This is a genomic window from Desulfonatronum parangueonense (assembly GCF_054656975.1).
Genome location: NZ_BAAHXH010000003.1, coordinates 2,163,015 through 2,220,685, shown reverse-complemented (window position 1 = coordinate 2,220,685; position 57,671 = coordinate 2,163,015). Strand labels below are relative to the sequence as shown.

48 protein-coding genes (1 of these 48 only partly in view) are annotated in these 57,671 nt (G+C 57.7%); 35 read left to right on the top strand and 13 right to left on the bottom strand.

The features are described 5' to 3' along the window. Both ACYQ15_RS10155 and ACYQ15_RS10150 read left to right on the top strand, forming a co-directional pair. Positions 1 to 793, top strand: the 3' portion of a protein-coding gene (locus ACYQ15_RS10155) for a hypothetical protein (RefSeq protein ID WP_459937397.1). Its footprint begins 413 nt before the window's first position; 793 of the gene's 1,206 nt are visible here — the last part of the coding sequence; its start codon lies off the left edge, out of view; the stop codon is at positions 791 to 793. A gap of 193 nt (positions 794 to 986) precedes the next feature. Continuing rightward, positions 987 to 1,448, top strand: coding sequence for a hypothetical protein (locus tag ACYQ15_RS10150; protein ID WP_459937396.1), 462 nt, complete (start codon positions 987 to 989; stop codon positions 1,446 to 1,448). A 151-nt stretch (positions 1,449 to 1,599) separates the two neighbouring features. On the opposite strand, the gene ACYQ15_RS10145 is transcribed toward ACYQ15_RS10150, so the two are convergent. Then, complete coding sequence (locus ACYQ15_RS10145; RefSeq protein WP_459937395.1) at positions 1,600 to 2,085, bottom strand: DUF2383 domain-containing protein; 486 nt, start codon at positions 2,083 to 2,085, stop codon at positions 1,600 to 1,602. Positions 2,086 to 2,532: 447 nt separating this feature from the next. Next, positions 2,533 to 2,985 (bottom strand): hemerythrin domain-containing protein, encoded by a 453-nt coding sequence (locus tag ACYQ15_RS10140; RefSeq protein ID WP_459937394.1) that lies wholly within the window; start codon positions 2,983 to 2,985, stop codon positions 2,533 to 2,535. A gap of 267 nt (positions 2,986 to 3,252) precedes the next feature. Between ACYQ15_RS10140 and ACYQ15_RS10135 the strand changes: the two genes are divergently transcribed. The 4 genes from ACYQ15_RS10135 to ACYQ15_RS10120 all read left to right on the top strand — a co-directional run bounded on the left by ACYQ15_RS10135 (position 3,253) and on the right by ACYQ15_RS10120 (position 7,885). Continuing rightward, complete coding sequence (locus ACYQ15_RS10135) at positions 3,253 to 3,759, top strand: type 1 glutamine amidotransferase domain-containing protein (RefSeq protein WP_459937393.1); 507 nt, start codon at positions 3,253 to 3,255, stop codon at positions 3,757 to 3,759. A 108-nt stretch (positions 3,760 to 3,867) separates the two neighbouring features. Next, positions 3,868 to 5,856: a hypothetical protein gene (locus tag ACYQ15_RS10130; protein WP_459937392.1), complete on the top strand. Its 1,989-nt coding sequence runs from the start codon at positions 3,868 to 3,870 to the stop codon at positions 5,854 to 5,856. 285 nt (positions 5,857 to 6,141) lie between these two features. Beyond that, positions 6,142 to 7,230, top strand: a complete 1,089-nt coding sequence (locus tag ACYQ15_RS10125; RefSeq protein WP_459937391.1) for a potassium channel family protein — start codon at positions 6,142 to 6,144, stop codon at positions 7,228 to 7,230. Positions 7,231 to 7,300: 70 nt separating this feature from the next. After that, positions 7,301 to 7,885, top strand: coding sequence for an exopolysaccharide biosynthesis protein (locus ACYQ15_RS10120; RefSeq protein WP_459937390.1), 585 nt, complete (start codon positions 7,301 to 7,303; stop codon positions 7,883 to 7,885). 328 nt (positions 7,886 to 8,213) lie between these two features. On the opposite strand, the gene ACYQ15_RS10115 is transcribed toward ACYQ15_RS10120, so the two are convergent. Both ACYQ15_RS10115 and ACYQ15_RS10110 read right to left on the bottom strand, forming a co-directional pair. Beyond that, positions 8,214 to 8,480 carry a type II toxin-antitoxin system RelE family toxin gene (locus tag ACYQ15_RS10115; protein WP_459937389.1) on the bottom strand — a complete coding sequence of 89 codons (267 nt, stop codon included), beginning with the start codon at positions 8,478 to 8,480 and terminating at the stop codon, positions 8,214 to 8,216. Next, positions 8,471 to 8,677: a hypothetical protein gene (locus tag ACYQ15_RS10110; RefSeq protein WP_459937388.1), complete on the bottom strand. Its 207-nt coding sequence runs from the start codon at positions 8,675 to 8,677 to the stop codon at positions 8,471 to 8,473. Before ACYQ15_RS10110 ends, ACYQ15_RS10115 begins: the two co-directional genes overlap by 10 nt. A 132-nt stretch (positions 8,678 to 8,809) precedes the next feature. On the opposite strand from ACYQ15_RS10110, the gene ACYQ15_RS10105 reads away from it, so the two are divergent. The 10 genes from ACYQ15_RS10105 to ACYQ15_RS10060 all read left to right on the top strand — a co-directional run bounded on the left by ACYQ15_RS10105 (position 8,810) and on the right by ACYQ15_RS10060 (position 18,162). Continuing rightward, a complete protein-coding gene (locus ACYQ15_RS10105) occupies positions 8,810 to 8,935 on the top strand; it encodes a hypothetical protein (protein ID WP_459937387.1) in 126 nt (41 codons plus the stop codon). Positions 8,936 to 9,236: 301 nt separating this feature from the next. Next, positions 9,237 to 9,692 carry an RrF2 family transcriptional regulator gene (locus ACYQ15_RS10100; protein ID WP_459937386.1) on the top strand — a complete coding sequence of 152 codons (456 nt, stop codon included), beginning with the start codon at positions 9,237 to 9,239 and terminating at the stop codon, positions 9,690 to 9,692. Between the two features lie 12 nt (positions 9,693 to 9,704). Next, positions 9,705 to 11,081, top strand: coding sequence for a cytochrome ubiquinol oxidase subunit I (locus ACYQ15_RS10095; protein WP_459937385.1), 1,377 nt, complete (start codon positions 9,705 to 9,707; stop codon positions 11,079 to 11,081). 211 nt (positions 11,082 to 11,292) lie between these two features. Beyond that, the gene (gene cydB / locus ACYQ15_RS10090) at positions 11,293 to 12,321 is read left to right on the top strand and encodes a cytochrome d ubiquinol oxidase subunit II (protein WP_459937384.1); all 1,029 of its coding nucleotides are present in this window, start codon (positions 11,293 to 11,295) and stop codon (positions 12,319 to 12,321) included. 698 nt (positions 12,322 to 13,019) lie between these two features. Continuing rightward, positions 13,020 to 14,681 (top strand): thiol reductant ABC exporter subunit CydD, encoded by a 1,662-nt coding sequence (gene cydD, locus ACYQ15_RS10085; RefSeq protein ID WP_459937383.1) that lies wholly within the window; start codon positions 13,020 to 13,022, stop codon positions 14,679 to 14,681. Continuing rightward, entirely contained in the window at positions 14,678 to 16,390 is a 1,713-nt protein-coding gene (gene cydC, locus ACYQ15_RS10080) for a thiol reductant ABC exporter subunit CydC (protein ID WP_459937382.1), read from the top strand. The genes cydD and cydC overlap by 4 nt, the downstream gene beginning before the upstream one ends. A gap of 27 nt (positions 16,391 to 16,417) precedes the next feature. Further along, a complete protein-coding gene (locus ACYQ15_RS10075) occupies positions 16,418 to 16,633 on the top strand; it encodes a DUF1538 family protein (RefSeq protein ID WP_459937381.1) in 216 nt (71 codons plus the stop codon). A gap of 5 nt (positions 16,634 to 16,638) precedes the next feature. Then, a complete protein-coding gene (locus ACYQ15_RS10070) occupies positions 16,639 to 16,959 on the top strand; it encodes a P-II family nitrogen regulator (protein ID WP_459937380.1) in 321 nt (106 codons plus the stop codon). A 624-nt stretch (positions 16,960 to 17,583) separates the two neighbouring features. Further along, a complete protein-coding gene (locus ACYQ15_RS10065) occupies positions 17,584 to 17,823 on the top strand; it encodes an HU family DNA-binding protein (RefSeq protein WP_459937379.1) in 240 nt (79 codons plus the stop codon). Positions 17,824 to 17,919: 96 nt separating this feature from the next. Beyond that, the gene (locus ACYQ15_RS10060) at positions 17,920 to 18,162 is read left to right on the top strand and encodes a hypothetical protein (protein ID WP_459937378.1); all 243 of its coding nucleotides are present in this window, start codon (positions 17,920 to 17,922) and stop codon (positions 18,160 to 18,162) included. A gap of 141 nt (positions 18,163 to 18,303) precedes the next feature. Here the strand turns inward: ACYQ15_RS10060 and ACYQ15_RS10055 are convergent, their stop codons facing one another. Continuing rightward, positions 18,304 to 19,056 carry an energy-coupling factor ABC transporter ATP-binding protein gene (locus ACYQ15_RS10055; protein WP_459937377.1) on the bottom strand — a complete coding sequence of 251 codons (753 nt, stop codon included), beginning with the start codon at positions 19,054 to 19,056 and terminating at the stop codon, positions 18,304 to 18,306. A gap of 81 nt (positions 19,057 to 19,137) precedes the next feature. On the opposite strand from ACYQ15_RS10055, the gene ACYQ15_RS10050 reads away from it, so the two are divergent. The 5 genes from ACYQ15_RS10050 (at position 19,138) to ACYQ15_RS10030 (ending at position 27,336) form a co-directional block, all read left to right on the top strand. Next, positions 19,138 to 19,263, top strand: a complete 126-nt coding sequence (locus ACYQ15_RS10050) for a hypothetical protein (protein ID WP_459937376.1) — start codon at positions 19,138 to 19,140, stop codon at positions 19,261 to 19,263. 1,133 nt (positions 19,264 to 20,396) lie between these two features. Continuing rightward, the gene (locus ACYQ15_RS10045) at positions 20,397 to 21,860 is read left to right on the top strand and encodes a response regulator (RefSeq protein WP_459937375.1); all 1,464 of its coding nucleotides are present in this window, start codon (positions 20,397 to 20,399) and stop codon (positions 21,858 to 21,860) included. Beyond that, entirely contained in the window at positions 21,857 to 26,452 is a 4,596-nt protein-coding gene (locus ACYQ15_RS10040) for a transporter substrate-binding domain-containing protein (protein ID WP_459937374.1), read from the top strand. Before ACYQ15_RS10045 ends, ACYQ15_RS10040 begins: the two co-directional genes overlap by 4 nt. A gap of 461 nt (positions 26,453 to 26,913) precedes the next feature. Then, a complete protein-coding gene (locus ACYQ15_RS10035) occupies positions 26,914 to 27,042 on the top strand; it encodes a hypothetical protein (protein ID WP_459937373.1) in 129 nt (42 codons plus the stop codon). Positions 27,043 to 27,054: 12 nt separating this feature from the next. Beyond that, a complete protein-coding gene (locus ACYQ15_RS10030; RefSeq protein ID WP_459939571.1) occupies positions 27,055 to 27,336 on the top strand; it encodes a DUF1016 N-terminal domain-containing protein in 282 nt (93 codons plus the stop codon). On the opposite strand, the gene ACYQ15_RS10025 is transcribed toward ACYQ15_RS10030, so the two are convergent. Next, complete coding sequence (locus tag ACYQ15_RS10025) at positions 27,255 to 27,479, bottom strand: hypothetical protein (RefSeq protein ID WP_459937372.1); 225 nt, start codon at positions 27,477 to 27,479, stop codon at positions 27,255 to 27,257. The two genes, ACYQ15_RS10030 and ACYQ15_RS10025, sit on opposite strands and share 82 nt — an antisense overlap. Before the next feature lie 279 nt (positions 27,480 to 27,758). Here ACYQ15_RS10025 and ACYQ15_RS10020 point away from each other — a divergent pair, with 279 nt between their 5' ends. Together ACYQ15_RS10020 and ACYQ15_RS10015 are read left to right on the top strand one after the other, a co-directional pair. After that, on the top strand, positions 27,759 to 29,882 hold the full coding sequence (locus ACYQ15_RS10020; protein WP_459937371.1) for a response regulator: 2,124 nt from the start codon (positions 27,759 to 27,761) through the stop codon (positions 29,880 to 29,882). A 34-nt stretch (positions 29,883 to 29,916) separates the two neighbouring features. Beyond that, a complete protein-coding gene (locus ACYQ15_RS10015; RefSeq protein ID WP_459937370.1) occupies positions 29,917 to 33,729 on the top strand; it encodes a PAS domain S-box protein in 3,813 nt (1,270 codons plus the stop codon). 140 nt (positions 33,730 to 33,869) lie between these two features. Here the strand turns inward: ACYQ15_RS10015 and ACYQ15_RS10010 are convergent, their stop codons facing one another. Continuing rightward, positions 33,870 to 34,262 carry a type II toxin-antitoxin system VapC family toxin gene (locus tag ACYQ15_RS10010; protein ID WP_459939570.1) on the bottom strand — a complete coding sequence of 131 codons (393 nt, stop codon included), beginning with the start codon at positions 34,260 to 34,262 and terminating at the stop codon, positions 33,870 to 33,872. Continuing rightward, positions 34,258 to 34,506, bottom strand: a complete 249-nt coding sequence (locus ACYQ15_RS10005) for a FitA-like ribbon-helix-helix domain-containing protein (protein ID WP_459937369.1) — start codon at positions 34,504 to 34,506, stop codon at positions 34,258 to 34,260. The genes ACYQ15_RS10010 and ACYQ15_RS10005 overlap by 5 nt, the downstream gene beginning before the upstream one ends. 516 nt (positions 34,507 to 35,022) lie before the next feature. On the opposite strand from ACYQ15_RS10005, the gene ACYQ15_RS10000 reads away from it, so the two are divergent. The 3 genes from ACYQ15_RS10000 to ACYQ15_RS09990 all read left to right on the top strand — a co-directional run bounded on the left by ACYQ15_RS10000 (position 35,023) and on the right by ACYQ15_RS09990 (position 38,672). Beyond that, entirely contained in the window at positions 35,023 to 36,624 is a 1,602-nt protein-coding gene (locus ACYQ15_RS10000) for an ATP-binding protein (protein ID WP_459937368.1), read from the top strand. A 309-nt stretch (positions 36,625 to 36,933) separates the two neighbouring features. Beyond that, complete coding sequence (locus ACYQ15_RS09995) at positions 36,934 to 37,980, top strand: linear amide C-N hydrolase (protein ID WP_459937367.1); 1,047 nt, start codon at positions 36,934 to 36,936, stop codon at positions 37,978 to 37,980. 242 nt (positions 37,981 to 38,222) lie between these two features. After that, entirely contained in the window at positions 38,223 to 38,672 is a 450-nt protein-coding gene (locus ACYQ15_RS09990; protein ID WP_459937366.1) for a GxxExxY protein, read from the top strand. Positions 38,673 to 38,790: 118 nt separating this feature from the next. On the opposite strand, the gene cbiQ is transcribed toward ACYQ15_RS09990, so the two are convergent. After that, a complete protein-coding gene (gene cbiQ / locus ACYQ15_RS09985) occupies positions 38,791 to 39,552 on the bottom strand; it encodes a cobalt ECF transporter T component CbiQ (protein ID WP_459937365.1) in 762 nt (253 codons plus the stop codon). Further along, positions 39,549 to 40,193: a cobalt transporter CbiM gene (cbiM, locus tag ACYQ15_RS09980; RefSeq protein ID WP_459937364.1), complete on the bottom strand. Its 645-nt coding sequence runs from the start codon at positions 40,191 to 40,193 to the stop codon at positions 39,549 to 39,551. The genes cbiQ and cbiM overlap by 4 nt, the downstream gene beginning before the upstream one ends. A 477-nt stretch (positions 40,194 to 40,670) precedes the next feature. On the opposite strand from cbiM, the gene ACYQ15_RS09975 reads away from it, so the two are divergent. Beyond that, positions 40,671 to 41,975 carry a transposase gene (locus ACYQ15_RS09975; protein ID WP_459937363.1) on the top strand — a complete coding sequence of 435 codons (1,305 nt, stop codon included), beginning with the start codon at positions 40,671 to 40,673 and terminating at the stop codon, positions 41,973 to 41,975. 274 nt (positions 41,976 to 42,249) lie between these two features. Next, positions 42,250 to 43,374, top strand: a complete 1,125-nt coding sequence (locus tag ACYQ15_RS09970) for a KamA family radical SAM protein (protein ID WP_459937362.1) — start codon at positions 42,250 to 42,252, stop codon at positions 43,372 to 43,374. 58 nt (positions 43,375 to 43,432) lie between these two features. Here the strand turns inward: ACYQ15_RS09970 and ACYQ15_RS09965 are convergent, their stop codons facing one another. The 3 genes from ACYQ15_RS09965 to ACYQ15_RS09955 all read right to left on the bottom strand — a co-directional run bounded on the left by ACYQ15_RS09965 (position 43,433) and on the right by ACYQ15_RS09955 (position 46,702). Next, positions 43,433 to 45,433 carry an alpha-1,4-glucan--maltose-1-phosphate maltosyltransferase gene (locus ACYQ15_RS09965; protein ID WP_459937361.1) on the bottom strand — a complete coding sequence of 667 codons (2,001 nt, stop codon included), beginning with the start codon at positions 45,431 to 45,433 and terminating at the stop codon, positions 43,433 to 43,435. A 314-nt stretch (positions 45,434 to 45,747) separates the two neighbouring features. Then, positions 45,748 to 46,473, bottom strand: coding sequence for a ThiF family adenylyltransferase (locus ACYQ15_RS09960; protein ID WP_459937360.1), 726 nt, complete (start codon positions 46,471 to 46,473; stop codon positions 45,748 to 45,750). Positions 46,474 to 46,477: 4 nt separating this feature from the next. Continuing rightward, the gene (locus tag ACYQ15_RS09955; protein WP_459937359.1) at positions 46,478 to 46,702 is read right to left on the bottom strand and encodes a MoaD/ThiS family protein; all 225 of its coding nucleotides are present in this window, start codon (positions 46,700 to 46,702) and stop codon (positions 46,478 to 46,480) included. 273 nt (positions 46,703 to 46,975) lie between these two features. Between ACYQ15_RS09955 and ACYQ15_RS09950 the strand changes: the two genes are divergently transcribed. The 7 genes from ACYQ15_RS09950 (at position 46,976) to ACYQ15_RS09920 (ending at position 57,661) form a co-directional block, all read left to right on the top strand. After that, complete coding sequence (locus ACYQ15_RS09950; protein ID WP_459937358.1) at positions 46,976 to 47,437, top strand: type II toxin-antitoxin system RelE/ParE family toxin; 462 nt, start codon at positions 46,976 to 46,978, stop codon at positions 47,435 to 47,437. A 377-nt stretch (positions 47,438 to 47,814) separates the two neighbouring features. Beyond that, the gene (locus ACYQ15_RS09945) at positions 47,815 to 49,425 is read left to right on the top strand and encodes a DegT/DnrJ/EryC1/StrS family aminotransferase (RefSeq protein ID WP_459937357.1); all 1,611 of its coding nucleotides are present in this window, start codon (positions 47,815 to 47,817) and stop codon (positions 49,423 to 49,425) included. 264 nt (positions 49,426 to 49,689) lie between these two features. Further along, a complete protein-coding gene (locus tag ACYQ15_RS09940) occupies positions 49,690 to 50,691 on the top strand; it encodes a Gfo/Idh/MocA family protein (RefSeq protein ID WP_459937356.1) in 1,002 nt (333 codons plus the stop codon). A 105-nt stretch (positions 50,692 to 50,796) separates the two neighbouring features. Continuing rightward, on the top strand, positions 50,797 to 51,969 hold the full coding sequence (gene lpxB, locus ACYQ15_RS09935; protein ID WP_459937355.1) for a lipid-A-disaccharide synthase: 1,173 nt from the start codon (positions 50,797 to 50,799) through the stop codon (positions 51,967 to 51,969). Between the two features lie 150 nt (positions 51,970 to 52,119). Beyond that, positions 52,120 to 52,638, top strand: a complete 519-nt coding sequence (gene lptA, locus ACYQ15_RS09930; protein ID WP_459937354.1) for a lipopolysaccharide transport periplasmic protein LptA — start codon at positions 52,120 to 52,122, stop codon at positions 52,636 to 52,638. An 841-nt stretch (positions 52,639 to 53,479) separates the two neighbouring features. Then, positions 53,480 to 54,595, top strand: a complete 1,116-nt coding sequence (locus ACYQ15_RS09925) for an efflux RND transporter periplasmic adaptor subunit (protein ID WP_459937353.1) — start codon at positions 53,480 to 53,482, stop codon at positions 54,593 to 54,595. A 12-nt stretch (positions 54,596 to 54,607) separates the two neighbouring features. Further along, on the top strand, positions 54,608 to 57,661 hold the full coding sequence (locus ACYQ15_RS09920) for an efflux RND transporter permease subunit (RefSeq protein ID WP_459937352.1): 3,054 nt from the start codon (positions 54,608 to 54,610) through the stop codon (positions 57,659 to 57,661). The last annotated feature ends 10 nt before the right edge of the window (positions 57,662 to 57,671 follow it).

Genomic DNA, 57,671 nt, shown 5'->3' with positions numbered 1-57,671 from the left:
TCGATACGCGAATCTTCTGAATATGGTGCAGGGCAAGGCTGCGGAGGAAATAACCGGAAAATACACCGAGATAACGGTCGGGCGACCCACCATGCTGGAGCATCGCCATCCCGGCGATGATGTGCGCAAGCACTACGATTCCAAAACAGCGGATCCGTTGACCAAGCTGCATGTGCTGACAATTACCGCCGCGGAGCAGCAGACCATGAATTTCTACATGAACGTAGGGAATCGGCCGGAAGAGATGCTGGGCCGCGGTCTCTATCTGGAAATCGCCCAGATCGAGGAGCAGCATGTGACCCATTACGCATCCCTGGCTGATCCCCGAGAAAGCTGGTTCGAGAAGCTGGTGATGCATGAATACAACGAATGCTGGCTCTATTATTCCATGATGGAGCAGGAACCTGATCCTCAGGTCAAGAAGATATGGGAGTTGCACTTGGCCATGGAAATCGAGCATCTCCGGCTTGCCAGCGAGCTGATGAAGAAAATGATGCGCATGGACCCGGAATCCATGCTTCCGAAGCAGCTGCCGGCCCCGCTGCTCTTCGAGTCGAATGTCGACTATGTCCGCCACATTCTTGCGGAGCAGGCTGATTTCAATGCGCAGGGAACGGAATTCGTTCCCGGCGATCAGGTTCCAAAGAACTCGAATTATCATATGTACCAGGAAATCGTGAATGCGGGAGGCGTGCCCAGCGAGGATGTGATTGCGAAGCATGTTCGGGACAAGGGCAAGGATTACCGGCAAGAACTGAAGGGGCCTCATCCCGTGGAGCGATTTCGCGCTTGAAAAGCATCTGGTAACTACTCAGCTTCAGAGAGAAGAGGTTAGTTTCTCGCGGGAATGACTTTGTTTTTCATGCCGTCTCCGGGTCAGTCATGCCCGCGAAGGCGGGTATCCAGTCCGCATTTTACTCGGATCAGCTGAGTAGTTACAGCATCTGAACATAAACCCATAAAATTATCATATAAGGAGGTTGCCCATGCTGCCGAAATCCGCAACTCGCGTCGCCGAACATACACCGGAATACGTCAATCAACAGATTCGTGAACAGACGGTGGAAAACATCAGGCAATGCGTCATCAATGGTCCTTTGTCCATTGATCAACGCCTGGAAGAATTGGATGAGGAATGGGATATCGAAAGGACTCTTCAGGCCAACGCGTCAACGTTGATTCTGATGGGAATGGGGCTGGGAGCCCTGTCAGGCCGGAAATGGTTTGCTCTGCCGGTCATGGTGTCCGGATTCCTGCTGCAACATGCCTTGCAGGGCTGGTGCCCGCCCTTGTCGGTTTTTCGGCGGATGGGAGTCCGGACAAAGGGAGAGATCGATGTCGAAAGGTATGCGCTCAAGGCGCTACGAGGTGATTTTCAGGAATTTTGCGAAAAAATTGAACGGGGCAAGGAAGATTCTCGTGAAGCGATCATCACGGCGAGTCGTTGATAAGAACATTAACATCTTAATATTGCGTCAATAATTATTGTCGCAAACAGAGCCTGTTGATAATCAACAGGCTCTGCTTCAAAAGCAAGTTAAACCGCTCAGCAGGGCCAGACTTGGCTACTCCCAAGCATCATTGAACATGCGCCATACATCATGGATTCACAGTGGATGTCGCGGAGCTGTCTTCCAGGCCTTCCCAGGTCCGTTTATCAAGCGTCCTTTCGATGTAATCCAGATGAATGCGTTCATCGTTGAAGCCTTTTGTCACGATAGCCTTGGCCGAATCCGGCAGGGACCAGGTCATGGCTTCATCATAATTTTTGTTGGTAAGCTTCTCGTTGGTCTTCATGGCTTTCAGGGCGCCTTCCGTGCCGCCGATACTGCTTCTCATCGCGGTAAAACCCGAGATCAATTGACCCTTGAAATCAGGAGCATCTTCCGGAGGCGTGCCACCCAAGGCTCGTATTTCCGAAGTGAGTTCTTCGATATGCCGTTTATGGTCGTCCCGGAATTTGCTCAATTGATCATGGATCGCCGGAACCTCAATGTTTTTGAGAGCCTGTTCATATGCATGAACCGCGTCAATATCCAATTGCACGAGATGATTTAAATTTTTAATTGCTTGATCCTTGTCCATTTTTCAGCTCCCTTTGTTGAGATGTTTACGAATTCGAAACTGTTCAGCTCATCAGCATGAAGTACGGAACAGGTCTCCGCAGAAAAAGTTACGTAACTGCTCAGTAACTATTCAGTTCATCCGGAGGGTGGTCATTCACCAGCACTGGATTCCGGCTTTCGCCGGAATGACTTATCATGGCAAGCTGCATCTATACAGTCATACCGGCGAACGCCGGTATCCAGATCTTTTTCGCGGATTTGCTGAATAGACACTGCTCAAAACTAGTGACAATCAACGGGATACATCCTGGGAGCGCCGCACCCCAGTGCGGCAACGGTGTAACGCACTCAGGGCAAAGTTCCGGCTGGCGCATAGCCCCCTGTAGCTTGCACGAGATACTCCGCGTCGATGGGTACCTTGCACAGGGAACTTCATCGCCCGATATTTTATTGAGCAATTAAAAAGTTACGACTTTTTCTCATGCTCCTTTTTCTCTTCAAAAAAACCGGTCATCGCCTTATCCAATTCTTCAGTTTCGAGCATTTCTTGCGCTGCATCGAATACATTGTCCTCTTCTTCCTGGATGTGGTGCCTCACAAGTTCCGCGAAAACAGCAAATTTCGCATCCCAGTTCTCCGCGCTCGTGGGAAGCTGATCCAATTCCTTGAGCAGCGTTTCCGCGGCGTGATGCTCTTCCATGGCCTCCAACCCCACCTGTTTGCCGGCTTTTTTGTTGAGCAGTAGAGGATAGAAATGTTTTTCCTCGCCCTTCATGTGCGGGATCAGTTCCCGTTTCAGCTTCTTGAACAGATCTTCTTTTGTCTTGACGGCCCTTGCCGACTTGTTTTCGATTTTATGCAGCAATTCTTTGACATCCAGATGCTCTTTCTCAATTGTCTGCAACAATTCATGTGGCATCGTAGGTCTCCTTGATGATTTTTGACGAGTTTCAGTTGATTATGGACAGTTTAAATCAGATATACTGATTGCAAATACTGGTAATCACGTAATCCACGGGATGGGTTCTGGTAGAATTTTCAGGGAAAACGAGATTGGCCAAAAGAAACTACCGTATTTTTTTGTTTGTGCTGGGTAATCCGCTTTATTGGGAGCACACGAGTATCGGGTTTATGATTGTTTCATGATCATGAACAATTTCAAAATTTATAACCGGGGGTTATGACGATGAAAATTGCTGCTATCTTGACGGATTATTTCGAGGATGTGGAGTATTCGGAGCCTGTGAAAGCGTTCCGGGAAAAGGGGCATGAAGTCGTCAACGTGGGGCTTGAGGCAGGCAAGACGGTCAAAGGGAAATCAAAACAGATGCCAGTGGAAATCGACAAGGCAGTTGTCGATGTCAGTCCGGATGACTTTGATGCGCTCTTGATACCCGGCGGTTTCTCGCCGGACTTGTTGCGAGCTCATGAGGCTCCTGTGGATTTTGTCAGGATGTTCATGCATTCGGGCAAGCCGGTTTTCTCGATATGCCACGGCCCGCAGCTGCTGATCACGGCGGATGTCCTGCAAGGACGTCAGGTCACCGGCTACAAGTCCATAGTCCAGGACATCAAGAATGCCGGGGCAAAGTACCAGGACAGCGAGGTGGTAGTGGACGGCAACCTGGTCTCCAGCCGGAATCCGGATGACATACCGGCGTTCATCCGGGAATCTGTTCGGCTCCTTGAATGAGGTTCGATGATGTTTGACGCAGGCCGGGTGGGTTGAGCTCTCACGGCTCACTCGGTTTTTCCAGAGGTACCTTGCGGGTTATCAGTAGTTCAGTTCGAGGAGTCGCTTATGGCTGAAACAGAAAGAAAACGGCGTGGCAGGGCGTTTCGGTGGACCAGAAACGCGGTCGTTGTTCTGGTTTTGTTGTTGATGGTTTCGCTGCTGATTCGATTCGAGTATGCCTACATGCCGCCAATGGAAAAGGTATTGAATCCCGAACGGATCAACACGGATATTGCCTATGACTACTGGGGTCGTTCCGTGACAAGGCAAGAGGCGGATGAACTGCTGAATACCGCTGAAGGGGCAAGGTTGCTGACAGCCGCGCACGGGGCTGTGGAGATCGACCCTGAGTTTCTCCAGCTGGGAAGGGAAACCTTCTACAAGGAGACCTTTGGGAATGAAATTTTCTCCACCGACGTGATCGGCTTCATGGACGGACCGTTGACCATGTGGTCATTCATCCGGGCCATCATTGCCAATCGGGGTCAAGGTACCGACAACCTGCAGGTCCGCGTCGCCCGAGACGCCATTATCGGGGGGCGTGAGTATTCCCGTGGGGATATGGTGAACACCGGGCTGGACATCGTCCCCGGAAGTCTGAGCGTCCTGGGAATGAAGGTACGCTATTCCCACGGCAGGATTCGAGCGGGCATCACCTGCGCCGCATGCCACAGCGCCGTGGACATGGAGAGCGGAAAAGTGGTGGAAGGCGCGCCCAACCTGAACCTGAACATCGGCAAGCTGATCGCCTTTGCGCCGAATTCGGCGGGAATTTTCGCCAATGCGGAGATTGGATCTCTTGATGATCTCGTCAGCGATGCAAGCCGCACGGTCACGACCTCCGACGGACGCACGGTTGCGCTGCCCGATCCTGAACTGCTGGAAGATGCCGTGGACAGGATCTTCATGAGCTGGCCACCGGGCTCCTTCGATTCCACCATCGATCTGGTGGCCAACCCGTCCCAGATCCCGGATTCCTTCACCTGGCAGGACCATCCTTACGGGTGGACCGGGTTCGCCGCAGCCGGTCCCTTCATGGGGTTGTCGGTGCTGAACAACAACGTCCACGCGCTGAATTCCGACGGGATTTCGCAAGCCGAGGCCTCGATGGATCTTTTCGGTTTCGACAAGGAACTGACCTATGCCATGGTACTCCAGAATTCCTCCCGCGGACGGTATCGCTGGGATCCGGAAAGTGGAGATTTGCCTTCCGAATTCTTCCAGCGCATCAATCCGACCCCGCCGACCATGGGTTTCAATGAAATGATCCATACGCCCTCCTTTCCCAAAGGATCGCTGATTTCTCCGGATGGACTCTTCATCAGCAAGAACGGCTCCCTGGTCTGGTTCGAGAACAACGCCATGTCCGCGTTCCAGAACACCCTGGCGCCGCCGCCTCCACCCATCGAGCGAGTGGAGGCGTTGCGGATCCAGGGCCGGGACGTTTTCCAGGCAGCGGGATGCGGCGGCTGCCACAGCGGTCCGGCATACACCAACAACAGGATTCTTCCGGCCCGTGAAGTCGGGGCCAGCCCTTCAAGAGCCCGGGCCAACGCCAACAACTGGGATGCCATGATCTTTCCCCCCACGACCTGGTCCTGGGACACCCCTGTACCCGTGCCCCTCAATGCGCGAATGATCGAAGTGCCTCTGGATCGTCTGGACATGGACGAGGTGCGCATGGCCTACGCCCAGGACGAGAGGGGAGAAGGCGGGTTCAAGGTAAAAGGGCTGATGGGGCTCTGGTGGTCGCCCCCGTATCTGCATGACGGGAGCATCGCCGTGGGACGGGATGCGCAGACGCAGATCGGCATTCCTGGAACATTCCACGCCGGAATCAGGCCTGATCCCGTGAACAGCCTGCGGGCCCTGGTGGACAGGGAACTGCGTCGGCGGTTGATCAAGGTCACGGCGGACTCGGAAGAGCTTCGAATGACTAAGGTCACCGGAACCGGCCATGGTCACTGGGTTGATGAAGAGGCCGGATATACACGGCAGGAGCAGGACGCCCTGATTCATTATCTGCTGACGCTTGAATTTCAGGAGGATCGGTAACTATCAGGGATGTTTAAAGAAGTTATCCGTAGATTACGCAGCCGCGTAATACGCGGATAGAAAAAAAGTTGATAACTACTCAGCTTCAGAGCTGGAAAGGTTGGCTTTCAAAAACTTGCGGCAAGCATGCCCTGGATTCCCGCCTTCGCGGGAATGACTTGTTTTCAATGCTGTCTCCGGATTAGTCATACCCGGGAAGGCGGGTATCCAGTCCGATTTACTCGGATGAGCTGAGTAGTTGCAAACAGTGCTTGCTCAGCCAAAAAAGAAGACGAAGGACGCTACATGGATTGGATACTTTATACCCTGGGCGCACTTCTGGTCTTGTGCGCGGCGGTGGATGTTTTCCTGACGGTGTTGTACGCCCGCAGCGGCGTCGGGCTGCTTTCTCCGGGAGTGAACCGCTGTGTCTGGTACCTGTTCAGGAAAACGGGCGGCTTGGTTCCCCGTCGCAAGCACTTGGTCCTGTCCCTCTGTGGACCGACAATCATCGTTGTCCTGACACTTCTTTGGATCGTTCTGCTCGTCACCGGATTCGCCCTGATCATCTGGCCGCAACTGGGAATCAGCGTGGTCTCGGACAATGGCCCGACACCGACGGGTTTCCTTGTCGCCTTGTATTACAGCGGTTATTCATTCTCAACGCTGGGAACCGGAAACATCATTCCGGACAACGATTTGTACCGTATCCTGATGGTCGTCCAGTCCGTAATCGGTTTCTCTTTTTTCACGCTCATCATCACCTGGTTTCTGAGTTTGTTTGATGCCTTGCGGCAGCGGAACTCATTTGCCGTGTCCCTGCACGGAAAGACCCTGAACTCCGGGGATCCCGCCGAATACGTCTCGCGGCTGGCCGTTGATCAAGAGCTGATCTTCGCCCAGCAGCAATTCACGGAAATTTCGCTTCACCTCACCACCATTCAGGAATCGCACCACTTTTATCCGGTTCTGAAATATTTTCGCTTTTCAAAAGCACTGTACAGCATGCCTCGTATCCTGTTCATCAGCCTGGATACGGTCAGCCTCTTCAAGACAACGCTGGATGACCAGCGATATGCCCCTCAGATTCGCGGAGCCGCTGCGGAAGAGTTGTGGAGTGGCGGCATGTCTCTGCTTTCGTTTTTTTCCGGGGCAATGCTTTCTGAAAATTTAGGATCACCGTTTGAGCAGAAGGCAACTTCCGAGCCTGCGGACTGGGAAGCACACTATCAGAGAGTCCGGGCTCGAATGCAGGAATCCGGTGTCCCGGTACGGCAAGACCCCGAACTCGGCCTGATGGAATATGCCCAACATCGCAAGCAGTGGGAGCAGGGAATCATCGCTCTCGGTGAGTTGATGCTCTTCGAAAAGAATGAGATTGTGCGTGAAGCGTGACGATTGCGGCAACCATAGAGGTCCTTCAAGGTGCCATGACAGGTGATCGGAGTTCGGAACAGGACGAAAAATGGCGCATGAATTGGAAAGCATCGAGGAAATGCTGGACAGGATCTCCGAAATTGAAGGGGAGGACGACAGGATTTCTCTGGGTGCCATCACCGAGGCCGTGGGCAGCCGATCTTTCGGACCCTTGATGCTCACGGTCGGCTTCTTCATGGTATCGCCTTTGAGCGGAATGCCGGGGATGCCGACGACCATGGCCACCCTGGTGCTGTTGATTGCCGTACAGATGATTATCGGCAGGAACCACTTCTGGTTGCCCGCATGGTTGTTGCGGCGTTCCATTCCCAGGAAAAGGCTGAACAAGGCGATGTCCTGGATGAAAATGCCGGCGCGCCATATCGACCTTCTGCTCAAACCGCGATTTGCGATTCTGGTCCGATCCTTCGGAACCTATGCCATCGCCGTCTCCTGCCTGATCATTGCCGCGGGCATGCCGATCATGGAACTGGTGCCATTTTCCGCCTCCGCCGCGGGCGTCGCCGTGGGCGCCTTCGGCCTGGCCCTGGTTGCCCGCGACGGCCTGGTCGCGCTTTTCGCCTATCTCTGGACGGGCGTCAGCGTCGTGCTGATCATGAGGTATATTTTCTAGCACCCAACGCATGACATCAAAAACAACAATGCGGGATGAGAGACAAGGCATGCCTTGTCTCTACGTGTCCACGTACATCCTGTCCCATGCGATCGCGAGGCGTGGGGACGCAATTATGTAGAGACAAGGCATGCCTTGTCTCTACGCGCGTTCAGGCTGGATGCGGATGCGGGTGGTTGGGGTTGGAATATTGTAGAGACAAGGCATGCCTTGTCTCCACGCGTTTTGGGCATCCAGGCAGAGCCGGCAAACCATTCCGAATTGCCCTTAACTGCTCAGGGTGAAGTAGGCAAGAAGAAAAAACGAAGGCGTTTGGTTCTTCAGTAAACTACAAGCGATTCATAAGGGTGTTGTATTCTTCATGGGTGCCGATCCAGAACCAGACTATTTCATTTCCTTCCCTGTATCCAATAGCCCTGTGGTGATAACCGACATCCACTGTCCATACATTACCTTTCTTTGCAAAGCCTAGCGAAGGATGATGAGGATTATCCTTGAAAAGTTCAAACTTATTGTCGGCAAGTCGTTGAATATCCTCCTGTAACTTCTTGTACCCTTTCCAAAAATCAGGATGGGTATAACAAATCAATCCCACTGGACGCATTTTCCTTGAATAAAGTCAGCTTTCACCTTCTCAAGAAGCTTATGCCCAGGGCCACCTGCTTGGAAATCTTTTTCAATCTCCTGATCCCAGATTTTTCCATCCATTGAACTGAACCATTTAGACAGCTTGATCTGATCGTCATACGGCAATGCGACGATCTCTTCCTGAATTCTCTCTAAAGTAGGCATGCTAGGCCCTCCTTTCAAATCCCAAGATTACAGACACCTCCGCAATGCTGTCAACGCAAAGACATGTCTCTCTGCGGGTGATATGAAAAAGTTCTATCTATAATCTTGACGAACCCAGAATAGGCGAAAAAGATGGCGCATGAACTCGAGAACATCGAGGAGATGCTGGACAGGATCTCCGCAATTGAAGGGGATGACGACAGGATTTCCCTGGGCGTCCATCACCGAGGCCGGGCAACCGATCATTCATACCCTTGATGCTCACGGTCGGTTTCTTCATGGTATCTGTTTTTGCCGGGAACGCGAGGCTCTGCACTCGCGATTTCTGAAGAGCGTGTGCGGAGTCCCGCGTTCCCAGGTATGTTTGTGCGGCCATGCTCCAAGGTGCTCCAAGGCAAGACAAGTCTGCGGGATGGGCTGCAAGTTCGAGCATTGACCGGGTTGTCGTCCAATTCAGTCGAGTTGTTCCAGACAATTGCATCTTCTTCTTGACAGGAATCAGTGGCGCCTATATGAGACAAAACAAGTCCGATTTGTCCTGTATAGGGGGTTGCAATTCATGATGTTGACCAAGGCGGGGGAATACTCGGTTCGGTGCATGCTGTTCCTGGCCGGCAAGCAGGAACAGGACATCGTCCTGAAAAAAGATGTATCGGAAGCAATGCGGATTCCCGTATCGTTCCTGGCCAAGATTGCGCAGAACCTGGCCAAGGCGGGGTTGATTCAGATTGTGCAGGGCCCGCGGGGCGGATACCGGATGCTCCGGACCCCGGAAGAGGTGACCCTGCTGGAAGTGATCGAGGCGGTGGAGGGCGAGATCTTTTTGAATGAATGTCTTTTCCGCCCGGACAGCTGCCATCGCAGTGTGTTTTGCGGAGTGCATCGAGTCTGGACGGACGCTCGGGAAGGGCTGCGTTCAACCCTGAGCGTTCCGCTTTCCGATCTGCTTTGCGCGGAAGATAATCATCGTCCGCGGGGCGGTGGTGATCATAATGGCTCTGATACTGTAACGTAAGGAGGTAAGGCGGTGGATGTTCTCTTGTTGTCTCGATTGCAGTTCGCTTTGACCACGTTTGTGCACTTTATCTTCGTGCCTCTGACTCTGGGGCTTTCCATTCTGGTGGCCTACATGGAGTTCAAGTGGATCCGCACGGGGGAAGAGGTCTACAAGCGGATGGCCAAGTTCTGGGGAAAGTTGTTTCTGATCAACTTCGCCCTGGGCGTGGTCACCGGGATTGCCCTGGAATTCCAGTTCGGAACCAACTGGTCCCGCTATTCGGCCTATGTCGGGGATGTTTTCGGCTCCCTGCTGGCCATTGAAGCGACTCTGGCCTTTTTCCTGGAATCCACCTTTCTGGCGGTCTGGGTCTTCGGCTGGGACCGCATCTCCCCGAAACTGCACAACCTCAGCATCTGGCTGGTGGCTTTCGCGGCCAGTCTGTCGTCCTTCTGGATCCTGATGGCCAACGGCTGGATGCAGAACCCCACCGGTTTCGTGATCAACGGGAACCGCGCCGAACTGGAAAGCTTCTGGGCCCTGATCACCAATCCCTTTGCCTGGCAGCAGTTCCTGCATGTCCTCTTTTCCGCCTACGTGCTCAGCGGCTTCTTCGTCCTGGGCATTTCCGCCTGGCATATCGCCCGGAAGAGCAATGTGGACTTTTTCCAGCGCTCGTTCCGCATCGCCGCCCCCTTTACACTGGTCTTCGCCCTGGCCCTGGTGGTGCAGGGGCACCACCACGGTTCCACGGTGGCCAGGTACCAGCCCGCCAAGCTGGCGGCCATGGAATCCCACTGGGACACCATGACCCGGGCGCCGCAGTATCTGTTCGTGATTCCCGATCCGGCCAACGAGCGGAATCTGGTGCAACTGCTGCCCGTGCCGGGAGGTCTGTCCATGTTGGCCTACCACTCCTTCGACGCCGAGGTTACGGGGCTGAAGGACATCCCCAGGGAAGACCGGCCCCCGGTGATGATGACCTTTCTCTCCTTCCGGACCATGGTCGCCCTCGGTTTTCTCCTCCCTGCCCTGGCGGCATGGGTCTGGATCCGGCGCGGGGATCCACAAGCTTCTCCGCTTTTGCTGCGCATTCTGCCCTGGGCCATCCCCCTGCCGTACATCGCCGTGCAGCTGGGCTGGATTGTGGCCGAGATGGGCCGGCAGCCATGGATCGTGAACGGTCTGATGCGCACTGAGGACGCATTTTCCGCCGGCATCTCCTTCGGTCAGGTGGCCTTCTCCCTGACGCTCTTCGTGATGATCTACTCCCTCCTGGTGGCGCTGAACGTGTTCCTGTTGTCCTATCATGGCCGCAAGGGGCCGAAGTCGGTGCGGGAAAGCAGCGAGGACGAACAGGCCCAGGCCGAGGCGGTGGGGTTGCGGCCGGAGACGATCCCGGCCTAACGGGAGTGGTTGATGAAGCGGATCTACTCAGCAGATTCGATGCATGCTCATTCACCTGCGCTGGATTCCGACTTTTGCCGGAATGACTTGTCTCAACATGCCTTTCCATGTTTGTCACACCGGCGAACGCCGGTATCCACGCCTTTCTTCGAACTTTGCTGAGTTGGACACGATGGAACTTCAATGGACTTGTTAAGAGGAGAGTGATGATATGACGCTGGAAACAACCTGGTTTATTTTGTGGGGTGTGCTCTGGGCGGTGTATTTTGCCCTGGACGGGTACGATCTCGGCCTGGGAACCCTGATGCCGTTTTTGGCCAGGGACGATCGGGACCGGCGGATCATGTACAATGCGGCCGGACCGTTCTGGGACGGGAACCAGGTCTGGCTGATCACCGCCGGCGGGGTGACCTTCGCCGCGTTCCCGGCCACCTACGCCGCCCTGTTCAGCGGGATGTACACGGCCCTGATGCTGCTGCTGTTCGCCCTGATTCTGCGAGGGATTTCCTTCGAGTTTCGGCGCAAGGTGGATCACGATGCCTGGCGCAGAGTCTTTGACGGCTTTCATATCGCAGGCAGCTTCCTGCCGGCCCTGCTGCTGGGCGTGGCCTTCGCGAACATCTTCCAGGGGATTCCCTTGAACGGCGAGGGCATCAACGAAGGCGGGATTCTGAATCTGCTCAATCCCTACGGACTGCTGGGCGGCGTGCTCTTCGTGCTGATGTTCACCCTGCACGGGGCATTGTGGCTGGGCGTCAAGTCCGAGGGGCCCATTGCGGATCGGGCCGCGGCCATGGCCGAAAAGCTGTGGGTGGCCTTGATGGTTGCGGTGGTTCTGTTCCTGGTGATGACCGCCTTTGTCACGAATCTGTTCGTCAACTACGTCAACAACCCAGTCCTGTTCGTGATCCTGCTTCTGGCCGTGGGCGGCCTGGTCACGGCACGAGCGGCCCTGGGCAGGCGGGCCATGCTCAAGGCCTGGACCGCATCGGCCGTGGCCATTGTCAGCGTGACCCTGTTCGGCGTGGTCGGTCTCTTTCCGACCCTCTTGCCTTCGACCATCGATCCGGCCTACAGCATGACCATCGCCAATTCGGCGTCCAGCCCGCTGACCTTGAAGATCATGCTCGGGGTGACCCTGGTTTTCATTCCCCTGGTTATCATTTACCAGAGCTGGCTGCATGTGACCTTCGGCTACAAGATCAAGGACGAGCATCTGGCATACGAAGAGGCGTACTGACGGCGGAACCTGGCCATGCTCCCGCGGTCACGACCTGATCCAGCCGCGGGCGCCTACATGAATCATCATTGCAGGAAGGCGGCTGGAAATCGGCCGCTTTCTCTTTTTGGACCAACATTTGTAACTGCCCAAAAACTTGCAGCAATGCAACGCGGCAAATCCTGGGAGCGCCCGGGAGCGCCGCACCCCAGTGCGGCAACGGAGTAACGCACTCAGGCAAAGTTCCGGCTGGAACATGGCCCCCGTAGCTTGGTCACGAAACTCGGCTTGCTGGGAATTTTGCATAGAAACATCTTATGGTCCGACCTTTGGGCAGTTACGTTCAATGTGCGTACACCGGGAATTTATCAAAGACGGTTTCGATGTTTATGGGTGTTTTTGCCGGGATCACGAGGCTCTGCACTCGCGATTTTTGAAGAGCGGGTGCGGAGCCCCGCGTTCCCAGGTTCCCGAATGCAGCCCTGGGCGCTCCAGCGCCCAGTTATTCAGGGGTTGAAGAAAGACACGAGCTTGGTCCCAGGGTAGCGTCGCGAACGCCGCAACCCTGGGCTATGTGACTGAATCCCGCTGCGATTTCAGGAGACAACATTTCTAAGTTCCCGGAGAAAACACTTCAAATGCGTAACGATCCGTTTCCGGGCGTAAAAGTGTCAACCAAATCCGACGACATGAAACATTCCCTTGAGCGGCAGGGTTCCTTGAAACCCAAACAATGGCTCCCCGCCGCGGCCCGGCAGGTGCAAGGCCAGTTGCTGCTCGCGGTTTCGCTGGGCTTTCTCGCCGGGATCGTGCTGATTCTGCAGGCCGGGATTCTGGCCTTTGTGGTGCACGAGGTTCTTTTCGCCGGGCGGGGGCTGGCTGACCTGCTCGGGCCGGTGCTGGCGCTGCCAGGCCTGATGCTGGTGCGGGCCGCTCTGGTCTGGGGTGGGGAACAACTGGGCTTTCAGGCCGCGGCCCGGGTCAAGAGCGGGATCCGGATGCAGCTCTACGACCATCTGCACGCCCTGGGGCCGGATCGTCTGCGGGCGCGATCCAGCGGGGATCTGGCCCATTACCTGACGGACGGGGTGGAAGGGCTGGAAGCGTATTATTCCAGATATCTGCCCCAGGCCGCGACGGCGGCCCTGATCCCCGTGGCCGTGCTGGCCTTCGTGCTGCCACTGGATCTGGTCAGCGGACTGATTCTGCTGTTCACCGCGCCGTTCATCCCCTTTTTCATGATTCTCATCGGCAAGCGGGCCGAGCGGATCAATCAGCGCCAATGGCGGCGGCTGGCTTCGCTCAGCGCCCGTTTCCTGGACAGCCTCCAGGGCCTGACCACCCTGAAGCTGTTCAACGCCACCCGCCGGGAAGCCGAAATCATCGCCCGGATCACGGACAACTACCGGGAAACCACGGTTTCCGTGCTCAAGATCGCTTTTCTTTCGGCCCTGGTCCTGGAATTTCTGGCCACGGTCAGCGTGGCCGTGGTGGCCGTGATCATCGGCTTCAAGCTGCTCGCCGGAACCATGTCGTTCCAGACGGGGTTCTTCATTCTGCTCCTGGCCCCGGAATTCTATCTGCCTCTGCGCTCCCTGGGCGCGCATTACCATTCCCGGCTGTCGGCCATGGCCGCGGCCCAGGGTTTGGTAGCCCTGCTGGCGGAGCAGCCGCGCACGCTGGAAGAAGGAAAGCTCCGCCCGCAATGGGCCTCCGTCCGAATGGAGATCGCCGGTGTCAGCTACGGTCATGGCCGCGATTCGATGGTTCTCCATCAGGTCAACCTGGGCATCCCGGCTGGAGCACTGACGGTTCTGGCCGGCCCCAGCGGCGCGGGCAAGACGACCCTGCTTCGGATTCTGCTGGGCACGGTCGCGCCGGATGGGGGACGGGTCCTGGTCAACGGCGCGGACCTGGGCGAGGTGGACCAGGAAGCCTGGCTGCGCCACGTGTCCTGGATGCCCCAGAATCCCTTTGTCCTCCAGGGAACCATTCTGGACAACATCCTTCTGCATCGCCACGGCGAACCATCGGAGGATGACCGGCGGAAACTGGAGGCCGTGGCGGCATTGACCGGGCTGGACAGGGATCTGGCCTCTCTGCCTCAGGGATGGCGAACCCGGGTGGAGGAAGGCGGCGGCGGATTGTCCGGCGGGCAACGGCAGCGTCTGGCCCTGACCAGGGCCCTGTGCAAGGAGGCGCCGCTGCTTCTGCTGGACGAACCCACGGCCCATCTCGACGCGGAAAGCCGGGAAACGGTTCTGACGGCACTGCGTTCCCTGGCGGGCAAGCGGACCTTGGTGGCGGCTTCCCATGACGCCCGGCTGCGGGAGTTGGCGGACGTGGTCCTGGAACTTGTTCCGCCCGGGGGTGAGTCATGAGCAAGTCCACCGGAAAACATGGCCGCGAGTTCCGGCTGCTGTTCTCCATGGCCCGCGCGAAATGGCCCTGGCTGCTGCTGGGCATGATCTGTTCCGTGGTCACCGTGCTGGCGAACATGACCCTGCTGAGCGTGGCGGCCTGGTTTCTGGCTTCCATGGCCCTGGCCGGCGCTGCCGGCGGGGTATTCAACTATTTTCTGCCCGCGGCGATCATCCGGAGCATGGCCATTGTGCGCACCATCGGCCGCTACGCCGAACGGCTGCTGACCCACGACGCCACCCTGCGGCTGCTGGGCGATCTGCGGGTCCGTTTTTTCGAGCGCCTTGTACCCCTGGTTCCCGCCGGACTGGGGAAGATGCACAGCGCGGACCTGTTCAGCCGGCTGCGGGCGGATATCGATCTCCTGGACAACTTCTACCTGCGGCTGCTGCTCCCGGTCGGAGCAGCCGTCTGCGTGGGGACCTGCGCTTTTGTCTTTTTCCTGGCCTTCGATCCCGGTTTGGCCCTGGGCTTGGCCTTCTTGTGGCTGCTGGCGGGAGCGGTCCTGCCGTGGTTCTGCCTGCGGATGGGAGAAGGGCCGGGAGCGGAGCAGATCCGGACCGCGGCCCGGATGCGCTGTCTGGTGGTGGACGGGGTGCGGGGCATGGAGGAGTTGATGGTCTTCGGCGGCCGGATCCGGCATCGGGAGCTGGTCCGGGAGGCGAACCAGGGCCTTATCGAGCACCAGAGGCGCTCGGCCCGGCTGGAGAGCTTTGCCCAGGGCGCGGTGGGGCTGGCCTCGGGCCTGGCCATGTGGCTGGTGCTGCTGATCGGCATTCCTCTGGTTGCCGAAGGAGCATGGGCGCCGGCAACCCTGCCCATGCTGGCGGTGCTGGCCCTGGTCAGCTTCGAGGCCATTCAGCCGCTTCCCGGCGCATGGCGGATGTGGGGCCAGATCCGGGCTGCCACGGGAAGGATATTGGAGGTTACCGAAGCCCGGCCTCCGGTGCGCGAGCCGGTTCAACCGGCGGTTTTGTCAGAAGGAAACGACCTGGTGATCCGCGACCTGTCCTTCACCTATCCCGGTCGCGGGGAACCAGTGCTGCGAAACGTGCATCTCGACCTGCCCCAGGGCCGCAGGGTGGGCATTGTCGGGGCCGCGGGCTCGGGCAAGACGACCCTGCAACAGATCCTGCTGCGGTTCTGGAAGTACGATCAGGGCGATATCATGCTGGGCGGGCGGGAGCTGCGCGCCTGTTCCGGAGAGGACGTCCGGTCCAGGATGGCCGTGGTGTCCCAGCACGTTTTCCTGTTCAATGCGAGCATCGGCGAGAATCTGCGCCTGGGCGATCCCCATGCCACGGACGCCCGGCTGCTGGAAGCAGCGCGCACGGCCCGTCTGGAGGAATTCATCCTATCGCTGCCGAAAGGTCTGAAGAGCCAGGTGGGGCAGTTCGGCGCCAGGCTGTCCGGGGGACAGTCCCGGAGATTGAGCGTGGCCCGGGCCCTGCTCAAGGACGCGCCCATCCTGATCCTGGACGAACCCACCGAAGGCCTGGACGCTGCGACGGAATCCGCGTTCTGGCAAGGCCTGGAGCCGGTGATGCGCGGGCGCTCCGTGCTGCTGATCACCCACAGACCGGCGGGGCTGGAATACATGGACGAGGTCTATCGACTGGAGCAGGGGCGGTTGGTTGGCTGCATGGTCGCGACAGATCCAGATCAATAAACAAGCGTTTGTTTTTTATATTCCTATTTGCTAAGGGTATGCTGGCTGCTGGTCCCCCTCGCGGCTTTGTTCGGGTTCTGGCTGACCAGGGCCGAGCGCGCGGAGAACATTCTTTGCACCCAGGTGGAGCGAACGACAGCCGGCTCGATCCAGGCAAGATATCTGGCATTGGGCATTTGCCTTTGCGTCGCTGTTTTGCTCGTCGGCCTGGCATTTCAGCGAAACCTTGAAAAAGGAGGATGAGAAGAGTGCCTTTAATGGACAAGAATTTTTCTCTGGTTGTGGCCATCGTCAACCCCGGCTACAGCGAGGAGGTGATCCGCATTGCCGAAGAAAACGGGGCCAGCGGTGGAACAATAGTCTTTGCGAGAGGAGCAAGCATCAGGTCGCAGGCCAGCCTGCTCGGAATCCCGCTCGAGCCCCAGAAGGAGGTCATCTACGTGGTCAGTCCCCGGGAAATCGTTTCTGACCTTTTGAAGAAATTGAACAAGGCATGCCATTTGAGCGAAAAGGGATTCGGTTTGGCTTTTGCCTTGCCGTTGGATGCGGTCACCGGCCTGGATCTCTGAAAAATTGATATAGAATCAGCGTTCGGAACAGAGCTGTTTCTCTGCGCGATCCGGGGCGAGGATGATTACGTCCCCCACCGGGGATACGATTATCCAGCCCCAGAGATCGCATCGTCCTCCCTCTATGCCGTAAAACCTTCAAGCGGCCAATACTCAGAATTTGCGGTAAAGTGTTGCAGTTCACTCTCCTTCACTCCTCGTCCGCACATGAAAGCAGCTTGCAACAGTCGCTGAACTGAAGGGCAGCTTTTTTTGACCGTTTCCCTCATCCTGGCCCGAAGCACCGGCCCCTTTCTTTCTCTTTCGAAAATTTTCCAACTTTTGCACTGCCATTTCCCAAATCGCAAGACAAGGTTCTCACCCATGGAGAATCGAAAGCCGGCATGACAGTCGGTTGTGCCGCCAAAATCCGTGATTTCAGGTACTCAGTGAACCACACGGCTTGGCATCCATTTTGAAGTTCCAGTGGCAGCGAGGTGAGCCAAAGATAGGATTTTGGATCAACAGCCTCGAAAGCCTCCGTATCCTCGAAGGCTGCTGATCAAGAGCTTGTTCAGGAACGGTTCGGCTTTGTCGCGTCGCAAGGGGACACATCGCTTACACTGCAACCCGGGAGGATTCACCATGACTGATAAAAGCCCATACATCAAAGCGTTGAAGGAAAGTTTGCCGGACGTGGTCACGGATGACGACATCGCGGAAAACATGCTGGACATCGTGTTCCATGTTCCCGTGAAGGCTCTTGAAAACGGGGATTCCGTGGAACTTCCAAAATTGGGCCACATTGATATCGACCGTTCCGCGGGAGAAAATTGTCTTTGTTTCAAGCCTTCCGATGAGTTGATTCAAAGCCTGGGAAGGTAGGAGATGAATCGGCGGCTGACGGCTCGGCTGCCCTCACGCCATGGGATGGCAAAGAGACGATGATTGTCGTCCTGGTAAAACGAAGGAGAACTTACGATGATCGAAAAAAGAACATATATCAATGCGTTGAAGGATGGACTTTCGGAAGTGGTGAAAGATGACTCCACTGCGGAAAAAATCGTGGACGCCATTTTTTCCGTGCCGGTCAAGACCCTGAAAGACGGCAATGCCGTGGATCTTCCGCAACTGGGCTCCTTGAGCATCGATAAAGGCCAGGGTGATGATTTCCTGACCTATCATCCGGAAAATGCCCTGGTGAAATGCGTGTTGAAACAGTAGGCTTGGCATGAGAGCATCAAAATAACCCGCGTCTTTCGAGATGCGGGTTTTTTTGCGCCGAAATTCCAGTGCCAGGCGAATAACGGTTGCCTTGCCTACGGCAAGGGTTGATCAGCACGAAACGTTGTCAATCAAGGGGAATCAATGTTTGTGCGGCAGGCAGTGGGGAATCAGGGAGTGGGGTTTTTCCTGGCCGTGAGCCGTCATCAGATCCTCGTCGGCCATGATTTCAAGGGCCGGACCATCGGCGACGATCAGCCCCTGATCCATGAGCACGACCCGTTCGCAGACTTCCAGGACCATTTCCAGGTCGTGGGAGGCGATGAGCAGGGTCTGGTCGCCCTGCTTGAGCAGGTTGATCAGCCGGCGTCTGGCGCGGATGTCCAGGCCCGCGCTGGGTTCGTCGTAAATGAGCACCCGGGGCTGCATGGCCAGGGCTCCGGCAATGGAGACGATGCGTTTTTCGCCCTCGGAAAGGTGATGGACGGGACGCTGGGCCAGATCCATGGCGCCCACCGTGACCAGGGCATCCCGGACCCGCTGGTTCACCTCGTCGCCGGACAAGCCCATGTTCTCGGGTCCAAAAGCCACATCCTCCCACACGGAAGGACAAAACAACTGATCGTCGGATTTCTGAAAAACCAGGGCCACTTGCGGATTGAAGCTGCCGCTGGTCACTGGCTTGTCCAGAACCAGAACCTGGCCGGATGTCGGCTTGAGAATGCCGCAGATGGTCATGAACAGGGTCGTCTTGCCCGCCCCGTTCGGCCCGATCAGCCCAACGCGCTGTCCGGGCAAGACAGTTAGGTTGAGATCCCGAAGCACATCGGGATTGTCCGGGTAGGAGAAGCAGAGGTTGTGGAGCGCTATTGCGGAGGAAGGTTGTTGGGACATCGCAGGTAGAGAGTTTTCATGTTCTTGGGATTGCCTGTTCCTAGAGTGTGGTTTTGCAAGCCGCAAAAGGATTTATGCCGGATGCGCGAGGATGGCAATGAAAATGAAATGGAAAACGATGGTTCAGTCTGCCGGAACGGAAGAGTCTTGATTCATGGCCTGCTATTTGCTGAAAACGCTGCCGATTTTGTCGCTCAACATCATTGAATTGTTGATCCTGGGGTTATGCCCTTTGCAAAAAAGAAAGTCTGAGTTGGTTTTACCACAGAGGGCACAGAGGACACAGAGCAAAGAAATGGAAAGCTCCTCCTTCCGTGCTCATTGTGGTGAATTATATCCTAACCCGTCGTAGACCCCGAGTCTGTTGGGCCGAGTCTGTTGGGCAGGGTAGCGTGGTAAAGGCTTGGCCAGATACGTCATTCCGGCGAAAGCCGGAATCCAGTGCTGGAGAATGATCATGCACCGTATGTGCTGAGTAGTTACTCGAAATCGAGATCGAAATCGTTTTGAAACTACTCGAAATCGAGATCGAAATCGTTTTGAAACTACTCGATTTCGATAGCGATTTCGATTTCGATAAGTGCCGGCCCTCCGCCGGTGCATTGAGTATCCCAGCAGGCTGGGTTCCCTGTTTTGGGACGGCTCGAAACTCCCTCACCGGCCTCGTCACTTCAAGTCGTTGCGACTGAAAACACGATGTTATGCTTTTTGCGGCCGGCCTCCGCTCATCTTGATCGTTACATGCCCCCATTCCGGATCAATCAGGTGAAAATGATAATGGTTCACATACGGCCAAGGCGTTTGCGGCGAAGATGAGGCGCAAGGCTGGCTGGAAGCCCTGCTGGCCCGGCACCAGGCCCAGGCTTGATGAAATCCCCGCTTGGGGCGTACGCCGACTTCTCAATATCAACCTATTGTGAACAATCCCTTCTGCGTGTAACGACTCAGCCATAGAGTAATGCTTTTGCCGGAGTCGGAATAGGTCTCGGCATTGAAAACGCGCAGAGGCGGCGCTGAATGGCTTCAATTTCGATTCCGCCCCCGACTCCGATCCCGTTTGCCGGAGCAAGAGTGAACACAAAATGTGCTGAACAGGTACAAAGCATTTCATGGTAAACAAAATGTATCTACTCAGCATACATTTTTCCTCCGATAATCGGTATCGGAACGGTATCGAAAACATTGGATTTCCCTCACAAATGGCCTCGCTTCGATACCGACCCCGATACCGGTGTCAAACTCGGCAACAGCATGAGTTTGCGGAATAGTTACAACAAAATATGCCATCTTCCCTTCAAAAGGCTGTTGGCGCAAGGAGCCTGGCCTCTCCATGGAGATCGATGATGTTACATACAGATCAACAGCCCCGGGTGCTCCTGGTGGACGACAATTCCGACAATCTCAGTATGCTGATGAATCTGCTCAAGGACCACTACGTGATCCAGGCGGCCAGGGATGGCACCCGGGCATTGGCCCTTGCTGAAAATATTCCCCGGCCGGACATCATCCTTCTGGACGTGATGATGCCGGATATGGACGGTTACGAGGTCTGCCGAAGGCTCAAGGCCAATCCGGTCACCCGGTCCATCCCCGTGATTTTCATCACGGCCCGCACCGCGGCCAGAGACGAGCATTACGGGCTGGAACTGGGGGCCGTGGACTACATTACCAAGCCTTTCCATCCGGAGATCGTCCTGGCCCGGCTGCAAAACCACCTGGAGCTGCAACGCACCCGCAATGATCTGCAGAAACTGTCCCTGGCAGTGCGCAACAGCTTGGCGAGCATCGTGATTACCGATCTCGACGGGACCATCGAATATGTCAACCCGGCCTTCACCGAGACCACGGGTTATACGCTCCACGAGGCCCTGGGCCTGAACCCCCGGGTGCTCAAATCCGGTCGCCATGACGACGATTTTTATGCCGACATGTGGCGGACCATCGCCGCGGGCCAAGCCTGGCGGGGCGAAATCCTGAACCGAAAAAAAAACGGCGACCTGTACTGGGAAACGGCATCCATCTCGCCGGTCCTGGATGACGACGGCATGGTCGTCAACTATGTGGCCGTCAAGGAGGATATTTCCGACCGCAAGGACCATGAGCGGCTCAAGGAGGACGTGGACCGGATCATGCGCCATGATCTGCGGAGTCCCCTGAGTGGGATTATCGGCCTGGCCGGGGTGCTGCTGCAGGATGAAGCCATTGCCGGGGAGCAGCGGGAAATGCTGCGGTTGCTCGAAGAGTCCGGGCAGCGCATGCTGCGGATGATCGACAACTCCCTGGATCTGATCAAAATGGAGACCGGGGCCTACCAGTATCTCCCGCGACGGGTGGACGCCCTCGGCGTGATTCGGGAGGTTCTGGGCAACCTGCGATCCAAACTCCAGGCCAAATCCCTCAGAGAGGAAGTGACACTGGACGGGCGTCCGGCCGTGGAGCCTTTCTGGGTGGGGACCGAGGAGCGCCTGCTGTTCTGCATGCTTAGCAACCTGTTGCTCAATGCCGTAGAGGCCTCCCCGGATGGTGAAACCATTGCCGTGGAGCTGTCCCAAAAGCCGGTGCCGACTCTGCGCATCCGCAACCGAGGCGCGGTCCCGGAACCTGTGCGCGAAAACTTTTTCCAAAAATACAAGACCCACGGCAAACAGTACGGCACCGGCCTGGGCACCTATTCGGCCAGGCTGATGGCCGACACCATGGGCTACGGACTGGCCATGGAAACCTCGGATACGGACAATTCCACGACGCTGGTGATCACCGCTGTTGACGGTGAGACACTGCCGATCTGCGCGTTGGAGCCATGATCCCGCGACGGCCCTCCCGCACCCGGTGCTTCCCCCCTGCCCGCCAGCCGGCTCTGCTTTGGTCCGGCTCGGGCAGAGGACCGGCTGGTTGGCTGCCGGCCTGTCTTCAGACCTGTCTTTTGGTCTGTCATCTGGTCTGGCTTTTGGCCCTGTTGCAGCTCCCAACTCCAGTCTGGGCCGGAGAAGATCCCCAGCGGGTCCGGCTGACACCGACCGAACAGGCTTGGCTGGAGCGCAATCCGGTGATCACCCTGGGCTCCTCCCTGGATTTTCCACCAGCCGTGACAGGCCGCGAGAGCGGACAGTGGAGGGGAGCCCTCCCGGACATCCTGGATTTGCTCAACCGCAAGATCGGCGCAAACATCCAGCTTCGGGTGGGACCGTGGGCCGAAGTTGTCCAACTGGCCGAGCGGGGCCTGCTGGACGGGCTGGCGCCCACCGTGCCGTTGCAGGCTCGACAGGAAACATTTCAGTTCAGCCACCCCCTGTCCCAGACCTACTATTCCATCTACACCCGTTCCAAAGACCTCGACCAGTTTCGAGGTTTGGCGGATCTACGGGGCCACCAAGTGGGCTATATTGATCGGTCCGATCGTATTGCCGAGCTGCTTGGGACCCATCCGGACATCATCCCCGTGCCCTTGCCGGATCTGGAAACGCTGACCATGGCGCTTTTGAGTCGGCAGGTCGACGCAGTGGTGGCTGCTGGATATCTGGAAGTATGGCGGCGACAAAACCTAGTCTACGGTTTTACGATGGCCGGGATCATCCCGGAAAGCCTCTCTGACATGGTCTTTTCCGTCCGTGCCGACCGGCCGGAACTGCTTTCCATTTTGAATAAAGGCCTGGCCGCCATCACCCTTGAGGAATTCCAGGCCATCCAGCAGCGCTGGCTGGGAGTCGATGTGCTCACCGCGCGTTCGGCTGCCCTGGATCTGACCCCTGAAGAACGGGAATGGGTAGCCCGCAATCCGGTTTTCACCGCGGGGGGCACGGACAACCCGCCTTACGTCATGCAGGGCCGGGACGGGCGGATGACCGGGTATGTCATTGATTTTCTGCACTTGATCAGCTCCCGGGCCGGGCTGGAACCGCGGTTTGAGTACGCCCCCCTGCCCGAGCTGCTGCGCATGGTGGAAGAGGGGGACCTGGACACGGTCATGGGAATGCTCTGGACTCCGGAGCGGGCTCAAGCCTACAGCTTCTCCCCCCACAAGGCGACACTGACCATGGTCATTTTCGCCCGCAAGGACGATCCACGCATCACTTCCCTGGACTCCCTGCACGGCAAGCGCATCTCCTCCAGCGCTGGCTTTGCCCTGCAGGACTTGATGCAGACAGAGCTGCGCGACGTGAAGATCGTCCCGGCCAGAGATCCGATCCAGATGCTGCAGTTGGTGGACGCCGGTCAGGCCGATGCCGCGATATACGATCTGCACAGCGGAACCTACATTCTCCGGAGCAACTTCTTCAACAATTTGGAAGTCAAAGGCATTGCCGAGTTCCAGGGCCTGCCCGACCTGCACGGCCACATCTACATGATTCGCAAGGATCGCGATCTGCTGGAGAGCGTGCTCCGCAAAGCCTATCTGAGCCTGGACGAGCCGGAAAAACAGCACGTCTGGGAACGCTGGTTCGGTCGGCAGGGGGGACCGCGCCAGGTTTTCAGCCGCGAGGAACATGAATGGCTGAGCCGCCGAAAAGTGTTGCGCTACGGCTATGACCCGACCTGGGCACCGGTGGAATTCACCGCCGCGGACGGCAGCCACCAGGGCATTACCTCGGCCTATCTGAAGCGCCTGGAAGAGCTCCTGAACGTCCGCTTCGAGCCGGTGGCTTTCTCCAATTGGAGCCTGGCCGAGCAGGCCCTGCGGGAGGGCGAGGTGGATCTGCTTCCGGCCATGGCCGGCACCCCCCAGCGATTGCGGGATTTTCTGTTCACGAATCCCTATCTGTCCATGCCCGTGGCCATTTTTTCCAAGACCCAGTCCGCCTACCTGGGCAATCTGCAGGCCCTGTCCGGGAAAAAAACCGCCGTGGTCCAGGACCATGCCAGCCACAAATGGCTGGACCAGGACTATCCCCAACTGGAGCTGGTTCCGGCCATGAACGTCGCGAACGCCTTGCGCCTGGTGGCCAGGGAACAGGTCTTTGCCTACGTCGGCAACCTGGTCACCACCAGTTACTATATCGGCGCCACGGGCCTGACCCAGATCCGGGTGTCCGGGGAAACCCCGTACACCTACCACATGGCCATGGCCGTACGCCAGGATCAGCCCGAACTGCGCTCCATCCTCCAGAAAGGCCTGGACGGCATCCCGCAATGGGAACGCGATGCCATCTACAACGACTGGATTTCCATCCGCTACGCCCACGAGGTGGACAAAACCCTGCTCTGGCAGGTGTTGGCCGCGGCAGCGACCCTCATCCTGCTGTTCACCTTCTGGAACCGGCGCCTGGCCCGGGAGGTGTCCTGGCGCAAACAGGCTCAGGCCGGGCTGCGCCAGAAGCAGCAGGAGCTGGAAGCGGCCCGGGACCAGGCCCAGAAGGCCAACCAGGTCAAATCCGATTTCCTGGCCAACATGAGCCATGAAATCCGCACCCCCATGAACGGCATCCTGGGCATGGCCGGCCTGCTCCTGGAGACGAACCTAGATGCCGTCCAGGAGCGTTACGCCAGGCATATCAAGCACAGCGGGCACCTGCTGTTAAGCGTTGTCAACGACATTCTCGACCTGTCCAAGGTCGAGGCCGGCAAGCAGGAGATCCGGGTGCAGGATTTCGACCTGGACGATCTGTTGCAAAACTGGACATCCGGGGCCATGGGGGCGGTCCAGGACAAGGGGCTGGCGTTCACTTGCCACGCGGAACCCGACGTGCCTGCCCGGCTGCGCGGCGACCCCTTGCTGCTCACCCAGATAGTGAACAACCTGATCAGCAATGCCCTGAAATTCACGGACCAGGGGGAAGTCCGCGTCCGTGTTTCCCGGATTCCGGAAGAGGAGCACGCCGCGCTTTCCAGCCCCGCCGTGGGGACAGCGGAACTGGTCCCCCTGCGCTTCACGGTCCGCGATACCGGTCCGGGCATTCCCGAGGACATGCAGCCCCTGCTGTTTGACAATTTTTTTCAGGTGGATTCCTCGGCATCCCGCAAGCACCCCGGAACCGGCCTGGGCCTAGCCATCAGCAAAAAACTCACGGAACTGATGGGCGGTGGGATCAAGGTCCACAGCATACCGGGCCAGGGTGCGACGTTCAGCGTTGATCTGAACCTGGAAAAGGCCCACGGAGCCCTGGAGCCGATACAGGAATCCGCCCATCCGGACACCCTGGCGGCCCAGCTCGGGCTGATCCGCGGAGCGCGCATCCTTGTGGCTGAGGACAACGAGATCAACCTGGAACTGGTGGTCACGCACCTGCACAAGGCCGGAATGATCGTGGACAAGGTCCGCACCGGAGCGGAGGCCGTCCATGCCGCGGCCACAACCCCGTACGATCTTATCCTGATGGACATCCAGATGCCGAAAATGGACGGCCTTGAAGCCACACGGCGGATCAGAGAGGCGGAGGAAGAGAATGCCGGAATGCTGCAATGCTGGAATGTCGGCACCCAAGGCCGGACAGAACAATCCGAAACGCTCCCTGTATCAGCACCACCAACATTTCAGAATCCCAGCGTTACAGAATTCCAGCATCCCAGAATCCCGATCATCGCCCTGACCGCCCATGCCATGGACGGTGACCGGGAAAAAAGCTTGGTCGCGGGCATGAGCGGACACCTGACCAAGCCCATCCAGCCCCTGGAACTCATGCAAACCCTGGTGGACTGGATCCCGCCGGGTGAACGGGCGGCGGAGAGCGAGTCGGACATTTTGGGCCGGCGGTCTTTGCCCGAGGCTTCCGGCGACCTGCCATCCTTCGATGCTCCAGGCATCGATGTCCCGACAGCCCTGGCCAGGACCCTGGGCAACCGGAAGCTGTACCGAAAATTACTGGCCAGGTTCCCGGCCCAGCATGCCCATTTTCCGGAAGACCTGGAACGCCTGCTCCAGGAGGGCCAACTGCAGGACGCCCAGCGCCTGGCCCACACCCTGAAAGGTTCCGCCGCCAACCTGGGGATGGACGATCTGGCCCGGAACGCGAAGGTGGTTGAGGCCCTGCTGGCCGATCCGGTGCATGATCGGTCCGCCCTGCATCAATCGTTCAATGACCTGCGCTCTTGCCTGGACACGGTCCTGACCAGCCTGCCCCGGCTGCTTGCCGATCTGGCGCCGGGAAACGAATCCGGCAACGAACCGGAAGCTGAGCCTGTCCCCCCGTCCCAGCCATCCACATCCCCCACGCCGAATCACCCTGACCCGCTCACCATGGCCAGAGCCCTGACGCTGACCCGCGAAATCCTGGACCTCCTGGACCAGGATCAGCTTCAGGCCCAGACCACACTTGAGGAACTCCGGACTCTTCCCCTCCCCACGTCCTTTCTTGATCAGGCCGGACAGGCCTTGGAATTCCTGGAGGATTTCGAGTACGAGCCCGCTCGTCACGCCCTCCTGAACCTGGCGACTCGGCTCCAGGAAACCGCTGAACAGTAACCCATTTTTTTGCATATTGTCAGCAAAATGCCGGCAGATATCATGACTCCCAAGTTTTCAACACCCAACCAACGTGACTTGACCGGTATCGTATTGAAGTGGGACCGAAGACAGGCACAAAAACTCAAGGCAGACTTGGCAATGTTCACACACTGTTGCCCAGTGTCCTCGTTTCAAATGAACCTGATCAAAAGAGAAAATCGAGGCGGTTATGAACCCTGATGCGCTGTCCCGAGTCTTGATCGGGGACGGCATGCCGGACAATTTGCAGTCGTTGATGGTCACGTTGCACCGTCACGCCTACAGTCCGCAACCATGTCAACGCACAGAGGTTTCATGAAGATCAGCGAGTAAAATTGAAGGAGATGCTCTGGACCATGCTTTTGTCCCGTTTCAAATTGCGCAGTATTTGATTCCAATGTCCTGATTGGATGAATAACTCTTGAAAAGGGGGTTCTGACATGAGTGCGAAGCCCATTTTCTTGATCTTTCCGCCCGAAGGCTACGCCGACTGGCTGGCCGAGCTAAAAAATCGCATTCATACGGCCCAACAACGCGCCACTCTGGCGGTCAATCACGAACTGATATGACTCTACTGGCAGATCGGCCGCGATATTCTGACCAGGCAGGCCAAGCAGGGCTGGGGGGCCAAGGTCATTGACCGGCTGGCCCATGACCTTCGCAACACCTTTCCGGAAATGAAAGGTTTCTCTCCTCGAAATCTAAAATACATGCGCGCCTTTGCCGAGGCGTGGCCTGAGGCTGAATTTGTGCAAGAGGTGCTTGCACAATTGCCGTGGTATCACCACATCGCCTTGCTCGACAAATTGAAAATACCTGATGAGCGACTCTGGTACGCACAACAGGCAATCACCAACAGGTAGCGGAATATGCTGGTGATGCAGATCGAGTCGGCTTTCTGAAGCGCCAGAGCAATGCGCTCACCAACTTCAACCTCCACCTGCCCAAGCCGCAATCCGGCCTGCTCCCAACTGAAAACGCCGGCAAAGTCGTCACTCCACACCATTGAATTGTTGAACCTGGCTCTTTGACTTCTACCATTTTTTCGTCTTATGAAAAAAAGGAGTTATCGCTCCAGCAGATAAAAACATGATCCTGTTTCATCTTCGGAAAGCCTCATCACATTGGACCCGCTGCCTTATGCCAATAAAATGATGGCTCAGAATTGATTGATGCATTGACGTGCTGCGTCTTGTATTCCTACAAGCATCGCTTATGCAGGGGCAGGCTCCCTTGCCCGGCCTGCCGGATTTGCGACCTTGAAGATACCGAGGAGGGAGATCTCATGGACGGCATTTTTGAAGACCAGATGCGGCTCCTGCGAGAGCGTGCCGAGACCCGCCTGGTGGATGCGAGCAAACCCGTGGGCGACCTTTCCACGGACGAAATCCAAGCCTTGCTCCACAACTACCAGGTGCAGCAGATCGAACTGGAGCTGCAAAACGAGGAGCTGCGCGCCGCTCAGGCCCAACTGGAGAACGCCAGAGACCGTTTTGCCGCATTGTTCAACAATGCGCCGGTGGGCTACGTGATCCTGGACGAGCACGGCGTGATCAACCAGGCCAACGACACCTTCGCGACAATGGTCGGACAGCTGCCACACCAAATCCAGGGCAAATCACTGGCCGGCTTCCTGATCGACTCGGATCGTCCGGTATTTCATGGACGGTACACCGCCTTTTTTCGTCATCCCGAGGGCAAGCGCCTTGACCTGGCCTTGAACGTGGCCGAAGGGGCATTGCACGTTCGTTGCGTCGGGCGGGGGGAACAAGTGCATTCCGGACGATCGGATGAGGCCGGAAGGCGTCTGTTGCTGCTGGTGGTCAACGACGTCACGGACCAGATCCGGGCCGAGGAGACGTCGCGGGAAAGCAGGGCCTTTTTGAACATGCTCCTGCAAACCGTCCCCATCCCCGTGTTCTACAAGGACCGAAACGGGCGCTTTCAAGGAGCGAACAAGGCGTTTGAAGACTTGTTCGGCCAGGGCATGGCCCAGTTGGATACGGCTTTCGGTTTTTCATCATTTGCTCCGTCCGCAAGCGTTGCGGCCAAGACCGCTCAGGCGCCTTTCCAATCAGGGGTGCAGGTTGTGGAGTCCCAGGTGGTGGACACCAATGGCGTGGTGCGGGACGTGATCGTGCATCAGGCCGGTCTGGCGGACAAACAGGGGCGGCTCACCGGCCTGGTCGGAGCGGTGCTGGACGTCACGGATTTGAAACGGGCCGAGCAGACCCAGGTCCAGGCCAGGGAGTCGGTAGAGATCGCCTCGCACCTCAAGGACGAATTCATGACCACCATGCGCCATGGACTGCATTCGCAGTTGCACGGGGTCATGGGCATGCTCCAGTACCTGCTGACGACAACGCTGGATCGGGAACAGCGTGAATTCATCTCCATGGCCGTGGCCGCCTGCACCCAGTTGGCCCGCCTGCTCAAGGACCTGATGGATGTTGCCGCCTTGGACGCAGGACAGATTCAGCCCCGGGAGGTGGAGTTCAGGGTCGAGGACCTCTGCACCGCCCTGACCGATGCCTATGCCGGGCTGGCCCGGGAAAAGGGGTTGAGCCTGGATTGCTTCGTGGACGAGACCATGCCACCCCGACTGGTGGGGGACGAGGCGCGGGTCCGTCAGATCATGCACAATCTGGTGGCCAATGCCGTCAAGTTTACCGAACAGGGCGGCGTTCGCGTGGACATGGCCAACCTTTCCCCTGGTGATCACGGCAAGGTGCTGGTGCTGTTCACCGTCACCGACACGGGCATCGGCATTCCGGACGAGCGCCAGCGAACCCTGTTCGCGCCGGTGGTCCGGGGCGACGCGCTGTACCGGAATGGCCGTCCAGGGCTGGGGCTGGCCGTGGTGCGTCGACTGGTGGACCTGATGAGCGGAAACATCTCCATGGAAAGCACGCCGGGAGAGGGGACGACCATGAATGTTTCCATTCCCTTCAAGCTGCCCGAGGATTTTGCCTCCACCACGTTTTTGACCGACCCCGGCCGCTGGAAGGTCAACAAGGGGCTGCGTATTCTCCTCTGCGAGGACGATGCCTCCAATGTTTTGCCGGTGCGGATGTTCCTGGAAAAGGCCGGGCACGAGACCACCGTCGTGGACAATGGCCGGAAAGCGATGAAGCTGCTCGCGGCCAATGATTTCGACTGCATCCTGATGGACATCCAGATGCCGGTACTGGACGGTTTGGAAGCCACGCGACTGATCCGCTCGTCCACAACCATCGGACCAAAGAAAAATATTCCGATTATTGCCATGACTGCCCACAATGCCCTCGAGGAGCGTGAGAGGTGCCTGAACACCGGCATGAACGCCTACCTGACCAAGCCGGTGCGCATGGCCGACCTGCAAGGGGTGCTGAACGGCATCAAGCCGGCAGCCCGAAATCTCGTCGGCTGAGACGAGACGACCGCATCCTTCCCAAGGAGAACTGATGACCGACCTTGCCCGCCGCGGCCCAGCGCAGGCCGAACAGCCGGACCAGGATCAGCGAGCCGCAACCCCTTCCGCGTCCTCCTCTTCCAGTCCGCATCGCCTGCGTGATCAGGCGCTCAAGCGGATCAACCGGGTGGATCTCGGCGACTTGAGCGATCTGTCGCCCGAGGAGACCCGCCGGCTGCTGCATGAGCTGCTGGTTCACCAGGTGGAACTGGAAATGCAGAACGAGGAGCTGCGCCAGTCGCGGCAGGAACTGGAAACCTCCCGGGCGCGGTACTTCGATCTCTATGACCTGGCGCCGGTGGGCTACTGCACCATCAGCCGGCGGGGCGTGATCCTGGAGTCCAACCTGACCATGGCCGATCTGCTGGGGGTGTCCCGGGGCAAGCTGGTGCGGAAAAACTGGATCAAATATCTGTTCCAGGAGGATCGTCCCGTCTATTTCTCCCGGATCAACCATCTGTATGCCCACGAAGAGCCGCAACAGTTCGACGTACGCCTGGTCCAATCCTCCGGGGACACCGTCTGGGTGCGCATTGCCGCGGCCCTGAGCGAGGATCCTTCCGGCGCAAAGCATTGTCGCATCGTGATCAGCGACATCTCACGGGAAAAGGAGCTTGCCGCCCAGGTCCATCACCAGCGGGACGAGCTGGCCGACGCCTTGAACCGGTTCATGCGCATCGTGGAATGCGTACCGGGCGTGGTGTACCGCTTTCAGCGCTGGCCGGACGGGCGCATGGAATTTCCGTTTATCAGCGGCCGGTTCACGGACATCACCGGCATCCCACACACGGACGCGGCCAAGGATATCGGGATGGTCTTTGCGATCATCCATCCTGAAGACTATCAGCGTATCATGAACAGCATCATCGATTCCATGGTGAGTCTGGACCTCTGGCGGGAACAGTTTCGGCTGTTCCGGTCGGACGGAAAAATGCTCTGGCTCCACGGCGAAGGCATTCCGGAAGCCCAGCCAGACGGCAGCGTGCTTTGGCACGGCTATCTTCAGGACGTCACCGAACGCGTCCAGACGGAGGAGATGCTATACCTTACCTTCGAGCGCTATCGCCTGATCGTGGAAAACGCCAACGAGGGCATCCGGATGCTGGATCAGAACCGCCGGATCGTGATGGTGAACAACAAAATGGCTGAAATGCTCGGCTATCCTTCAGATGAAATGATCGGCGCTCCGGCCCAGAATTTTGTCCATCCAGGCGATCGGATCCTTTTTGACGCAATCTGGAAGGATCGTCAGGCCGGTCTTCGCGGGAGGTATGAGCTGCGCATGGTTCACCGGGACGGCCAGTCGGTCTGGGCCTCCATTTCCTCCACCCCCTTGTTTACCGAACAGGGCCTGTTCAAGGGCTCCTTCGCCATGGTCCAGGATATCAGCAAATTGAAAGCGGCCCAGGAGCTGTCCCGGGAACGGGAGGAGTTCCTGAGCTGCATCATTGACAACATCCCGGACATGGTGATCATCAAGGAAGCCGGGGAACTGCGCTATGTGCGCTTCAACACGGCAGGACAGGAGCTGCTGTGCATGTCCCAGGACGACCTGCTGGGCAGGACCGACTACGACCTTTTTCCCAGGGAACAGGCCGATTTTTTCATCGCCAAGGACCGGGAGGCCCTGAACCAGGGGCGGCTGGTGGTCGTCGACGAGGAGCCCATCGATACCCCGCGAGGTCGGCGACTGCTGCGGACCAAAAAGCTTCCCGTGCCGGACAAGGACGGCAAGCCGGCCTATTTGCTGGCCATTGCCGAAGACATCACGGAAAGCCGCATGATCCAGCGCCGGCTCGAGGAATACGCCGCCCAGGTGGACCAGAAGAATCGCGAGCTGGACGCGGCCCTGATCGAGGCCAGCCAGGCCAGCCGGGCCAAGAGTGAATTCCTGGCCAATATGAGCCATGAGATCCGGACTCCCATGAACGGCGTGATCGGGATGACGGACCTGCTTCTGGATACGGACCTGACCCCGGAGCAGCGGCGGCATGCCACGGCCATCCAGTGCAGCGCCGAAGCGTTGCTCTTTCTGGTCAACGACATTCTGGACCTTTCCAAGATCGAAGCCGGCCGAATGGAACTGGAAACCCTGGATTTCGACCTGCGGTCGCTGCTGGACGATTTTGCCGCGACCATGGCCCCGCGCAGCCACGTCAAGGGCCTGGAACTGATCTGCCACATGGCCCCGGACGTCCCGCCCCTGCTGCGCGGCGACCCCGGACGGCTGCGCCAGATCCTGACCAACTTGGTGGGCAACGCGGTGAAGTTCACGGAGCAGGGCGAGATCGAGGTCGGGGTGGAGGTGGCCCGGGATGGTGGGATGTCGGAATGCTGGAATTCTGGGTTGCTGGGATGCTGGGATGCTGGGATGCTGGAATGTCGGGATGCCGGGGTGCCGGAATGCCGGCATGTCGGGAAGGGTGGAGCGGGAAGAGGGCGGAGAAATGGTCAATTGTCGGCAATGACCGGCTGCGGAGCCGTCCTGCTCCGTTTCACGGTCCGGGACACCGGCATCGGGATTCCCGAGGACAAGCTCGACCTGCTGTTCACCAACTTTTCCCAGGTGGATGCATCCATCTCCCGCAAGTTCGGAGGCACGGGCCTGGGGCTGGCCATTTCCAGGCAGTTGGCGGAGTTGATGGGCGGCAAAATAGGCGTGCGCAGCCGGGAAGGGCAAGGTGTCTGCTTCTGGTTCACGGTCCGCTTTGTTCTCCAGGAGGCCCGGAAGGGCATTCAAGACGACACCGGGGACGGCGTCGGCAACGTCGCGGATCGCACGCGACTGAACGGACTGCGCGTCCTGGTGGTGGACGACAACGCGACCTGCGCCCGGGCCATGGTTCGCCAGATGACGGCCTGGGGCCTTCAGGTGCAGGCCGTGAACAACGGCAAGGCGGCCTTGGAGCTGTTGTCCGAGACGCACGGAAACGGTGCGGGGTATGATCTCATGGTCGTGGATTTCGATATGCCGGGCATGAACGGCCGGGAGCTGGGTAGTCGAATCCGTGGCGACCTTCGGTTCCAGGGCCTGCCCCTGATCATGATGACCCCTTTGGGTCAGGCGGATAGCGCCTTCCTGTGCACGAACCTGGGTTTCTCGGCCTGCCTGAACAAGCCCGTCCGCCTCGCGGAACTGCGCGAAGCCCTGATCATGGCTTTACGTCCACCGAATGACGCAGATCCTGCAACATGCCATCATGCCTCGCCGCCTCCCCAGAGCGTCGTCACCATGCCGCGTCTGTCCGGCCGCGTCCTGGTGGCCGAGGACAACGTGGTCAATCAGCAGGTGGCCCTGGGCATCCTGAAAAAGTTCGGCCTGACGGTCAACGTGGCGGCCAATGGCCTGGAAGTGCTCAAGGCTCTGGAAACCATTCCCTACGACCTGGTGCTGATGGACGTGCAGATGCCCGAGATGGACGGGCTGGAGGCAACCCGGATGATCAGGATGCTGGAAGAGAAGAATGCTGGAATGCGGGACTTCTTGGGTGCAGGAAGCCCAAAGGCGGATCAGGGTGCTGGAATTTCGGAACCCCGGCGTCAGGAGGCGGAGAGCAGGAACCGGGAGTCAGGTCATGGAGATGGGACTTCCCAGCTTCAGCCTGCAACCTTCATCCATCGATCTTACCGACGTCTGCCCATCATCGCCATGACCGCCGGAGCCATGGCCGAGGACCGGGAGCGGTGTTTCGCGGCGGGAATGGACGACTACCTTACCAAGCCCATCAAGCCGTTCGTCCTGGCCGAGATACTGGAGAAATGGCTGCCCCCGTTTTCCTCGCTTGAACCCGCCCCAGGTTCTTGATCCGGGCACACCAGTGCGGATCAGGCCGTGGATACTGACACGCATCTGCTCCAAGGCGGGCCCTGCCCGCAAGATTGGGGTCATACGCTTGTTCAAGTAAGCGCGCTTTGCGGCAAAATAATATACCCCAGGCTCTTCGGTTAAAGTCCTGTGAGAGACTTTGCAATCTTCGGAAACGCCTTGAGTAGCTTGGCGTCCATGGTTACCAAAGTCGCATCAAGCGCTTCCGCAACGGCCACGAACTCGCAGTCGTAGGATGAGCAGTCGCTGGCCTTGACGAGTTCGAGCACTTGCTTGGAGTCAGCCTCGTGCTCACAGCCACCAAGCAGCTGTTCAGCCTCCAGCTGTATGGCGCATGCCTGGTCAAAGCTCAGGGTTTTGCGGCGCAAGTACCCGGCAAGAATGTTGCGGAACTCGCTTCGCAACAAAATAGGGGCGTGCCAGTCGGGATCTCTTTCCAGGAGGCGCTCGGCCGCCTCGGTGAACTCGCCCGGAAGGTAGAGGCAGGCGAGTACATTCGAGTCCGCATCAATCAGGGCGGTCCTGCCGCTTGAACGTCTCGGTGTCGCTTGCCGGAAACTCGCCGGCCTTCAGTTCTGCCCGCAGTTCGCGCGCTCGGGCCAGGCGTTCGCCTGGTTTCACTTTGCCGGGCAAAAGGGCGGCCTCAAGACAAACGATCGCCTCGCTGTTCAGGCTGCGCCGGTTTGCCGCGGCTGCCGCCCTCAGGCGCATGTACACCTCATCGGGAATATTTTTCAGAGTCAGGGTCGCTGGCATGGTCGGCACCTCCTTGCAACCAATATGGTTCCGTAGTGGTTGGTTGTCACTTGGGTTGCGGGCTGAACTGCCAGTGGCCGTCTCATCATCCCCGCAAACAAACGAGCAGAAAATGGGGACAGTTGATTTATCGACACTGCCACCGGCTACTGCTCATCCTTTCCCCAAACCGCCCTCAAGGTCGTCCCTCAAGACCGCAAATCACGGAAAACGATGTCACGCTCAGCCCGCATGCTTCGTTCTGAAAAGCTGACCGTTTACCCGAGTTGAATCCAGCTTCGCCGGGCCTTGTGGCATTCAACAGAGCAAGCCACGTCATCTCTCGTACACGTTGCCTGGCCTGCCCTTATCCGGCGCGGACAAGGACAAACTTGTGCATCTGCCGCAAAAATACGCCGCCATGTTCTTCGGGGAGTCGTGATCCCGCGCGGTTCGGGATTGCGAGCCTTTTCGCTTCCAGGTATCCATGGTGATTGCCTTTCCAATGCGCGGACCAGTGAACGTCAAGGAGCAGTCATGGAAAAATTCTTCAACACCTCCGGGCCGGTCGTCCCGGCTGAACACTACGCCCTTGATCCGCTGCACAGGGTGGACTGGGATGAAGTCAATCACTTGATCCGGACCAAGCGCTATTTCGTGCTCCACGCCCCGCGCCAAACCGGCAAGACGAGCACGCTTTTGGCCATCATGGCCGAGCTGAACCAGGAAGGTCGGTTTGCCTGCGCCTACGCCAACATCGAGGGAGCCCAGGCGGCCCGAGGAGACGAGACCAAGGGTATTCCGACGGTGTGCAGCGCCATTGCCGGGTCCATCCGCCTGTATCTGGACCAGCCCGAAGTCTTTTCCTGGCTGAACACCATGGGTCGGGACCAGCCGGCCAACGATCTTCTCAAACAAATGCTGGAGCATTGGTCCCATATCTCTGCCAAACCGGTGGTTTTGCTGCTGGACGAGGTGGACGCCCTGGTGGGGAACACGCTGATCTCGGTGTTGCGTCAGATCAGGGCCGGGTACAATCAGCGGCCCGCGGCCTTTCCCCAGAGCATCATTCTCTGCGGGGTGCGGGACGTGCGAGATTATCGCATGCATGGCATGGGGGAAGAGATCATCACCGGTGGCAGCGCCTTCAACATCAAGGCCAAGTCCCTGCGTATGGGCAACTTCATTGAGGAGGAAGTCCGGGCCTTGTGGAGACAGCATACAGAGGCCACGGGTCAGATTTTTGCGTTGGAAATTTTCGACGAATTGTGGCTGGACACCCAGGGCCAGCCCTGGCTGGTCAACGCGTTGGGTTGTGAAGCGACCTGGGAAAACCGGGAAGCCCGAGATCGGGCCCGATCCATCTCTCTGGAGGATTACCGGGCCGCCCGGGAGCGGCTGATCCTGTCCCGGGCCACGCACCTGGATCAGCTCGCGGACAAGCTCAAGGAACCGAGAGTGCGCAAGGTGGTCGCGGCCCTGTTGTCAACGGAGCAGACCGAATTGCAGATGCCTGACGACGATTTGCAGTATGTCGAGGATCTGGGGCTGGTCACACGCAAACCGCGGGTTCATGTCAGCAATCGTATTTATCAGGAGATCATTCCTCGGGAACTCACGACAGTGACCCAGGACTCCATGCTCCAGGAAACTGACTGGTATGTCGGCCCGGATCGCCACCTGGACATACACAAGCTGCTGACCGCGTTCCAGCATTTTTTCCGGGAAAACGGCGAGAGCTGGGTGGAGCGGTTCGAGTACAAGGAAGCCGGCCCGCAACTGCTGCTCCAGGCCTTTTTGCAGCGCGTGCTCAACGGCGGCGGGCGGCTGAACCGGGAATTCGGCCTGGGACGTCGGCGTACCGACCTGCTCCTGGAATGGCCCCTGGACGAGGCCACGGGATTTTTTGGCACGGTGCAGCGGGTGGTCATCGAGCTGAAGCTGCTGCATGCCGACAGACCCCTGAAATCCATTCTGCCCACGGGATTGGAGCAGACCGCGGACTATGCGGACAAGTGCGGGGCGGACGAGGCGCATCTGGTGATCTTCCACCGTAATCCCGGCATGAGCTGGGAAGAACGGATCTGGACGCGGCGGGAGCGGTTCGGGAAATGGGATATTGCCGTGTGGGGGTGTTGAGAATCCAGGCTGCGCCTGGAGTGCATTGACCAAGGCCCGCCTTTTGACCCGGCGCTGCTCCATCGTCTATCCAGTTGTGCGAAAAGCGATACCGTCGTCATGCTCATCGAGCGCAAGTCAACGCCGCACATCGGAAACATCGTCAATGAGTGAACACGCTCACTGGCAGACCAGTTTCGGCCGATATAAGCGTCCAATTCAAGCAGCAACCCAACCCTCCCATCGGGCGGGCGTCCAACAAAGGAATAAAGGGTTGATCAAGTGTGTAAGCAGTTTTCGTGAAACTTCAGTTCAGAATAAAGGAGACCAATGATGAAAAGCAGAATACGTTTGCTCGCCTTCGTAAGCGCTTGCTTCCTGATTGTCGCAACATCAGCCGATGCCTGTACACGAGCAGTCTATCAAGGCCCGTATGACACGGTCATCACGGCCCGATCCATGGATTGGAAGGATGAGATTCCGGCTAATTTGTGGTTGTTTCCCCGCGGGATGGAGCGTCACGGGGCGGTCGGGCCCAATTCGATAACCTGGGTGTCTAGGTATGGGAGCATCGTGGCAAGCGCGTTCGACATATCCAGCGCCGATGGGATGAACGAGAGAGGTCTCGTCGCCAATCTGCTGTGGCTTGCCGAATCCGACTACGCGGACTACGGGCCGGATGACAAGGGGCTATCGATTGCCGCCTGGGTGCAGTATGTGCTGGACAACTTCGCCACTGTCGAGGAAGTGGTGGACGCGCTGCGAGCTGAAGAGTTTGTGGTAGTCTCGGCGGACATCCCGGGCACTGATCGGTTGGCCACGCTTCACCTGTCGGTTTCGGATGCCAAGGGCGATAATGCGATTTTCGAGTATATCGATGGAAAGCTCGTCATACACCACGATATGTCATATACGGTGATGACGAACTCACCCATTTTTGAACAGCAGCTCGCGTTGAACGAATACTGGAAGCAGATCGGAGGCCTGACCATGCTGCCAGGAACTAATCGTGCAGCCGATCGCTTCGTGAGGGCTTCGTTCTATATAGATGCCATTCCCAGGACAAGCGATCCAAGGGTGGCTGTCGCCAGCGTCTTCAGCGTGATCCGCAATGCATCCGTCCCCTTTGGCATATCCTCTGAAGATGAGCCGAATATCTCTTCGACCCGATGGCGATCAGTGTCCGACCAGAAGCATCTTGTCTATTATTTTGAGACCATCCTTACTCCCAACACCTTCTGGGTTGATCTCAAAAGGGTCGACTTTGATGAGAACGAACCGGTGCGGCGACTACGTCTCGAAGATAACGAAATTTATATGGGTGACGCCGTCAACTCGTTCGAGATTGCCGCGCCGTTCGAGTTCGCGGGCCTGTAGAGCGTTTTGGGGTCTGGTATGGCTCATGACTTCCGGTTCAAGCCGATCCGCTTCCCAGGTCATAAAAAAGGCGGATGGCGATGATTCGGTTAAAGTCTCGTCCCTCATCGGGAATATTTTTCAGAGTCAGGGTCGCTGGCATGGTCGGCACCTCCGTGCAACCAATATGGTTCCGTAGTGGATGGTTGTCACTGGGTTGCGTACCCTGAATCTGCTGATAACATATTGGAGTGTAACCACAGATGACGCAGATGAACGCAGATTTACAGAGAGATCCTGAAACTTATACCATCATTGGTGCAGCGATGGAGGTGCATCGGGAACTGGGCAATGGCTTTCTCGAAGGGGTGTATCATGATGCTCTGGAAATCGAGCTTGCCCGCAGAAACATCCCGGCCACTCGCGAGCACCCAATCCCCGTCACTTACAAGGGCCATGTGCTCGGTACTCCTTATCGGGCCGATTTCGTCTGCCACGGCTCCATCATCGTCGAACTCAAGGCGCTTAAGGCGCTCACTGACGTGGAATCCGCCCAGGTCCTCCATTATCTCAAAGCAACGGGTTTTGAACGCGCCCTTCTTATCAATTTCGCCACTTCTCGCCTCAGCTACAAGCGCTTCATCCAGTCGAAGGAGCATCAGCGCAAATCCGCGACATCTGCGGTTAACCTTCAAGCCGGGGATGCCCCCTGAAAGATCAGGGAGGGAATTGCAGATGACGCAGATGGACGCAGATGCAGGAATTTAAAGAAAATCTGCGTAAATCTGCGTCATCTGCGGTTAAAGAATCTTGGTGTTTTTCAACGAGCCGCTAGAGCCGGAATTCCAGCACGACCAGCATCAGGACCGTGGCGTAAACGGCGCACAGGCCGGCGATGTCTTTTCGGGTGGCCTTGAACTCCGCGGGTTTGCCTTCGGCATGGCCGTACCCGCGCAGCCGCATGGCTTTGTACACGCTCTGGGAACGTTCGTAGCTGCGCAGGATCAGGCTTCCGGTCAGCCAGGCCATGGTGCGGATGTTCTTCCAGGAGAAGGATTTTTCGGCATGGCCGCGCAGGCGCATGGAGATCCGCATTCGGCGCAGATCAGCCGACAGCACCTCGATGTAGCGCACCACCAGAAGGGCCATGTCCGCCATGATGTACGGCAGTCCCATGGCCTGGATGGCCTTGACGTTCACCAGGAGCGGGGTGGTGCCCAGAAAGACCACGGCCAAGGAGAGGATGCAGAAAAACCGCGTGGCCACGAGCAGAGCCGCCTGCAACCCTTCCGTGGTCACGCGCAGGCCGCGCCATTCCAGCAGCGCGGTGGAACCGCTGATGAACGGCAGGAACAAAACGAGAAAGAGAACGATCAGCGAAGGATAGCGCAGACGCCGCAGAAGCAGGCGGAGCGGGTATCCGGAAAGGAGGACGATGGCCAGGGTGATGCCGATCATTGCCGGCAGGACGCGAAGATTGTCGATAAAGGAAAAGGTGAAGGCCAGCAGGAGCAGGGCTGCGAGCTTCAGCCGCGGATCCCAGTGATGGAGAAAGGTGTATTGGTCCGTGCCGGTCATGGCCTGGGTGATCATACTCCCTCCAGAATGGCCGGGCTTGTCCGGAGCAGGAAAACAGCCAGCAGGGCTGTCAACGCACCCTCGAGCACCGCCAGCGGGATATGCGCCAGAACCAGGGCCATGATTGCCGTTCGTTCAGCCTGTACGCTGAGGTGGGCCGGCATGTTCGTGAAGAGGACCATGGAAAAGATCAGGACAGACAGGCAGATGCCGGTGAACCCGGCAAGAAAGCCGAAGACCGCTGTTCTGCGTGGACCTGCCGCCTGGGAACGACCTTTACGCAGATGAAAAATGCCATAGGCTGCCAGAGCCGGCAGGCCAAGGATCACGCCGTTGATGCCCAGGGTGGTCAGGCCGCCGTGACCGAACATCACGGCCTGGAAGAAAAGGCCGATAAGGATCGCCGGAAACGCGAAAGGCCCGAGCAGCGCTCCCAGCAAGCCGTTGAGCACCAGATGCACGCTGGCCGGCGGGATGGGGACGTGAATCAGGGAGGCGACGAAAAAAGCCGCCGTGAGCAGGGCGGCCTTGGGGATGTCCTCTCGCGGATCCTCGCGCTGCTTGATCTTGCGGATGCAGAGCCAGGCAATGGAAATGGAAACGGCGTATCCCCCCAGGGTGACAGGCAGGGGGAGAATTCCGTCGGGAATATGCATATCAGGTGTGCCTCCGGGATGATATTCTCAAATCGACGTAACTACATAGCTTCAGAACGGGAAGAGGTTAGCTTTGCACAAACTTGTGACAAGCATGACCTGGATACCCGCCTTCGCGGGAATGACTTGTTTTATGCCGTCTCCGGATCAGTCATACCCGCGAAGGCGGGTATCCAGCCCGGTTTTACTCGGATGAGCTGAGTAGTTACAAATCGACGGCAAATCGTAGACGAACCTAGTGCTTGGTATGAGTTTCTGTCAATTGTGTTAATCATGCTACTATATTTTTTTTCGTATATGAAATAAAATCCAATGATTCCACTTGGCATTGTTCTCCCAGCAATTCCCGCCAAAAATAAAAATTAAATTATAACAAATGGATATAAATTTCCAGGAAAATAGTTTTTCGTAAACTTTCTTGAAAATCAGTATACGTGCCTCTTTCTTAATTTCCATTGTACATTGAGGTTATCACGGATGCGCGACTCCTTCTCCCGCAAGCAACTCAGCATTCCTGGCCTGTTGCGTAAAGCCCGCCAATGCTTTGCCGCAATCCCTGATAAGTTAGGCTGCGACATACCGCTGGTGGACCACTTGATGGCGGGGCTGGCGTTATTTGGCCTCAAGTACCCTTCACTGCTTCAGTTCGACAAGGACGGAAGGCAAGGTACAACGCCCGCAAATCTCCAGTCGCTGTATGGCATCAAACGCCCTCCCTGCGATACCCGCTTTCGAGAGCGTCTCGATGAAGTCGATCCTCGCCAGTTGCGCTCCCTTTACAAGATTTTTTTGAGCATGCTCCAGCGCGGAAAGGGGCTGGAAGGGTTCAGCTATCTGGATGGGCACTATCTCCTCTCGTTGGACGGAACCGGTTATTTCTCCTCGCCAACCATCCATTGCGCGCAGTGCTGCGAAAAACACCACCGCAACGGCAAGGTCACCTACTACCACCAGATGCTCGGTGCCGTGCTGGTGCATCCGGACCATAAGGAGGTCTTTGCGCTCGCGCCCGAACCGATCCTCAAGCAGGATGGGGCTACAAAAAACGACTGCGAGCGTAATGCCGCCAAGCGGTTGCTGGAAGACCTGCGCCGCGAGCACCCTCACCTCAAGCTGATCGTCATCGAGGATGCGCTAGCCTCCAACGGCCCGCACATCCGCCAGTTGAAGGCCCAGGACATACGCTTCATTCTCGGTGCCAAGCCCGATGACCACAAGTACCTGTTCGACTGGGTCAATACAGTGCCTACCACCGTCGAATACACGGAGATTGATGAGGGCGGAACCAGCCATCGGTTTCGCTATCTCAACGGCGTCCCGCTCAATGACGCCAATTTCGACCTGGAGGTCAATTTTTTCGAGTATTGGGGGACCACCCCAAAGGGCAAGGTCGTCCATTTCTCCTGGGTGACCGACATCCTGATAACCCCTGCAAACATTATGGAGCTGATGCGAGGAGCCCGCGCCCGCTGGAAAATCGAGAACGAGACCTTCAATACCCTCAAAAACCAAGGCTATCACTTCGAACACAATTTCGGTCACGGCAACCAAAACCTCAGCACTGTGCTGATGCACCTGATGATGCTGGCATTTTTGATCGACCAGATCCAGCAACGCTGCTGCCGCTTGTTTCAGGCCGCCGTGTCTGCAGCGCAGGGCAAGAGCCGCTTTTGGCGGCTACTGCGGAGTGCTTTTGATCTCTGCCTGATTCCCGATTGGGAGACACTTTACCGCTTGCTCATCCATCGAACCGGCATCCCACTGACATGCGACACGTCTTAAGAGCTGGCTGTGATCGATCGTGTTCGACGTGAGGGTTTTTGTGAGAATTTTTGAGGAACAGCCAACCAGCTATCTAGCCACAATCCCGCGCCGCAACGCACGGAGGGCCCTGCTTTGCCTCCGCACTTGGCACGGGGGCGTTGGCGTGTGCAGAAGGGTATCAGAGCCGCGGAGCGGGAATTGCTGTTGTTCTCCTCTTCGGTTTGAATGTTCTTCAAGGTTCGGTTAAAGAATATGGTAAAGTCATATCGTTAACCTTCATCCAGGAGATTCAATGACCTACCCTGAATACATCACCAACCTTGATGACGTCGGCCAGATGCCCCAGGCGGACCGGGAACGACTGCGACCGGTCATGGAAAAGTTCGATTTTCTTTCCAATGAATACTATCTTTCCTTGATCGACTGGGACGATCCGGATGATCCGATCCGCAGAGTCATCGTGCCCTGCTCCGAGGAACTCGAGCAATGGGGGCATTTGGATCCTTCCAATGAAGCAAAATATTCGGTGATGCAGGGATTGCAGCACAAGTACGAGAGCACGGCAGTCTTCCTGGCCAGCGAGGCCTGCGGCGGCTACTGCCGTTTCTGTTTTCGCAAACGACTGTTCATTCATCCGGAGCAACGGAGTTTCTTGACGGATTTCGACGCGGCCTTTGACTATGTCCGTGCGCATAAAGAGATCAACAACGTGCTGATCACGGGCGGGGACGGGTTGATGCTGCCCACGGAGCGCCTGGAACGCATCGTCGCCGGACTGAGGGAGATTGATCATGTGCGGATTATCCGGATCGGAACAAAGCTGCTGGCGTACAATCCGTTCCGGGTGCTCAACGATCCCGAACTGATTCGGCTTGTCGAGCAATACAGCCTGCCGGACCGCAGGATGTACATCATGCTGCATTTCAACCATCCCCGGGAGATCACCAGCCGGAGCATCGAGGCCTGCGACATGCTGATGCGCGCCGGGGCCGTGTTGTGCAATCAGACGCCCATGCTGCGCGGGGTCAACGACAAGCCCGAGGTGCTGGGCGAACTCTTCAACAAGCTCTCCTTCATCGGCGTGCCGCCGTATTACGTTTTCCTCTGCCGCCCCACTACGGGCAACCTGCCCTTTGCCGTGCCCGTGGAGGAGGCGAATCATGTTTTTCAGACGGCAAGGAACATGTGTTCAGGCCTGGGCAAGCGCGCCAAGCTGACCATGTCCCATGCCACGGGCAAGATCGAGGTCCTGGCCTCCACCAATGATCAGATCATTTTTCGCTATCACCGGGCGGCGATTCCGGAGCAGAGCGGAGAGGTCGTGATTTGCAGGAAAAATCCCGAAGCGTATTGGTTTGATGATTACAAGGAAATAACCGAAGTCGTCGGTTTGGGCCATACCTGGCTCGAGGAGTGACGATTTAATGGAAGCGCGGCGCTCCGATTGGATTCGGAGCGCCGGAAATGGAGAAGAATCAGAGGAAGTAGTCGAAGTCCTGTTCCCGCTTCATGGTCCGCTTCAGGCTCAGGATGCGCGCCGGGAGGGAGTGGGGGTTGAGGGCCAGGATCGGATACCGGCTTTGCCAGATGAACCGTTCGCCGGTGAGTTCGTCAAACAGCAGGAAAGGCCTGCCTTCAGTCAGGCCGAGTTCTTCCATGGGCAGATTCAATTGTCCCGTCTGGGGCTGGAACGGGTCGAGGGTGACCACGATCAGCAGCGTATCCTCCCCGTCAGCCGAGTATTTCAAGTAACAGATGATGGAGTCGTTGTTCACGGGAACGAACAGCAGGTTGTCGGTGCGGTGCAAGGCGACGTGGCCGCGGCGGATGCGGTTGACCCTGGTGATCAGTTCCTTGAGATTTCCCGGCTGATCCCAGTTCCACTGCCGGCATTCATATTTCTCGGAGTGCAGATACTCCTCCTTGCCCGGAACGGCCTCGGCCACGCACAGTTCGAAGGTCGGGCCGTAAATTCCGTAACTGCTGGACAGGGTTGCCGCGAGGATCAGGCGGATAACAAAGGCAGGCCGGCCTCCGTACTGGAGGTATTCCGGGAGGATGTCCGGCGTGTTGGGCCAGAAGTTGGGACGGAAGTAGTCCCGCATGTCCGTGCGGGTCAGCTCGGTCATGTATTCGGTCAGCTCGTATTTGGTGTTGCGCCAGGTGAAATAGGTGTAGGACTGGGAAAAGCCCAATTTGCCCAAACGCCCCATGATCCTGGGCCGGGTGAAGGCTTCGGCCAGGAAAATGACGTCGGGCTGCTCCTTGCGAATGGTGGCGATCAGCCAGTGCCAGAAGGCGAAGGGCTTGGTGTGCGGGTTGTCCACGCGAAAAATGAGAATGCCCTTGTTGATCCAGAAGCGGACCACGTCGGCCAGCTCCTGCCACAGGTTCTCCCAGTCGTGGGTTTCGAAGTGGAAGGGCAGAACGTCCTGGTACTTTTTCGGCGGATTCTCGGCGTATTGCACGGTCCCGTCCGGCCGCCACTGGAACCAGTCCGGATGGTCCCGGACATAGGGATGGTCCGGGGCGCACTGGTAGGCCAAATCCAACGCGATTTCGAGCCCGTGGGAACGGGCCCGGGTAACGAGGTCGTCGAAATCATCCCAGGTGCCCAACTCCGGGTGCAGGGCGGTGTGCCCGCCTTCTTCCGCGCCGATGGCCCAGGGTGAACCGGGATCGCCGGGCTGTGCATCGGTGGCGTTGTTCTTGCCCTTGCGGTTGACGCGTCCGATGGGATGAATCGGCGGCAAATACAGCACGTCAAAGCCCATTTTCGCGATTTCCGGAAGCAGTCGGACCACGTCGCGCAAGGTTCCGTGTTTGTCGGGCTCCGGCGACCAGGAGCGCGGAAAGAGTTCGTACCAGGTGCTGTAGAGTGCCTTGGGGCGCTCCACGTAGAGACGCAGAACGCGCGGGTACGTGGTGATCAATTCCGGGTCGGGGCAGGCGTGGACAGCCTGTTGGAGCAGAGGATCCTCCAGGAGGGCCAAGCCGTGCTTGGCAGCAAGACCCTTTTCCAGCTCCGCGGCTGTCTCCTGAAGCAGGTTCGCCTTGTCCGAGAGTCCGTCGGCCTCAGCTTGTGCCGCTGTGGTGCGGAGCAAGGAGGCGGCAATGAGCAGATCCACGGAAACGTCCTGGCCGGCATCGAGTTTCTTGTGAATGCCGTGCAGCACCGTGCCGAAATGATCGACCCAGGCGTCCAGCGTATATTCGTATTCTCCCGGCGCTTCCGGAACAACACGCGCCTCCCAGAGATCGTTGGGCAGGGGCTTCATGGGATGGATTTCCCATGTTTCCGCGCCAAGGGGCCTGAAGTGCATACGGGCCTGGATCAGATCATGCCCGTCCGTAAAAATGTCGGCGCGAACGAGCAGGTCTTCCCCCGCGACCCGTTTCGCGGCAAACATGCCTTCCTCAATTTCCGGGCGAACATGTTCGATGACGATGCGTCGTCGTCCGTTGAATTGCTGCATGTTTCCTCCTGGATTTGGCTTTGACTTCAATATGACGTCCGTCAATGCGTGTGGTCTCGATTTTTACTGCAAGAAATCTTCATGCCGGATTCGTACCATCGAGTTTATGCGAGTGGAAAAGCCGTGGGGTATTGGCTCGTTTGGAACTGGGATGAGTGCCGGCGGTCCGGCAGGGGCTGCGCAAAGTCCAGACAAGCCGGACCGGGTCCGCTGTCTTGTGATCAGGTTTTGTGGACTGACAAAAACAAGCTGCTGCCGCACCGTCTAAAACCTCGACCGGCATCAGACGGACCGGACGAAGGTGAGGCATGCCGTCAGCAGAGCTCGGGCGTCAGCAGGATGCGTTCCCAGCCGGCATCGGTCAGGTCCACGATGTGCAGGCTGCCGTGAAACAGCGGCGAATGTCCGCTGGCCAGGGCAACGGCTTCGCGGCATTGCAGGGCGGCGATCAGCCAGACGCAGGGAGCCAGGGTGCCCAGGGAAACTTCCGCGCCCTCGCCCTGGGCGAGAATGCCCTGGAAGATGTCGGTGTACTTGTCGTCGGGAAGATGGGTGGTGATGAATCCGGTCCAGCCGGCCACTCCGGCGCTGATCACCGGCAGGCCCGCCGCGGCGGCGGCCCGGCGCAGGGCAAGTTTGCTCGGGAGGTCGCCCAGGGCGTCCAGGACAATGTCCGCTCCCTGGATGAATTCCGGCATTTCTTCAGGCATGACGGCGGTCTGACGGGCTGTCAGGTCGATTTCCGAGTTCACGGCCTGAATCCGGGTCATCGCTCCTTCGGCCTTGGGCCGGCCAATGTTGGATTCAAGGCAGAACAACTGGCGGTTCAGGTTGCTGTCCTCAAAGACATCGCCGTCCGCGGTCCTGATCCATCCCACGCCCTTTCGACCGAACCCCATTCGGGCAAGCATTTCCAGCAGCGTCCCACCCAGGCCACCCAGCCCCAATTGGCAGATTTTGCAGCAATGCAGGCGCTGCTGGTCCTGCTCCGTGAGGGTGGTGAAATGTCGGACATATCGCCTGCTCAACGTTTCGGCCATGGCCTCATCCCCCTCCCACAGCGGGAAAAAGCCCGATTCGGTCGCCCTCCTGAAGTTCATAATCCGGACCGACCACGACGCCATTGGCAAAAGAAATCTTCACCTCACCCTCGGCAATACGCAGGAAGGCAATCAGATCGCGCATCATGGGATGCGGGCCGAGATGGAATTCGTTTTCCTTGGGCTGAAATTTGGAAAGGGTGGCATAGCATTTTACTTCGAGCAGCATAGGCGGATCCTTTGTTGATGATGATCAGTGATGCGTTCTATAGGATGAAACAGGTTTTTTATGGCATCACTGTAAAAAGTAAAGAAGGCGTAAACGATGGTCAACCGGCAGCCATAAAATCCTCAGGGAAATCAGCGTCGAGCCGGTGCTTCATGGCAATTGGGAGTTTTTCACTCTTGGATACAGCTAGTTCAAAAATCGAGAAAAATAAAGAAAAAATTCCTCCTTCGCCCCATCACGATAGGCGGCGTTGCAATCCAAGCAGCCTTTGTCATGTACGTCCCGTTCTTGCATCATAAAATGGATTTTCACGAAAAACCAGGGCTTGACGATTTCAGCGTTCTGGTGGAAGGGTTGCGTATGGCTTGGTCCGTCATATTTTGTGATGAGTTCGACGAAGAGTTTGGTGCAATGCCGGAAGGATTACAGGATACCATCTACTCGAACGTTGGATTACTTGAAATTGAAGGTCCAAGCCTTGGTCGGCCTTGGGTGGAGACACTCGAAGGCTCGGCCTTCAAAAACATGAAAGAGTTGCGCTTCAGTTGGAACAAGGGAATTTGGCGTATTGCCTTTGCCTTTGATCCGCAACGCAATGCGGTTTTGCTTGTGGCCGCGGACAAGCGAGGGACCAACCAACGGCTTTTTTATCGTAATCTTGTTCGACAAGCGGACGATCGGTACCAGAGACACCTGGGAAAAATTGCGGAGGCTAACCATGGCGAAAACTCTTAAAGAAAAACTTGCGGCCCTTTCACCACAGCGTAGGGAAAGAATTGAAAAGCGAACCGCTGAATTACTTGCGGAGGTACGCTCTCAACAAGCCAAGCAGACACGCTCAGAAGCCGCGAATGGACCTGATCGACCCTCCAATTTGCCACAAGCAGCGATTAACAGATAATTCCAGTCAACCTCCATCGTGGCTTGGCTTGAAGCCATGGTCAACTATGCCCCTTATTTATTCTTGATTGGGTGAGGGGCTTTTTTACGCCCTTTCACAAGCGAGAATGTATTTCAAGATGGGCTGCGACTTGACGAACTTTTTGACATCCGTTCTTCAACAATCTAGATTCCCCCTCTTTCTTTTTTCAATCCATCAGAGGACCGTCAGAATGCAACATTTTGTTTTGGATCGCGATATCCTGGCTATGGCAGCGCATGCCGGGGAACAAGAACAGGGCGCGGTTTCTTCCTTGCTGGAAATGGCCGGGAGTGAAACCCTTGTTTTATGGGTTCATCCGCAGGCAGTCACGGATTGCCTGATGCGCGGGATTCCTGCCACGCAAGGCGGCGGCAACGATTCCCCTGCCTTGGCGGGCCGCCTAGCCGAGCTTTTGGAAACGATCCGGCTGTTGCCTGCTCCCGGCGTGCAACTGTTGCAGATATTGCATCAGGATACGGTTGATCCATTGCTTGATCTGACTATTCTCGCGGCCGACGAGTATCTCGATGAATACGTTCTGGTCGCCAATCGCCCCATTGAGTCGTCCTTGCAGCCCAGGACATGTTCACCAGAGCAATGCCGGTTGATCGTCAGCGAAGAACAGGACGGACGACAGATTCCCTTCGTTGATCTGAAGGCCCAGCAGCAAGCAATCTATCCTGTCCTGGAAGCGAACATGTTCCAGGTGTTGAAAAGCTGCAAGTTCATCCTGGGGCCGGAAGTGGAGGAACTGGAAGAGAGGTTGGCTGAATATACCGGCATGGAGCACGTGGTTTCCTGTTCCTCGGGCACGGAGGCTCTTGTTCTGGCGCTGATGGCCTACGACATCGGCCCCGGCGACGCCGTATTCACGACTCCGTTCACGTTCATTGCCACGGCGGAAGTGATCTGCCTGCTCGGCGCCACCCCGATTTTCGTGGACATCGATCCCCGCACCTTCAATATTGACCCGGACAAGCTGGACGCGGCCATTGCCGCGCTCCGCGAAGGGACATCCGGGCATCCTCTGCCCGGAAACACGCAAGGACTGAACCCTCGCGCCGTGATCACCGTTGATCTGTTCGGCTTGCCCGCGGATCATGGGCGGATATCGGCCATTGCAAAGAAACACGGCCTGGCGTTGATTGAAGACGCGGCGCAGTCCTTTGGCGGCGAGGAGCGCGGCCGCCGGGCCTGCGCCCTGGGAGATATCGGCTGCACCTCTTTTTTTCCGGCCAAACCCTTGGGTGGATACGGCGAGGGCGGAGCCTGCTTCACCAACAACGCCGACATGGCCGAGGTGATGCGCTCCATTCGCGTGCACGGCCAGGGAACGTCGCGCTATGAACATGCCCGGCTTGGCACCAATGCCCGGCTGGACGCCCTGCAGGCTGCAGTGCTTTTGGCCAAGATGGACGTCTTCCCCCTGGAACTGGAGCGGCGCCATGCCTTGGCCGCGAACTATACCCGCCTGCTGGAATCATGCGACTTGACCCCGCCGTACATTCCGGAAGGCTTCAGTTCGGCCTGGGCCCAGTACTCCCTGCTGGCCAGGGACAGGGATCACCGCGACGCCTGCCAGAAGGCCCTGGCGGATGCGAAAATCCCCAGTGTCGTCTACTATCCCATTCCCCTGCATCTGCAGCGGGTGTTTCAGTTCCTTGGATACAAGGGAGGTGATTTTCCGGTATGCGAATCCATTTCCCGAAACATTTTCAGCCTGCCGATGCATCCCTATCTGCAAACCAGGGATCAGGAACGGATCGCCGACGTCCTTTGCGGACCTGGAGCACGGGCCTGACGGATACGTTTTCGCAATCTTTTCCGTAACTGCTCAAAAAGGTCGGGCGATGATTTCCTGCGAAATGCGCAAGGTTTATCTTCCGCGGTGTTTCGTGATCCAGGTCCCGGGGCCAAGCTCCAGCCGGAAGCTGGTTTTGAATGCGTTACTCCGTTGCCGCACTGGGGTACGGCGCTTCCAGGATTCAACCCGTAGATTGCCGCAAGTTTTTTGAGCAGTTACTCTTTTTTTCGCTATATGATGAAATATCCAGAAGAGAGAATCATGAACGAATCACAACCACTCAAGGTCGGCCTGATCGGCGTCGGCAAAATGGGGCGCAACCACCTGCGCGTCCTTTCCTACATGAAACCGGTTCAGGTGGTCTTTATCCATGACCACAAAAGGGACACAGAAGTTCAACTCGCCGCGGAATACGGCACCCGGGCCGCCGGAAACCTGGAAGAGGATCTGGCCGGGGTGGATGCCGTAGTTCTGGCCACTCCGACATCCACGCATCTGGAATATATCGAGTTGGTCAGCCGGCATGTCTCGAACATTTTCGTTGAAAAGCCGCTTACGGACAGCCTGGAAACAACCCGTGCCGCCGCCCGTCTGGCCCGGGAAAAGAACCTGCGCATCCAGGTCGGCTTCATCGAGCGCTTCAATCCCGTGGTCACGGAACTGGTCAAGATCGTCGGGCGCTCCACGGAAGTGGTGAACATGGATTTGACCCGAACGGACAAGGTCCTGGACCGCAATCTGGATGTGGACGTGGTCCTGGATTTGATGGTCCACGACCTTGATCTGGCATTGTACCTGCGCGGCCCGGTGAAGCATGTTCAGGCCTTCGGGCAAGCCCGGGACGGACTGACGGCTTTGGCCCACGCCGTTCTGGTGCATGCCGATGGATCCATTTCACGCATCCTGGCCAGCAAGATCACCGAAAAACGCATCCGCCAGATTTCCGTCACGTGTCCCGGTCTTTTCGTCGAAGCCGATCTGTTGCAAAAGGAACTGGTGTTGCATCGCAAGACCGTGGAGCAGCGCTATGCCGACGTTTCCCTGGCCTCGGTCCGGGAAGCGGTCTTCGTGCGCCACGAGGAGGCCCTGCTGGCCCAACTGCTGGCTTTTGTCGGCTACTGCCGCGGGAGCGACTGCATGGCCCCGTCCCATGTCCCGGACGTGCAGGCCGCGCTGGCATCCATGGAGTTGGCGGAACTGATTCGCGAAAGCATCTCCCGCAACGCCGCGTCGCCCTCATCCATAAACCCCATTGGATTCTGATTGCACATCTATCAATCCCAATCCCAATCGCAATCGCAATCGAAATCGAAAAACGATTCCAGCCTTTCTCGGCACCACTCCTTTATTGAACCGGAATGACCTGTCATGAGCACTCCCCGAGTCTGGATCAATGCCTGTGAGCCGTCCGGGGACATGCATGCCGCTATCCTGGCCAAGGCCCTGCGCAAATTGCATCCGGGGATCCAGCTTTCCGGAATGGGCGGTTCGGGCATGGAGGAGCAACAGGTTGATCTGAAACTCCGGATGGAAGGTCTTTCGGTGATGGGCATAACCGAAGTTTTTGCCTATCTGCCCAAGGTGTTCGGGATGTGGCGGACCATAGGCCGTGAACTAGCCCATGCAAGACCCGACGCCGTCGTGCTGGTGGATTCCCCGGACTTTCACTTTCGGGTGGCGAAAATGGCCTCAAGACTCGGCATTCCTGTTTTCTACTACATCAGTCCTCAGGTCTGGGCCTGGCGGCGAGGGCGGATCAAGTTCTTGCGGCGTTACGTACATCGAATGTTGTGCATTCTGCCTTTTGAACAGTCGTTCTACCGTGCCCACGGCCTGGAAGCGGAGTATGTGGGGCATCCCCTGCTGGAAGAGTTGCAACGTCCTGATCTGCTTGCAATATCGCCAGTGAAGCATCGGATCGGCATCCTCCCCGGGAGTCGAAAATCCGAGATCGAGCGGATGATGCCCGTATTCACCCAAACGGCGATCCAGCTTTTGCAGCTCGATCCTGCTCTTGAATTCTGCGTTTTCAAAGCACCGGGGGTGAGCGAAGACCGGATTCGCGCCTATTGCCCCCCCAAACTTCCGTTGTGCTTCATTGACCATCCCCGGCGATACGAAGAGATGCGTTCCTGCTCTCTGATCCTGGCCACATCGGGAACAGTGACCCTGGAAAGCGCCTTGCTGCAAGTGCCGACCATCGTCGGCTACAAGTTTTCGCGGCTGAGCTTTCTGGTAGGGGTGCGGCTGGTCAAGGTGCCGGCCATCAGCCTGGCGAATCTGATCCTGCGCAAGAATGTTCTGCCGGAATTCGTCCAGCACCAGGCGCGTGCCGACAAGCTGGCCGAGCAGGCGTGGCAATGGCTTTCGCGACCCGAGGACATGCAGCGGGTTCAACGGGAATTAGCCCGTCTGCCCGAGATGTTGACGACTCAAACTGCTTGTCGACACGACTCCGCCGGTCCCGCGGATCGATCCGCGGCCATCATTCTTGGGGATCTTGGCTGGAATTTCCAACAATCCGGATGCGGCTGGACGTGAATTTCAGATCGGCTTTACAGCGCAATGGTTTCCGGAGTATTTCCAAAACCGTAAAATGAATGTAATGAACGACCATCCAGTTCGGTTCAAGAGATTTCTTTTCGTGTTTATGGAGTCATTCGTAAATTAATCTTACATCAGGAGAACAAGATGATACATTTGCTGAAGTTCATGGGCATCATTCCGGCAGTGTTGTTTCTGGCCGCTACCGTGCATGCCCAGGGTCAGGTGCCGGTTAAAATTCTTTCGGATCATATGGAATATGTTCAGGAAAACAACACGGTGGTCTTCAAGGGAAGCGTGCATGTGGACCGGGAAGATTTTCAGATCTGGAGCGACAAGCTGACGGTTTTCATGGCCGCTTCGGGCGAGCAATCCGGTCCGTCTCTTGGGCCGGACGGTTCCCAGGACATTGAAAAACTGCTTGCCGAAGGAAATGTTCGAATCGAGCGCGAGAACCAGGTCGGAACCAGCGGCAAGGCAACATACTGGACCAAGCGCGGCGTGGTGGTCATGGAAGGAAATCCGGTGCTCAAGGACGGCGAGAGCTCCATCAGCGGCGAAGTGATCACCTATCATCTCCAGGACAACCGGGGCGTGGTCGAAGGCGGCCAACGGCAGCGCGTGCAGGCCGTATTCATGGCTCCCGCGGAACCGGCCGCCCCCTGATCGGCTCATGATGATTCATCACTACAAAAAAAGCGACCAAGGGTCGCTTTTTTTGTAACTACTCAAAAACCTGCGGCAATCAATGGATAAATCCCGGGAGCGCCGCACCCCAGTGCGGCAGCGGTGTAACGCACTAAGGCAAAATTCCGGCTGGAGCATGGCCCCCGTAAACTTGGGCACGAAACTACGCATAGTCGGGAATCCTTGCACAGGAAACCTCGTCGCCCGATCTTTTTGAGCAGTTATCTTTTTGTAACTATTCAGGTAACTACTCAATAAGTCCGTGCAGCCTTCCGCCGGGACTTGGTGCTGCCTGGATACCGGCCTGCGCCGGTATGACGGAATGGAGTATCTCGATAGGTGTTCTCTCGGTCGTCACCCCGGCGCAGGCCGGAGTCCAGGTGTTTTGTGTGGTTATTGCCCGGAGTTATTGAGCAGTTACCTATTCAGTTCATCCGGAGGGTGGTCATTCACCAGCACTGGATTCCGGCTTTCGCCGGAATGACTTATCGTGGCAAGCTGCATCTATACAGTCATACCGGCGAACGCCGGTATCCAGATCTTTTTCGCGGATTTGCTGAATAGTTACCCCTTTTTTTACTTTTCACCCAATGATACCGGCCTGCCGGTGTGACTGAATTTCAGAAAGTGGCTCGACTGGCATTGTTCCGGGGAAGGCGGTACCTGGAGTGTCAGAAGGCTTGCCAAGATAGATCTTGTTTTTGCGCGAGAATATGGCTTCACGAGGTATTTATTGAGCGAGAGGTCGCGGAAAATTTCATTGGGCGATGTACGGCGGCATTCATGAGTTCCCATCCTCAATCCGAAGAAGGACAGCAGCATGCACAATACCATGATCCGATCCGTCCGGCGAAAGCAGATGAGTGTGTATTTCGCCATTCTCGTTGCTGTGGCAACATGTTGTCTTTTTGGGCTGCTGACTGCCTGCACCCCGGAAGCACAGCAGGAGCTTCCCGATGCCCAGGAAGGGAGGCCGGTCAAGATGCTGGTTCTTCACGCCGCGGACGCCACGCCGCCGCTGAGTTTTCCGGCGGTGATCCGTTCCGCGGAGAGCGCGGAACTGGCCTTCAATGTTTCGGGGGTGCTCACGGAACTTGCAGCGGTGGAAGGCCTGCGAGTTGAACAGGGAACCGTAATCGCCCGGCTGGACGATCGGGACGTCCGGACTCGTCTGGAGGCGGATACGGCAGCTTTCGAGCTGGCCAAGTCCAATTTCGAGCGGGCGCGGCAGTTGGCCGAGGCGGAAATTATCGCCGCCGCGGAACTGGATCAGCTCCGCGCGGCGTACGAGTCGGCCCGGGCCACCTTGACCACGACCCGCAAGAGCCTGGACGATATGGTTCTTCGCGCACCCTTCGACGGAGTGGTTTCGCACCGGTATGTGAACAATTTCCAGAACATTCAGGCCAAGCAGGCCATTGTCCTGTTTCAGTCTCCCCATCGGCTGGAGGTGGTGGCCGAGATACCGGAACCTCTGGTGTTGAGATCAACCCGAGCTGAAGACAGGCCGGACACGGCCCTGGTCCGATTCAATGCCTTTCCCGATCTGGAAATTCCGGCCCGATTCAAGGAAGTCAGCACGGAAGCCAATCCGCGGACCCAAACATTCCAGGTGGTTTTCTCCATGGAACGACCGGAGAACGCGATGATCCTGCCCGGAGTGACGGCTACCCTGATTATCGAACGCGGAGCGGCCTCCGAAACGCCGGTTTTCGTCCTTCCGCCCCTGGCTCTGGTCACGGACGCAGCCGGTCAGCCCATGGTCTGGGTCTATGACGATCAGCTTGGACAGGCCCGCCGGCGGGGGGTCGTGGTCGGCGCCATGCGACCCGACGGCATTGAGGTTGTCTCCGGTCTGGCAGCGGGGGAGCGGGTGATTGTCAGCGGCCTGGCCCAACTTCGCGAGGGACTCAAGGTTCGTCCCCTGGAGCCTTGAGGAGCTGTCGCCATGAACCCGGCACTCGCATCCATCCACAAGCAAACCATTTCCTGGCTGGCCATGCTGCTCCTGCTGGTGGGCGGCTACCTGGCTTTCAACAGTCTTGGGCGCTACGAGGATCCGGCCTTTGTCATTCGCCAGGCCGTGGTGATCACGCCGTATCCCGGCGCCTCGGCGGCTCAGGTGGCCGAGGAGGTGACCGACCCCATCGAGGCCGCCATTCAACAGTTGCAGGAGGTGGAAAAAATCACATCCATCTCCCGGCCTGGGGAATCCGAAGTCCAGGTGGAGATACAGATGCGTTTCGCTCCGAATCAGGATGATCTGGAGCAGATCTGGGACAAGCTGCGCCGCAAGGTTTCGGACGTTCAAACCCGATTGCCTCCGGGCGCCGGCCCTTCACTGATCAACGACGATTTCGGAGACGTCTACGCCCTGTTCCTGGCACTGACCGGGCCCGAGTACAGTCTTGTGGAGCTGACCGATTATGCCGACGATCTGAGAAAGGAATTGCTGCTGGTGGACGGAGTGGCCAAGGTCTCCTTTTTCGGAGTCCCCAGGGAAGCCTTGTTCGTCGAGGTTTCCAGAGCCTCGGCAGCCCGCTACGGAGTGTCCCTGGAGCGAGTCTACGAGCAGCTCCGTGTGCAGACGATGGTCACGCCTGCCGGCAGCGCGGTGGTGGATTCGGCCCGGGTTCGTGTTTCCCCCGGCGAGTCCTCGCCAAGCCTGAAAGACTTGCGGGAGCTTTTGATCAGCGTGGATCAGGAAGCCGGTCTGGTGACCCTGGGTGATATCGCCGACCTGTATCTGGGCGTCGATGATCCGCCCCGAGCCCTGATGCGTTACAATGGACTGCCCGCGGTGGGTATCGGCATCTCCAACGTCAGCGGCGGCAACGTGGTGGACATGGGCAAGCTGGTGGACCAGCGCCTGGATGAGTTGCTCTCCAGTCGTCCTCTGGGCATGGACCTGCATGTGATCTCCCATCAGGGTAGTTCAGTGGAAGCGTCCATCAATTCCTTCCTGGCCAACCTGGGTGCGGCCATCGCCATTGTCGTGAGCGTGCTGCTGGTCTTCATGGGCTTGCGCAGCGGTCTGATCATCGGCGCAGTGTTGTTGCTGATTGTTGCCGGAACCATGATAGCCATGGTCTTCCACGGCATCGACATGCACCGGGTTTCCCTGGGTGCATTGATTATCGCCCTGGGCATGCTGGTGGACAACGCCATCGTGGTCACCGACGGCATGCTCGAACGGATTCGGGCCGGGGAAGACCGCCTGCTGGTGGCCAAGGAAGTGGTCGGAGCAACCATCTGGCCTCTGCTCGGTGGGACGGCAGTGGGCATCCTGGCCTTCAGCGCCATCGGCTTTTCTCCCACCGCCATGGGCGAATATGCGGGGTCGCTGTTTTGGGTGATCGCCTATTCCCTGTTTTTGAGCTGGTTGTTGGCCATCACCGTCACACCGCTGCTGTGCTGGCGTTTCATCCCCTCGCCCAGCGCGGGCCAATCCGTCCAGCCCTACCAGGGGCGGATCTACAATGGCTATCGGTTCCTGCTCCGGACCGTGCTCCACCGGCCTCTGGTCAGCGTGGCGGCTCTTCTGGTCCTGCTGGGCCTGGCCATGTTCGGAACCAGGTACATTCCCGCGGGGTTCATGCCCGATTCGGCCCGGCCGCAGTTTGTCGTGGATTATTGGCTGCCCCAGGGTACGGATATCACCGCCACATCCGCGGGTTTGCAGCGGGTGGAAGAGGTGGTCCGGTTCAAGCCCGACGTGCAGGCCGTGACCTCGTTCATCGGCTCCGGGGGGCTGCGCTTCATGCTCACCTATTCACCTGAACCGGCCAACACGGCCTATGGGCAATTGCTGGTGGACGTGGACGATTACGGCGTCCTGGAGCGGTTGATCCCCCAGTTGCAGCAGGAACTCGGAGCCGCATTTCCCGAAGCCAAGATCAAGGTCTGGAAATTCATGCTGGGCAAGCCGCTGCCTTCAAAAATCGAAGCCCAGTTCCGCGGACCGGACCCGCGGGTCCTGCGCGACTTGGCCGATCAGGCCAAGGCCATCATGCTCGCCGATCCAATGGCCGTGGGCATTCAGGACGACTGGCGCGAGCAGGTACCGGCTATCCGCCCGCTGATCAATGAAACCGCCGCCCGAAGGGCAGGGGTTTCCAGTGCCGACATCAATGCCGCCTTGCAGACCGCCCTGAACGGAAAAAACATCGGCGTCTATCGCGAGGGAAACAAGCTGATCCCGATGATCGCCCGCTATCCGGAAACCTCGGATGCCAAACTCGTGGACCTGGAGACGGTTCTGGTGACCAGCCCGGCCACCGGAGCCGCCATCCCCCTGGCCCAGTTCGTGACCGGCTTTTCCACCGTGTTCGAGGACACCCTGATTCGACGGCAGAATCGTTTTCCAACCATCAAGGCCCAATGCGATCCCCCGGCCGGCGAAATCGCCGGTCCCCTTTTCCAGCGCCTGCGCCCCCAGATCGAGGCGATTGCCTTGCCCCCTGGGTATGAGCTGAGCTGGGACGGGGAGTACGAGGCCGCCAGGGAGTCCAATCAGGGGCTGGCCATTACAGCGCCCTACGGATTTGCGGCCATGATCCTGGCCGTGGTGGTAATGTTCAATGCCGTGCTTCAGCCTTTGGTGATCTGGTTGACCGCACCTCTGGCCTTGATCGGGGTGACCGTCGGACTGCTGGTTTTTAGAACGCCCTTCGAGTTCATGGCCATCCTGGGCTTTCTCAGCCTCATCGGCCTGCTGGTGAAAAACGCCATTGTTCTCGTGGACCAGATCGATCTGGAGTTCGCCGCGGGCAAGCCCTTGCAGCAGGCCATCATGGAATCGTCGGTGAGCCGGTTGCGCCCGGTGGCCATGGGGGCCCTGACAACCATTCTCGGCGTGGCCCCGCTGCTCCTGGATCCATTTTTCAAGAGCATGACCGTGGTGATCATGTTCGGCCTGAGCTTCGCCACCCTGCTGACCCTGCTGGTGGTTCCGGTCTTTTACCTGCTGTTCTTTCGCAGGAGAGAGAAACCGGTCCCTTGATTCGGCCGTT

Coding starts and splice junctions, on each gene's coding strand:
- ACYQ15_RS10150 (WP_459937396.1), top strand. CDS start 987: ATGCTGCCGAAATCCGCAACTCGCGTCGCCGAACATACACCGGAATAC.
- ACYQ15_RS10145 (WP_459937395.1), bottom strand. CDS start 2,085: ATGGACAAGGATCAAGCAATTAAAAATTTAAATCATCTCGTGCAATTG.
- ACYQ15_RS10140 (WP_459937394.1), bottom strand. CDS start 2,985: ATGCCACATGAATTGTTGCAGACAATTGAGAAAGAGCATCTGGATGTC.
- ACYQ15_RS10135 (WP_459937393.1), top strand. CDS start 3,253: ATGAAAATTGCTGCTATCTTGACGGATTATTTCGAGGATGTGGAGTAT.
- ACYQ15_RS10130 (WP_459937392.1), top strand. CDS start 3,868: ATGGCTGAAACAGAAAGAAAACGGCGTGGCAGGGCGTTTCGGTGGACC.
- ACYQ15_RS10125 (WP_459937391.1), top strand. CDS start 6,142: ATGGATTGGATACTTTATACCCTGGGCGCACTTCTGGTCTTGTGCGCG.
- ACYQ15_RS10120 (WP_459937390.1), top strand. CDS start 7,301: ATGGCGCATGAATTGGAAAGCATCGAGGAAATGCTGGACAGGATCTCC.
- ACYQ15_RS10110 (WP_459937388.1), bottom strand. CDS start 8,677: ATGCCTACTTTAGAGAGAATTCAGGAAGAGATCGTCGCATTGCCGTAT.
- ACYQ15_RS10105 (WP_459937387.1), top strand. CDS start 8,810: ATGGCGCATGAACTCGAGAACATCGAGGAGATGCTGGACAGGATCTCC.
- ACYQ15_RS10100 (WP_459937386.1), top strand. CDS start 9,237: ATGATGTTGACCAAGGCGGGGGAATACTCGGTTCGGTGCATGCTGTTC.
- cydB (WP_459937384.1), top strand. CDS start 11,293: ATGACGCTGGAAACAACCTGGTTTATTTTGTGGGGTGTGCTCTGGGCG.
- cydC (WP_459937382.1), top strand. CDS start 14,678: ATGAGCAAGTCCACCGGAAAACATGGCCGCGAGTTCCGGCTGCTGTTC.
- ACYQ15_RS10065 (WP_459937379.1), top strand. CDS start 17,584: ATGACTGATAAAAGCCCATACATCAAAGCGTTGAAGGAAAGTTTGCCG.
- ACYQ15_RS10060 (WP_459937378.1), top strand. CDS start 17,920: ATGATCGAAAAAAGAACATATATCAATGCGTTGAAGGATGGACTTTCG.
- ACYQ15_RS10055 (WP_459937377.1), bottom strand. CDS start 19,056: ATGTCCCAACAACCTTCCTCCGCAATAGCGCTCCACAACCTCTGCTTC.
- ACYQ15_RS10050 (WP_459937376.1), top strand. CDS start 19,138: ATGCGCGAGGATGGCAATGAAAATGAAATGGAAAACGATGGTTCAGTC.
- ACYQ15_RS10045 (WP_459937375.1), top strand. CDS start 20,397: ATGATGTTACATACAGATCAACAGCCCCGGGTGCTCCTGGTGGACGAC.
- ACYQ15_RS10040 (WP_459937374.1), top strand. CDS start 21,857: ATGATCCCGCGACGGCCCTCCCGCACCCGGTGCTTCCCCCCTGCCCGC.
- ACYQ15_RS10035 (WP_459937373.1), top strand. CDS start 26,914: ATGAGTGCGAAGCCCATTTTCTTGATCTTTCCGCCCGAAGGCTACGCC.
- ACYQ15_RS10025 (WP_459937372.1), bottom strand. CDS start 27,479: ATGGTGTGGAGTGACGACTTTGCCGGCGTTTTCAGTTGGGAGCAGGCC.
- ACYQ15_RS10020 (WP_459937371.1), top strand. CDS start 27,759: ATGGACGGCATTTTTGAAGACCAGATGCGGCTCCTGCGAGAGCGTGCC.
- ACYQ15_RS10015 (WP_459937370.1), top strand. CDS start 29,917: ATGACCGACCTTGCCCGCCGCGGCCCAGCGCAGGCCGAACAGCCGGAC.
- ACYQ15_RS10005 (WP_459937369.1), bottom strand. CDS start 34,506: ATGCCAGCGACCCTGACTCTGAAAAATATTCCCGATGAGGTGTACATG.
- ACYQ15_RS10000 (WP_459937368.1), top strand. CDS start 35,023: ATGGAAAAATTCTTCAACACCTCCGGGCCGGTCGTCCCGGCTGAACAC.
- ACYQ15_RS09995 (WP_459937367.1), top strand. CDS start 36,934: ATGATGAAAAGCAGAATACGTTTGCTCGCCTTCGTAAGCGCTTGCTTC.
- ACYQ15_RS09990 (WP_459937366.1), top strand. CDS start 38,223: ATGACGCAGATGAACGCAGATTTACAGAGAGATCCTGAAACTTATACC.
- cbiQ (WP_459937365.1), bottom strand. CDS start 39,552: ATGATCACCCAGGCCATGACCGGCACGGACCAATACACCTTTCTCCAT.
- cbiM (WP_459937364.1), bottom strand. CDS start 40,193: ATGCATATTCCCGACGGAATTCTCCCCCTGCCTGTCACCCTGGGGGGA.
- ACYQ15_RS09975 (WP_459937363.1), top strand. CDS start 40,671: ATGCGCGACTCCTTCTCCCGCAAGCAACTCAGCATTCCTGGCCTGTTG.
- ACYQ15_RS09970 (WP_459937362.1), top strand. CDS start 42,250: ATGACCTACCCTGAATACATCACCAACCTTGATGACGTCGGCCAGATG.
- ACYQ15_RS09965 (WP_459937361.1), bottom strand. CDS start 45,433: ATGCAGCAATTCAACGGACGACGACGCATCGTCATCGAACATGTTCGC.
- ACYQ15_RS09960 (WP_459937360.1), bottom strand. CDS start 46,473: ATGGCCGAAACGTTGAGCAGGCGATATGTCCGACATTTCACCACCCTC.
- ACYQ15_RS09955 (WP_459937359.1), bottom strand. CDS start 46,702: ATGCTGCTCGAAGTAAAATGCTATGCCACCCTTTCCAAATTTCAGCCC.
- ACYQ15_RS09950 (WP_459937358.1), top strand. CDS start 46,976: ATGTACGTCCCGTTCTTGCATCATAAAATGGATTTTCACGAAAAACCA.
- ACYQ15_RS09945 (WP_459937357.1), top strand. CDS start 47,815: ATGCAACATTTTGTTTTGGATCGCGATATCCTGGCTATGGCAGCGCAT.
- ACYQ15_RS09940 (WP_459937356.1), top strand. CDS start 49,690: ATGAACGAATCACAACCACTCAAGGTCGGCCTGATCGGCGTCGGCAAA.
- lpxB (WP_459937355.1), top strand. CDS start 50,797: ATGAGCACTCCCCGAGTCTGGATCAATGCCTGTGAGCCGTCCGGGGAC.
- lptA (WP_459937354.1), top strand. CDS start 52,120: ATGATACATTTGCTGAAGTTCATGGGCATCATTCCGGCAGTGTTGTTT.
- ACYQ15_RS09925 (WP_459937353.1), top strand. CDS start 53,480: ATGCACAATACCATGATCCGATCCGTCCGGCGAAAGCAGATGAGTGTG.
- ACYQ15_RS09920 (WP_459937352.1), top strand. CDS start 54,608: ATGAACCCGGCACTCGCATCCATCCACAAGCAAACCATTTCCTGGCTG.